This is a genomic window from Polaromonas sp. P4_F4, from assembly GCF_056401355.1.
In genome coordinates, this window is sequence record NZ_JBFUJO010000022.1 from 1 (window position 1) to 54,781 (window position 54,781).

General features: G+C 65.4%; 56 protein-coding genes (1 of these 56 cut by a window edge). 23 read left to right on the forward strand and 33 right to left on the reverse strand.

The window, feature by feature from the left end; translation table 11 throughout:
• From AC1DUR_RS19785 to mnmG, 8 genes are all read right to left on the reverse strand, one after another.
• A partial coding sequence (locus AC1DUR_RS19785; RefSeq protein ID WP_477722011.1) for a transposase occupies positions 1–198 on the reverse strand: 198 nt, incomplete at its 3' end.
• Between the two features lie 72 nt (positions 199–270).
• Positions 271–633, reverse strand: coding sequence for a DUF4279 domain-containing protein (locus AC1DUR_RS19790; RefSeq protein WP_477722012.1), 363 nt, complete (start codon positions 631–633; stop codon positions 271–273).
• A 382-nt stretch (positions 634–1,015) separates the two neighbouring features.
• The gene (locus AC1DUR_RS19795; RefSeq protein WP_011481055.1) at positions 1,016–1,951 is read right to left on the reverse strand and encodes a ParB/RepB/Spo0J family partition protein; all 936 of its coding nucleotides are present in this window, start codon (positions 1,949–1,951) and stop codon (positions 1,016–1,018) included.
• 70 nt (positions 1,952–2,021) lie between these two features.
• Complete coding sequence (locus tag AC1DUR_RS19800; protein ID WP_477722013.1) at positions 2,022–2,561, reverse strand: RBBP9/YdeN family alpha/beta hydrolase; 540 nt, start codon at positions 2,559–2,561, stop codon at positions 2,022–2,024.
• Positions 2,562–2,658: 97 nt separating this feature from the next.
• Positions 2,659–3,429 carry a ParA family protein gene (locus AC1DUR_RS19805; protein ID WP_477719321.1) on the reverse strand — a complete coding sequence of 257 codons (771 nt, stop codon included), beginning with the start codon at positions 3,427–3,429 and terminating at the stop codon, positions 2,659–2,661.
• A 166-nt stretch (positions 3,430–3,595) separates the two neighbouring features.
• The gene (locus AC1DUR_RS19810) at positions 3,596–4,222 is read right to left on the reverse strand and encodes a LysE family transporter (RefSeq protein WP_477719320.1); all 627 of its coding nucleotides are present in this window, start codon (positions 4,220–4,222) and stop codon (positions 3,596–3,598) included.
• A gap of 114 nt (positions 4,223–4,336) precedes the next feature.
• Positions 4,337–5,029, reverse strand: a complete 693-nt coding sequence (gene rsmG / locus AC1DUR_RS19815; RefSeq protein WP_477722014.1) for a 16S rRNA (guanine(527)-N(7))-methyltransferase RsmG — start codon at positions 5,027–5,029, stop codon at positions 4,337–4,339.
• Positions 5,029–7,026, reverse strand: a complete 1,998-nt coding sequence (gene mnmG / locus AC1DUR_RS19820) for a tRNA uridine-5-carboxymethylaminomethyl(34) synthesis enzyme MnmG (protein ID WP_477722015.1) — start codon at positions 7,024–7,026, stop codon at positions 5,029–5,031. The genes rsmG and mnmG overlap by 1 nt, the downstream gene beginning before the upstream one ends.
• Before the next feature lie 408 nt (positions 7,027–7,434).
• On the opposite strand from mnmG, the gene AC1DUR_RS19825 reads away from it, so the two are divergent.
• Together AC1DUR_RS19825 and AC1DUR_RS19830 are read left to right on the forward strand one after the other, a co-directional pair.
• Positions 7,435–8,013, forward strand: coding sequence for an NADPH-dependent FMN reductase (locus AC1DUR_RS19825; RefSeq protein ID WP_477722016.1), 579 nt, complete (start codon positions 7,435–7,437; stop codon positions 8,011–8,013).
• Positions 8,014–8,062: 49 nt separating this feature from the next.
• Positions 8,063–8,320 carry a YkgJ family cysteine cluster protein gene (locus AC1DUR_RS19830; RefSeq protein ID WP_477722068.1) on the forward strand — a complete coding sequence of 86 codons (258 nt, stop codon included), beginning with the start codon at positions 8,063–8,065 and terminating at the stop codon, positions 8,318–8,320.
• Between the two features lie 15 nt (positions 8,321–8,335).
• Here the strand turns inward: AC1DUR_RS19830 and AC1DUR_RS19835 are convergent, their stop codons facing one another.
• Positions 8,336–8,551, reverse strand: a complete 216-nt coding sequence (locus AC1DUR_RS19835; RefSeq protein ID WP_477722017.1) for a DUF1127 domain-containing protein — start codon at positions 8,549–8,551, stop codon at positions 8,336–8,338.
• A gap of 95 nt (positions 8,552–8,646) precedes the next feature.
• Here AC1DUR_RS19835 and AC1DUR_RS19840 point away from each other — a divergent pair, with 95 nt between their 5' ends.
• Together AC1DUR_RS19840 and AC1DUR_RS19845 are read left to right on the forward strand one after the other, a co-directional pair.
• Positions 8,647–9,537, forward strand: a complete 891-nt coding sequence (locus tag AC1DUR_RS19840) for a LysR family transcriptional regulator (protein ID WP_477722018.1) — start codon at positions 8,647–8,649, stop codon at positions 9,535–9,537.
• Between the two features lie 157 nt (positions 9,538–9,694).
• On the forward strand, positions 9,695–10,465 hold the full coding sequence (locus AC1DUR_RS19845) for a class II aldolase/adducin family protein (protein ID WP_477722019.1): 771 nt from the start codon (positions 9,695–9,697) through the stop codon (positions 10,463–10,465).
• A 60-nt stretch (positions 10,466–10,525) separates the two neighbouring features.
• On the opposite strand, the gene AC1DUR_RS19850 is transcribed toward AC1DUR_RS19845, so the two are convergent.
• The 4 genes from AC1DUR_RS19850 to AC1DUR_RS19865 all read right to left on the reverse strand — a co-directional run bounded on the left by AC1DUR_RS19850 (position 10,526) and on the right by AC1DUR_RS19865 (position 13,834).
• A complete protein-coding gene (locus AC1DUR_RS19850; protein WP_477719313.1) occupies positions 10,526–11,377 on the reverse strand; it encodes a transglutaminase-like domain-containing protein in 852 nt (283 codons plus the stop codon).
• Positions 11,378–11,465: 88 nt separating this feature from the next.
• Positions 11,466–11,768 (reverse strand): hypothetical protein, encoded by a 303-nt coding sequence (locus tag AC1DUR_RS19855; protein WP_477722020.1) that lies wholly within the window; start codon positions 11,766–11,768, stop codon positions 11,466–11,468.
• Positions 11,769–11,849: 81 nt separating this feature from the next.
• Positions 11,850–12,035: a DUF1328 family protein gene (locus AC1DUR_RS19860; RefSeq protein ID WP_477719311.1), complete on the reverse strand. Its 186-nt coding sequence runs from the start codon at positions 12,033–12,035 to the stop codon at positions 11,850–11,852.
• Between the two features lie 425 nt (positions 12,036–12,460).
• Positions 12,461–13,834 (reverse strand): AsmA family protein, encoded by a 1,374-nt coding sequence (locus AC1DUR_RS19865; protein WP_477722021.1) that lies wholly within the window; start codon positions 13,832–13,834, stop codon positions 12,461–12,463.
• Between the two features lie 219 nt (positions 13,835–14,053).
• On the opposite strand from AC1DUR_RS19865, the gene AC1DUR_RS19870 reads away from it, so the two are divergent.
• Positions 14,054–14,371: a glutathione binding-like protein gene (locus AC1DUR_RS19870; RefSeq protein WP_477722069.1), complete on the forward strand. Its 318-nt coding sequence runs from the start codon at positions 14,054–14,056 to the stop codon at positions 14,369–14,371.
• On the opposite strand, the gene AC1DUR_RS19875 is transcribed toward AC1DUR_RS19870, so the two are convergent.
• Positions 14,331–14,804: a cytochrome C gene (locus AC1DUR_RS19875; protein WP_477719309.1), complete on the reverse strand. Its 474-nt coding sequence runs from the start codon at positions 14,802–14,804 to the stop codon at positions 14,331–14,333. The genes AC1DUR_RS19870 and AC1DUR_RS19875 overlap by 41 nt on opposite strands.
• Positions 14,805–15,134: 330 nt before the next feature.
• Between AC1DUR_RS19875 and AC1DUR_RS19880 the strand changes: the two genes are divergently transcribed.
• Positions 15,135–16,235 carry an alkene reductase gene (locus AC1DUR_RS19880; RefSeq protein ID WP_477722070.1) on the forward strand — a complete coding sequence of 367 codons (1,101 nt, stop codon included), beginning with the start codon at positions 15,135–15,137 and terminating at the stop codon, positions 16,233–16,235.
• A gap of 227 nt (positions 16,236–16,462) precedes the next feature.
• On the opposite strand, the gene AC1DUR_RS19885 is transcribed toward AC1DUR_RS19880, so the two are convergent.
• From AC1DUR_RS19885 to AC1DUR_RS19920, 8 genes are all read right to left on the reverse strand, one after another.
• Positions 16,463–17,761, reverse strand: coding sequence for a D-amino acid dehydrogenase (locus AC1DUR_RS19885; RefSeq protein WP_477722022.1), 1,299 nt, complete (start codon positions 17,759–17,761; stop codon positions 16,463–16,465).
• Positions 17,758–19,209, reverse strand: a complete 1,452-nt coding sequence (locus AC1DUR_RS19890) for an NAD-dependent succinate-semialdehyde dehydrogenase (RefSeq protein WP_477722023.1) — start codon at positions 19,207–19,209, stop codon at positions 17,758–17,760. The genes AC1DUR_RS19885 and AC1DUR_RS19890 overlap by 4 nt, the downstream gene beginning before the upstream one ends.
• Positions 19,210–19,264: 55 nt before the next feature.
• Positions 19,265–20,128 (reverse strand): N-formylglutamate amidohydrolase, encoded by an 864-nt coding sequence (locus tag AC1DUR_RS19895; RefSeq protein WP_477722024.1) that lies wholly within the window; start codon positions 20,126–20,128, stop codon positions 19,265–19,267.
• A gap of 17 nt (positions 20,129–20,145) precedes the next feature.
• Entirely contained in the window at positions 20,146–21,987 is a 1,842-nt protein-coding gene (locus tag AC1DUR_RS19900) for an ABC transporter ATP-binding protein (RefSeq protein ID WP_477722025.1), read from the reverse strand.
• Positions 21,987–22,856 (reverse strand): ABC transporter permease, encoded by an 870-nt coding sequence (locus AC1DUR_RS19905; RefSeq protein ID WP_477719304.1) that lies wholly within the window; start codon positions 22,854–22,856, stop codon positions 21,987–21,989. Before AC1DUR_RS19905 ends, AC1DUR_RS19900 begins: the two co-directional genes overlap by 1 nt.
• A 58-nt stretch (positions 22,857–22,914) precedes the next feature.
• Entirely contained in the window at positions 22,915–23,871 is a 957-nt protein-coding gene (locus AC1DUR_RS19910) for an ABC transporter permease (RefSeq protein ID WP_477719303.1), read from the reverse strand.
• A 186-nt stretch (positions 23,872–24,057) separates the two neighbouring features.
• Entirely contained in the window at positions 24,058–25,677 is a 1,620-nt protein-coding gene (locus tag AC1DUR_RS19915) for an ABC transporter substrate-binding protein (RefSeq protein WP_477719302.1), read from the reverse strand.
• Positions 25,678–25,755: 78 nt separating this feature from the next.
• Positions 25,756–26,007 (reverse strand): hypothetical protein, encoded by a 252-nt coding sequence (locus AC1DUR_RS19920; RefSeq protein ID WP_477719301.1) that lies wholly within the window; start codon positions 26,005–26,007, stop codon positions 25,756–25,758.
• Positions 26,008–26,324: 317 nt separating this feature from the next.
• On the opposite strand from AC1DUR_RS19920, the gene AC1DUR_RS19925 reads away from it, so the two are divergent.
• Positions 26,325–27,797: an aldehyde dehydrogenase family protein gene (locus AC1DUR_RS19925; protein WP_477722026.1), complete on the forward strand. Its 1,473-nt coding sequence runs from the start codon at positions 26,325–26,327 to the stop codon at positions 27,795–27,797.
• A gap of 53 nt (positions 27,798–27,850) precedes the next feature.
• Positions 27,851–29,176 carry an NAD(P)/FAD-dependent oxidoreductase gene (locus AC1DUR_RS19930; protein WP_477722071.1) on the forward strand — a complete coding sequence of 442 codons (1,326 nt, stop codon included), beginning with the start codon at positions 27,851–27,853 and terminating at the stop codon, positions 29,174–29,176.
• 17 nt (positions 29,177–29,193) lie between these two features.
• Here the strand turns inward: AC1DUR_RS19930 and AC1DUR_RS19935 are convergent, their stop codons facing one another.
• Complete coding sequence (locus AC1DUR_RS19935; RefSeq protein WP_477722027.1) at positions 29,194–30,171, reverse strand: LysR family transcriptional regulator; 978 nt, start codon at positions 30,169–30,171, stop codon at positions 29,194–29,196.
• Positions 30,172–30,207: 36 nt separating this feature from the next.
• On the opposite strand from AC1DUR_RS19935, the gene AC1DUR_RS19940 reads away from it, so the two are divergent.
• The 10 genes from AC1DUR_RS19940 (at position 30,208) to AC1DUR_RS19985 (ending at position 40,710) form a co-directional block, all read left to right on the forward strand.
• Positions 30,208–30,519 carry a (2Fe-2S)-binding protein gene (locus tag AC1DUR_RS19940; RefSeq protein ID WP_477722028.1) on the forward strand — a complete coding sequence of 104 codons (312 nt, stop codon included), beginning with the start codon at positions 30,208–30,210 and terminating at the stop codon, positions 30,517–30,519.
• Positions 30,501–31,892 carry an FAD/NAD(P)-dependent oxidoreductase gene (locus AC1DUR_RS19945; protein WP_477722029.1) on the forward strand — a complete coding sequence of 464 codons (1,392 nt, stop codon included), beginning with the start codon at positions 30,501–30,503 and terminating at the stop codon, positions 31,890–31,892. Before AC1DUR_RS19940 ends, AC1DUR_RS19945 begins: the two co-directional genes overlap by 19 nt.
• Positions 31,885–33,066 carry an NAD(P)/FAD-dependent oxidoreductase gene (locus AC1DUR_RS19950; RefSeq protein WP_477722030.1) on the forward strand — a complete coding sequence of 394 codons (1,182 nt, stop codon included), beginning with the start codon at positions 31,885–31,887 and terminating at the stop codon, positions 33,064–33,066. Before AC1DUR_RS19945 ends, AC1DUR_RS19950 begins: the two co-directional genes overlap by 8 nt.
• Positions 33,067–33,100: 34 nt before the next feature.
• Positions 33,101–34,144 (forward strand): membrane dipeptidase, encoded by a 1,044-nt coding sequence (locus AC1DUR_RS19955; RefSeq protein WP_477722031.1) that lies wholly within the window; start codon positions 33,101–33,103, stop codon positions 34,142–34,144.
• A gap of 44 nt (positions 34,145–34,188) precedes the next feature.
• Positions 34,189–35,193 carry a Bug family tripartite tricarboxylate transporter substrate binding protein gene (locus tag AC1DUR_RS19960; RefSeq protein ID WP_477722032.1) on the forward strand — a complete coding sequence of 335 codons (1,005 nt, stop codon included), beginning with the start codon at positions 34,189–34,191 and terminating at the stop codon, positions 35,191–35,193.
• Between the two features lie 60 nt (positions 35,194–35,253).
• A complete protein-coding gene (locus AC1DUR_RS19965; RefSeq protein WP_477722033.1) occupies positions 35,254–36,876 on the forward strand; it encodes an ABC transporter substrate-binding protein in 1,623 nt (540 codons plus the stop codon).
• A 242-nt stretch (positions 36,877–37,118) separates the two neighbouring features.
• The gene (locus AC1DUR_RS19970) at positions 37,119–37,784 is read left to right on the forward strand and encodes a haloacid dehalogenase type II (protein ID WP_477722034.1); all 666 of its coding nucleotides are present in this window, start codon (positions 37,119–37,121) and stop codon (positions 37,782–37,784) included.
• Positions 37,781–38,827 carry a phosphotransferase gene (locus AC1DUR_RS19975; RefSeq protein ID WP_477722035.1) on the forward strand — a complete coding sequence of 349 codons (1,047 nt, stop codon included), beginning with the start codon at positions 37,781–37,783 and terminating at the stop codon, positions 38,825–38,827. The genes AC1DUR_RS19970 and AC1DUR_RS19975 overlap by 4 nt, the downstream gene beginning before the upstream one ends.
• Complete coding sequence (locus AC1DUR_RS19980) at positions 38,824–40,176, forward strand: aspartate aminotransferase family protein (RefSeq protein ID WP_477722036.1); 1,353 nt, start codon at positions 38,824–38,826, stop codon at positions 40,174–40,176. The genes AC1DUR_RS19975 and AC1DUR_RS19980 overlap by 4 nt, the downstream gene beginning before the upstream one ends.
• Positions 40,177–40,209: 33 nt before the next feature.
• On the forward strand, positions 40,210–40,710 hold the full coding sequence (locus AC1DUR_RS19985) for an Lrp/AsnC family transcriptional regulator (protein ID WP_477722037.1): 501 nt from the start codon (positions 40,210–40,212) through the stop codon (positions 40,708–40,710).
• Here the strand turns inward: AC1DUR_RS19985 and AC1DUR_RS19990 are convergent.
• The 7 genes from AC1DUR_RS19990 to AC1DUR_RS20020 form a co-directional block, all read right to left on the reverse strand.
• Positions 40,707–41,987, reverse strand: a complete 1,281-nt coding sequence (locus tag AC1DUR_RS19990) for an NAD(P)/FAD-dependent oxidoreductase (RefSeq protein ID WP_477722038.1) — start codon at positions 41,985–41,987, stop codon at positions 40,707–40,709. The genes AC1DUR_RS19985 and AC1DUR_RS19990 overlap by 4 nt on opposite strands.
• Positions 41,984–42,715, reverse strand: coding sequence for an amino acid ABC transporter ATP-binding protein (locus tag AC1DUR_RS19995; protein WP_477719409.1), 732 nt, complete (start codon positions 42,713–42,715; stop codon positions 41,984–41,986). Before AC1DUR_RS19995 ends, AC1DUR_RS19990 begins: the two co-directional genes overlap by 4 nt.
• A 2-nt stretch (positions 42,716–42,717) precedes the next feature.
• Positions 42,718–43,374: an amino acid ABC transporter permease gene (locus AC1DUR_RS20000; RefSeq protein WP_477719287.1), complete on the reverse strand. Its 657-nt coding sequence runs from the start codon at positions 43,372–43,374 to the stop codon at positions 42,718–42,720.
• A gap of 16 nt (positions 43,375–43,390) precedes the next feature.
• Positions 43,391–44,134 (reverse strand): ABC transporter substrate-binding protein, encoded by a 744-nt coding sequence (locus AC1DUR_RS20005; protein ID WP_477719286.1) that lies wholly within the window; start codon positions 44,132–44,134, stop codon positions 43,391–43,393.
• Positions 44,135–44,382: 248 nt separating this feature from the next.
• Positions 44,383–45,045: an aspartate/glutamate racemase family protein gene (locus AC1DUR_RS20010; protein ID WP_477719285.1), complete on the reverse strand. Its 663-nt coding sequence runs from the start codon at positions 45,043–45,045 to the stop codon at positions 44,383–44,385.
• Positions 45,042–45,755, reverse strand: a complete 714-nt coding sequence (locus tag AC1DUR_RS20015) for a cupin domain-containing protein (protein ID WP_477719284.1) — start codon at positions 45,753–45,755, stop codon at positions 45,042–45,044. The genes AC1DUR_RS20010 and AC1DUR_RS20015 overlap by 4 nt, the downstream gene beginning before the upstream one ends.
• 55 nt (positions 45,756–45,810) lie before the next feature.
• The gene (locus AC1DUR_RS20020; RefSeq protein WP_477722039.1) at positions 45,811–47,430 is read right to left on the reverse strand and encodes an ABC transporter substrate-binding protein; all 1,620 of its coding nucleotides are present in this window, start codon (positions 47,428–47,430) and stop codon (positions 45,811–45,813) included.
• Positions 47,431–47,739: 309 nt separating this feature from the next.
• Here AC1DUR_RS20020 and AC1DUR_RS20025 point away from each other — a divergent pair, with 309 nt between their 5' ends.
• The 4 genes from AC1DUR_RS20025 to AC1DUR_RS20040 are packed head-to-tail and all read left to right on the forward strand — an operon-like array spanning position 47,740 to position 50,765.
• Entirely contained in the window at positions 47,740–47,946 is a 207-nt protein-coding gene (locus tag AC1DUR_RS20025) for a hypothetical protein (RefSeq protein ID WP_477719282.1), read from the forward strand.
• 9 nt (positions 47,947–47,955) lie between these two features.
• Positions 47,956–49,101, forward strand: coding sequence for an NAD(P)/FAD-dependent oxidoreductase (locus AC1DUR_RS20030; protein ID WP_477722040.1), 1,146 nt, complete (start codon positions 47,956–47,958; stop codon positions 49,099–49,101).
• On the forward strand, positions 49,091–49,399 hold the full coding sequence (locus tag AC1DUR_RS20035) for a (2Fe-2S)-binding protein (RefSeq protein WP_477722041.1): 309 nt from the start codon (positions 49,091–49,093) through the stop codon (positions 49,397–49,399). The genes AC1DUR_RS20030 and AC1DUR_RS20035 overlap by 11 nt, the downstream gene beginning before the upstream one ends.
• Positions 49,389–50,765 carry an FAD-dependent oxidoreductase gene (locus tag AC1DUR_RS20040; protein ID WP_477722042.1) on the forward strand — a complete coding sequence of 459 codons (1,377 nt, stop codon included), beginning with the start codon at positions 49,389–49,391 and terminating at the stop codon, positions 50,763–50,765. Before AC1DUR_RS20035 ends, AC1DUR_RS20040 begins: the two co-directional genes overlap by 11 nt.
• Before the next feature lie 118 nt (positions 50,766–50,883).
• Here the strand turns inward: AC1DUR_RS20040 and AC1DUR_RS20045 are convergent, their stop codons facing one another.
• From AC1DUR_RS20045 to AC1DUR_RS20055, 3 genes are read right to left on the reverse strand one after another with little or no spacing between them, the layout of a single operon-like run.
• Positions 50,884–52,161, reverse strand: a complete 1,278-nt coding sequence (locus tag AC1DUR_RS20045) for an NAD(P)/FAD-dependent oxidoreductase (RefSeq protein ID WP_477719278.1) — start codon at positions 52,159–52,161, stop codon at positions 50,884–50,886.
• Positions 52,162–52,184: 23 nt separating this feature from the next.
• Entirely contained in the window at positions 52,185–53,024 is an 840-nt protein-coding gene (locus AC1DUR_RS20050) for a GNAT family N-acetyltransferase (protein ID WP_477722043.1), read from the reverse strand.
• Entirely contained in the window at positions 53,024–54,202 is a 1,179-nt protein-coding gene (locus tag AC1DUR_RS20055) for a DSD1 family PLP-dependent enzyme (protein ID WP_477722044.1), read from the reverse strand. The genes AC1DUR_RS20050 and AC1DUR_RS20055 overlap by 1 nt, the downstream gene beginning before the upstream one ends.
• Before the next feature lie 123 nt (positions 54,203–54,325).
• On the opposite strand from AC1DUR_RS20055, the gene AC1DUR_RS20060 reads away from it, so the two are divergent.
• Positions 54,326–54,781: the 5' portion of a LysR family transcriptional regulator gene (locus AC1DUR_RS20060; RefSeq protein ID WP_477719275.1), read on the forward strand. The gene runs 462 nt beyond the window's last position; 456 of the gene's 918 nt are visible here — the first part of the coding sequence; its start codon is at positions 54,326–54,328; its stop codon lies beyond the right edge, outside the window.

The window sequence follows — 54,781 nt, forward strand, 5'->3', positions numbered from 1 at the left end:
CTCGATCGGTGGCGCCCTTCCGGCCAACTCGCCGTCTCGCACTTGCTTGCGCCACTTCGAAAGCATGAAAGGATGAATGTCCAAGGACTCGGCCACATCCTTCACCAACACGCCCGGCTGGTTGCTCAATTGAACGGCTCTGAGCTTGAATTCAACGCCGTAGTTCTTGATTTTTACTGGCCCTTGTCGTTTTGCCATTGACCACTCTCTCCGTTAGGTAAGAGTGTCAACTAAAACGAGACAAGCTCCGGGTCCGTGTCGATTGACCAGTTAGACATCAATGCTTGGCGCATAAAGATCGATGTCCATGTCGATGCTGCGCTCGCCCAATGCCATCAGGCTACTGGGCGAAAGCAGAATTCCCTCGTTGCTCTCATTCATAAACCATCCGCAGAATAGATCAACTCGAAACCGAGCCTTCAGCCCGCGCCAAACTGCAAAATCTCCAGTCAACTTGCTGAGGATTTCAAAGATTTGAGCATTGACGTCTTCCGGCTCCGTTGCCCGCGCTTCCAAACGCCAAGTGCCAAACTGGGCGATGCGATCGCCAGACTTCCTACGAATCGTATCGCCCCTACGCTGCGAATACGTTGGCGCACTTCCAAGTAGCAATGTGACCTCTTCGGGGATCAACTCGTCTCCGATAACTCGGAGGGCAGCAACGGATCGCGCAAGGACGGCCATCTCTTGATGTCTAACGCAATGTATACCGCAAGGTGCTGCGGTATAACGTGGCAACTTGAACTAAAAAAACTGGCATCTACGCATGTCTCACTTGGATAGTTTGCTCCATTAAAAATAGCGACAAACCCGGCAACTTTTAAGAAGTCGCTCGCTCTACATTTGCAGCGATTCTCGACCAAACTTTGTGGTTGGAACATCCTCCATTTGACGGAGGGTGCCGAAAGTCCGCGGTCGCTGCTTTGCGATTGTTCGTTGATGCAAGTTGGCGGTTCACTTTGGGCGGCGGATTCAACCGGTCGATGCAACAAGTTGGCTCCACCCCTGGCGCGGTTTATTTATCGCCGCGCAGCCGCTCGATCAGTCCATTCAGCTCGTCCATCGAAGCGAACTGGATCGCCACCTCGCCCATCTCTTCGTGCCGGCCGTTGCGTTTGACCTGCTTTTTGACGCGGACTTCGACCTCGGCCATCAGCAGGTCGGCCAGCTCTTCTTCGACGCGGCGGGTGTCGCGGGATTTTTCCTTGGCGGCCTTTTGCGGCCTCAGGGAGAATTCCGCGCTGAGTTTCTTGACCAGATTTTCCGTCTCTCGCACCGACATCTTTTTGGCCGAGATCTGGTTGGCCGCCGTGATCTGCGTGGCGCGGTCCAGCGCCAACAGGGCCCGGGCGTGACCCATGTCCAGGTCGCCGGCCATCAGCATGGTCTGCACCGGGTCGGCCAGGTTCAGCAGGCGCAGCAGGTTGGAGGCGGCGCTGCGCGAGCGACCCACGGCCTGCGCCGCCAGCTCGTGAGTGAGCCCAAACTCCTTCACCAGGCGCTGCAGGCCTTGGGCCTCTTCGAGCGGATTGAGGTCTTCACGCTGGATGTTTTCAATCAGGGCCATGGCCGCGGCCGACTCGTCGGGCACGTCGCGCACCAGCACCGGCACGCTGTCGAGTCCGGCGATTTTGGCGGCACGGAAGCGCCGCTCGCCGGCAATGATTTCGTACTTGCCGTCGTGCGCACCGCTGTTCAGCCGTCGCACCAGAATCGGCTGCATGATGCCCTGCGCTTTGATGGATTCGGCCAGCTCGTACAACGCGCCCTCGTCCATGCGGGTGCGCGGCTGGTACTGGCCGGGCACCATGTCGGCCAGGCGCAGTGTTGCCGGCAGGCCGGGACTGGTGGCGCTGCTGTTGGCGTTGTCCACGTCTCCTGATTCGCTGACCTTGGGGCCCAGCAGGGCTTCCAGTCCGCGGCCCAGGCCTTTTGGCTTTTTGGTGACCATGTCTGTCATTTCTTTCTTGAATACAAATCGAAGGGAGTCGCTTGCCGTGGCGTCGTGAAGCAATCGGGCATCACAAGCTCATCAGGCGCTGCAACTCGGTATAGGCTTGCGGCCAGTCGCCCAGGCCGCTCTCGGCATTGAGGTGGCCGCGTGCGCCGGCATCCATCAGCCCGGCACCCCACGCGGCCGCAAACCGGCGGGCGCGCTCCGGGGCGCAGAACGGGTCGTCGTTGCTGGCAAACAGCACAGTTCTAAAAGGCAGTGTCTGCAGCGGAATCGGCGACCAGCTCGGCAGCATCTCGCGCACGCCGTCCTGCTCGACATCGGGCGGCGCCACCAGCAGCGCCGCTTTCACGCGGTGCGTGTTGCGCGAGTGCGCGGCCCATGCCGCCACATGGATACAGCCCAGGCTGTGCGCCACCAGCACGGCCGCTTCGTCGCACGACAGCAGCACGTCCTCCAGCCGAGCGATCCAGTCGCCCCGCAGCGGACGCTCCCAGTCGTGCTGCTCCACGCGCGTGAAGCCATGGGCCTGCTCCCAGCGGCTCTGCCAGTGCTCGGGGCCACTGTTCTGCCAGCCGGGAAGGATCAGGACATTACGGGAGTTCATGCGTTCAACGACTCAGTTTGACTCAGCTTGCTATGTTTTTGATAGCTACAGGTGAAATATGCAGGATGGACATGGATGCTTTTATCAAGAGGCCGCCTCACATGCCCTTGATGCGCAGCACCATTTCCTCGGCAAACGTGACGAAGGCCTGCGCGCCTCGGGAGGATGGGTCGAACACCACACCGGGCAGGCCGTAGCTGGGCGCTTCGGCCAGGCGTACATTGCGCGGGATCACGGTGTTGAACACCTTCTCGGCAAAGTGTTCCTTGAGCTGCTCGCTGACCTGCTGCTGCAGCGTGATGCGCGGATCGAACATCACACGCAGCAGGCCGATGATCTGCAGGTCCTTGTTGAGGTTGGCATGCACCTGCTTGATGGTGTTGACCAGGTCGGTCAGGCCTTCGAGCGCAAAGTACTCGCACTGCATGGGCACGATCACGCCATGCGCGCAGCACAGGCCGTTGAGGGTCAGCATGCTCAGCGACGGCGGGCAGTCGATCAGCACGAAGTCGTAGTCCTTTTCCACGGCGTTCAGGGCCAGCTTGAGGCGCCGTTCGCGGCGCTCCACCTCCACCAGCTCGACCTCGGCACCGGCCAGCTCGCGGTTGGCGCCCAGCACGTCGTAGCCGCATTTCTCGCTGTGCACGCGTGCCTCCATCACGGAAGCCGACTCCAGCAGCACATCGTAGACGGTGAGTTCGAGCTTGCGCTTGTCCACCCCCGAACCCATGGTGGCATTGCCCTGCGGATCCAGGTCAACCATCAGCACACGCTGGCCAACCTTGGCCAAGCCCGCCGCCAGATTCACCGTGGTGGTGGTCTTGCCCACCCCGCCCTTTTGGTTGGCAACGCAGAATATTTTGGCCATCAGTGAGCCCCCACGCTTGTCACTGCGTGTACTGCGCTGCCCCCCGAGGGGGCCGCTGCGCCTGCGGTCTGGCAAAGCCAGTCCCGCGGCCCCTGCTGGTATGAAGAGCCCCCACGCGGCGGCCCGTCGAAAAATTGTGCTGGGTGATCTTTTTTGGTTTTATGGTTCATTTGGAGACCGCGAGCTTGAGACCAAAGCCGATCAGGAAAACACCTGCCAGCTTGTTCAGGATGGCGGTGATTTTCGGGTTGGCGCGAATGCGTTCCGCAAGGTGATAGGTCAACATGACCGAGGTCAGGCCATACAGAAAAGTCAGGACGGCAATCGTCGCCGCCATCACGCCAAAGGTTTTCAGCCCCTGATGCTGCGCCGGATCGACAAACAACGGGAAGAAGGCCATGTAGAAAACAATGGCCTTGGGGTTGAGCAAGGTGATCAGCAAGGCCTGGCGGAAATAATGACGCGGCTTGATTTGCAGGAGGGGCGCGTCGCCGGGCTTGGCGATCAGCATCTTGATGCCCAGCCAGGTCAGGTAAATGGCGCCCATCCACTGCACGGCATGAAAAGCCGTCGGGTAAGCGGCCATCACGGCGGCCACCCCAGCCACGGCCGCCCAGAGCAAGACCTGGTCGCCGGCAATCACGCCCAAGGTGGCACCCAGCCCACCCCGAATGCCGCCCTTGCCGGTCGAGGTGATCAGCGCCAGGTTGCCGGGCCCGGGAATCAGCAGAAACACAATGATCGCGACAACAAAAGCGCCGTAATCGGCAACGCCGACGAATGAGCCCAGCATGGAATTTCTCCGGAAGTAGAGGGCTTGAGTTTACGACAGGGGTCACGGGCGCCAATGCGGATGAACCTGTCTTTCGTGCCGCGCACAACGGCACGACGAAGAAAATCCCGCTCTTCAACCCTGCTGGGCCGACCCTGCCGCAGCGTCCCGGCACCGCATCCAGACGATGCAGCGCTCGGCATCCAGCCCCGGCACCTGCAACTGTTCCACGTGAAACACTTCAACGGTCGGCGGCAAGGCGGCCAGTTCTTCCGCTGGCTGCTTCCCCTTCATGGCCATCCACACGCCATGGGGTGCCAGTGCACCGCCAGACCATTGGGTGAAATCGGCCAGCGAAGCAAAGGCGCGGGAACAGATCAGGTCAAACGGCTGGGTAAGGGTTTCAACCCGCGCATGCAAGCCCAGAAGATTGGGCAGCTTGAGCGCGAGCGCCGCCTGCTTGATGAAGGCGGCTTTTTTGGCCACGGTGTCTACGCAGGTCACGGCAAGCGTGGGGCAGCAGATGGCCATCACCACACCCGGCAAACCGGCGCCGGAGCCCACATCCAGCACACGGGCGCCCTGCCCCAACCCGGCATTTTGCAGATAGCGCCGCAAAGGCGCGATGGCCGCCAGGCTGTCGAGCAGATGGTGCGTCATCATTTCGGCCGGATCACGCACCGCCGTGAGGTTGTAGACTTGGGTCCATTTCGCGATCAGGTTCAGGTAGTCCAGCAACTGGCTGACCTGGTCATCGCCCAAGTCCAGCTGCAATTCCCGCAAGCCGGCCAGCAAGGTGGCCCGCAAGTCGTTCCAGGCGCCGACCATCAGGCTTGCGCCTGCTCGGCAGATGACGCCTCGGGTTTGACCGGAACGGCGTTTTTCCAGAGGTTCTTTTTCAGATGCACCAGCAGCAGCGAGATGGTCGCCGGTGTGATGCCAGAAATCCGCGAGGCCATGCCCAGCGTTTCGGGCCGGTGCCTGGCCAGAGTTTGGCGTGCCTCAAAACTCAGGGCCGACACCTGCAGGTAATCGAGATCCGTGGGCAGCTTGAGGTTTTCATAGTGCGCAGCGCGCTCGACCTCGGTTTTCTGCAGGTCGATATACCCCGCATACTTGGCCGTGATCTCGATCTGCTCGATCACGCTTTTGGCCAGATCGTCGCTCGCGGCCGCTTCAGCTGCAAGTTCGGGGTTGGCATATTTGCCCTCCTCCAGCGACATCAGGCCGGCATAGTTCACATCGGGGCGGCGCAGCAGGTCCAGCAGGTTGTATTCGCGCTCAATGGACTTGCCCAACACCCGCTCGGCTTCGGCCAGGGGCAGATTGTGCGGGTTGACCCAGAGGGAGCGAAGCCGCTCTGTTTCACGTGAAACAGCATCGCGCTTGCGGTTGAAGGCGCCCCAGCGGGCGTCGTCTACCAGGCCCAGTTCGCGGCCTTTTTCGGTCAGGCGCATGTCGGCGTTGTCCTCGCGCAGCATCAGGCGGTACTCGGCCCGACTGGTAAACATGCGGTAGGGCTCGGTCACGCCCTTGGTGATCAGGTCGTCGACCAGCACGCCGAGGTAGGCCTCGTCGCGCCGGGGCAGCCACGCCTCCTTGCCCTGGCACTGCAGCGCGGCGTTGATGCCGGCAAACATGCCTTGGGCAGCCGCCTCTTCATAGCCGGTGGTGCCGTTGATCTGGCCAGCAAAGAACAGCCCGCCAATTGCGCGGGTTTCAAAGGTAGTCTTCAGCGCCCGCGGATCAAAGTAGTCGTATTCGATCGCATAGCCCGGCCGCAGGATGTGGGCGTTCTCCATACCCGCCATGGAGCGCACCAGCTCGTACTGGATGTCAAACGGCAGGCTGGTCGAGATGCCGTTGGGGTATATCTCGTGCGTGGTCAGGCCTTCCGGCTCAAGGAAAATCTGGTGGCTTTCCTTGTCGGCAAAGCGGTTGATCTTGTCTTCCACGCTCGGGCAGTAACGCGGCCCCACGCCGTCGATCTTGCCGGTGAACATCGGACTGCGGTCAAAACCGGAGCGGATGATCTCGTGGGTACGCTCATTGGTATGGGTGATCCAGCAAGGCATTTGCCGGGGATGAGCGATCTTGCCGCCCATGAAGCTGAACACCGGAACCGGCCCGGCGGTTCCGCCCGGCATGCCATCGCCCGGCTGCTCGGTGCATTTGCTGAAGTCAATCGTCCGGCCGTCGATGCGCGGCGGCGTGCCGGTTTTGAGGCGGCCCTGCGGCAGCTTGAGTTCCTTCAGCCGCGCCGACAGTGACACGGCTGGCGGATCGCCCGCCCGGCCCGCCGCGTAATTGTTGAGCCCGACATGGATCTTGCCGTCCAGAAAAGTCCCGGCCGTCAACACCACGGTGCGCGAACGGAACCGGATGCCGACCTGCGTGACCGCGCCCACCACCCGGTCGCCCTCGACCATCAGGTCATCCACCGCCTGCTGGAACAGCCACAGGTTGGGCTGGTTTTCGAGTTTGCGGCGAATGGCCGCCTTGTACAGAATCCGGTCAGCTTGCGCCCGGGTGGCGCGCACGGCCGGGCCCTTGGAACTGTTCAGGATGCGGAACTGAATACCGCCTTCGTCCGTGGCCAGCGCCATCGCGCCACCCATGGCGTCGACTTCCTTGACGAGGTGCCCCTTGCCGATGCCTCCGATCGAGGGGTTGCAGCTCATCTGGCCGAGTGTCTCGATGTTGTGCGAGAGCAGCAAGGTTTTGCAGCCCATGCGGGCGGAAGCCAGCGCGGCTTCCGTGCCTGCGTGGCCGCCACCGACCACGATCACATCAAATTCTTGCGGATAGATATAAGGCGATTGCATCACGCCTCCTTCAATAAAGCGGCCTTCAGGCCAGATGCCTGTACGCCATGGAGCTGCCCCGAAGTTGACGATGACCAGAGGGCCACGCCGGCCGCGGCTGGCACAGCCAGCGGCACATCAGGCCGCGCTGCTTGCGCCCAGACCTGTTCCCGCCCCACCGGGCGAATGGTGAATTTTATCAGGCAGGCCCTTGTTCTGCGCTGCGTAATGCCATTTGAGCCATTCCTGCCGGCGCGCTGCAGCAGTGGCATTTGCTATGAATTCAATAGCAAATAACCCCCTATCTGTGCGTGTCTGCCCATATTCATTGGCACAAGCGCCACAAAGGCCCCGCAGGCAAGGGACTGGCCGGCACGAAAATCGCCCCACCGCACTGCCAGGAGGCCACAAGCAGCCACAATAGCGGGCATGAAACTCCTCATCTTTGCCGGCAGCACCCGCCAAAACTCCTTCAACCGCAAACTGGCCCACGTCACCGCCGACATGGCACGGGCGAGTGGCGCCGAAGTCACCCACATCGAACTGGCCGACTTTGACATTCCGATGTACAACGCCGACCTCGAAGCCAAAGGCACGCCGCCCAACGTGATGAAGCTCAAGCAAATCATGTACGAGCATCCGGCCTGGATCATCTGCTCGCCCGAATACAACGCGAGCTATTCCGCCCTGCTCAAGAACACCATCGACTGGGCCTCCAGCCCGGTCAAGTCCGACCCGGCCTGGACTGACGAATTCAAGTTTTCACGCGGCAAGGTCGTCGGCATTCTGAGTGCCTCGCCCGGTGCGCTGGGCGGCCTGCGCTCGCAAAGCCACCTCGCTCCGCTGTTGCTCAATGTGCAGTGCTGGGTTGCCCCGTTCAATTTCGCGCTGGGCCGCGCGGGCGACGCCTTCGACGCACAAGGCAAGCTGGTCAATGACGCGCACCGCCAGAAGGTGCAGGCGGTGATTGACCAGGTGCTGTTTGCCAGCAGCCGCCTGGCAGGATAAGACGCAGGCATGGCCCCGCCAGGTAATTCCGGCCCATAGCCCCTCCATGATGAATTGCCGACCCGGCTGCGGTGCCTGCTGCATTGCCCCATCCATCAGCTCGCCCATTCCCGGCATGCCCGAAGGCAAGCCGGCCGGCGTGCGTTGCGTGCAGCTTGACGACGCCAATGCTTGCCGCATCTTCGGCCAACCCGGTCGGCCGGCGGTCTGCGGGCAGCTGGCCCCCTCGGCAGAGATGTGCGGCACCGGGCGCACGCAGGCCCTGCTGTACCTTGCGCGACTGGAAACCCTGACCGCTCCGCAGTAAGCTTGCACCTCCCCCTCATCTTCTCACCCCCTCCCCGCAGTCCGGCCCCCGGCTCAGCAGCAGATACGGTATCTCCCCCCGCCCTATCCCCAAATCATTGAGCTCCCGCGCGCTCATGCCCTGCAGCTCGGCCGCCTGCCTGCGGTCATCGCGCTGACGCCAGAAGCGCGCGTGAAGGCGCAGGCGGGTCAGCGCCTGATTCAACAAAACAAAACCCGGCTTTAACAACATGGTGGCAACTCCTGTGATCGGGAAGTGCCCAATGGTGCGGCTTGTCGTGCTATTGTGGAAGTTGAATTTTCTGATGCAACCTATCAGGATTAATGATGCGTGAACTCAATCTGGACCAGCTGCGCACCCTCGTTTCCATCGCCGACCTGGGCACCTTCTCCGCCGCGGCACGGGCGCTGCATCTGGCGCAGCCCACGGTCAGCCTGCACATCAGCGAGCTGGAGGCCCGGCTGGGCACGCAGCTAGTGGTGCGCGGGGGCCGCAGCGTGGTGCTCACGGCGGCCGGTGCCGTGCTGGTCGAGCGGGCGCGGCGCCTGCTGCGTGACGCCGATGACGCTACCGATGCCGTCAAGCGCCATGTCGAGGGGCGGGTCGGCCGCGTGCGGCTGGGCACCTCCACCGGCATCCTGGTGCATTTGCTGCCGCGGGTGCTGGAGCTCATGGCGCGCGCGCACCCCGAGATCGACGTCGAGGTCAGCATCCTCGGCTCCAGTGAAGCCATGGAGCGCCTGGGCCAGGGCACGCTGGATGTCGGGCTGGTGGCCACGCCCCAGCCGGCGCGGCGCGAACTGCTGATGAGCCACTGGCGCAGCGACCCGATGATGGCCTTCCTCCCCGCGGGCTGGAAGGCGCCCAAGCGCATCACGCCGCCCTGGCTGATGGAAAAACCACTGATCTTCAACGACTCGACCACGCACATGTACCGCCTGACCATGGAGTGGTTTGCCGCGGCCGGCCACACGCCCCGGGCGCGCATAGAGCTCAATTACAACGAAGCCATGAAAAGCCTGGTGGCAGCCGGTTATGGCGCGGCCCTGCTGCCGCTGGAGCAGGCGGGCGCTGCCGCCATTCCCAACGGCGTACAGGTGCTGCCGCTCAGGCCCGCGTTGACCCGCCACACCGCCGTGGTGCACAGGCCGCTGGCAGCCCTTGACGGGGCCACGCGCAACCTGCTGCAGACGCTGGCGCAGTTCCGGCAAACTTGAAGCCCGACCGAGCGGCAGCACGCCAAACCACGGCGTGACCGACGCGCGGGAAGCAGGCACGCTGATGAAAGTTCAATTTCTGACAGTTGCACGTGCCGCACAGGCGTATCGTACAAAGCCAGGCCTTTTTAAAAACAACCCGCCAGGAGACAAACCCGTGAACATCCCATCCCTGAAAAAAACCGTCAGCGCCGAGGAATGGCAGTTGCGCTGCGACCTCGCGGCCTGCTACCGGCTGGTGGCCTTGTACGGTTGGAGCGACCTGGTGTTCACCCACATCAGCGCCAAGCTGCCGGAGGAGGTAGCGGGCCCCGGCGCGCACCACTTCCTGATCAACCCCTACGGCCTGATGTTCGACGAGATCACCGCCTCCAGCCTGGTCAAGGTCGACGGGCAGTGCAACAAAGTCATTGACTCGCCCTTCCCGGTCAACCCCGCCGGTTTTGTGATTCACAGCGCGGTACACGACGCCCGGCCCGGCGCCGGCTGCGTGCTGCATACCCACACACGCGCCGGCGTCGCCGTCAGTGCGCAAAAGTGCGGTGTGCTGCCCATCAGCCAGCAATCGACCTTTGTGCTGGCGTCGCTGGCGTACCACGACTACGAGGGCGTCGCCTTTCGCGGCGAGGAAAGGCCGCGCCTGCAGGCCGACCTGGGATCCGCCAATTTCCTGATGCTGCGCAACCATGGCCTGCTGGTGGTGGGCACGACCATTGCCGATGCGTTTTTGAGCATGTACATCTTTGAAAACACCTGCCGCATCCAGCTCGATGCCCAGGCCGGCGGCGAACTCATCACCGTCCCTCCGCAAATCATCCAGGGCGTATCGGAAGCGTTGCGCGTGCAGACGGATGGCATGGGCGGCGCTTTTGCCTGGCCCTCGCTGATCCGCAAGCTGGAGCGGCTCGACAGCAGCTACCGCACCTGACACCTAGGCAGCGCCCGCTCGGCTTGGGCGAGGCAACGCGAGGCAAGCGCTGGTGCGGTGTTAGGTGCTGACCAAAGAGAGCAAGGGCGGATGCGATCCCGGCGGGCTGCCTGGTCCCGGCGGTACTTCGCCCTCGTCCACGATCAGCTCCTTGCGCAGCATTTGCACATTGCCAAAAATGGTGGCAAAGGCCACGTCCTTCGCGTCGCGCCCCGTTCCTACGCGCACCAGCCGGTCAATGGGCGCCATATGGCTGGGATCAAACAGCACCCAGCGCCCCTCCAGCCAGGCCTCGAACACGGCGTGAAAATCCTGCGGCGGCTCGTCAAAATGGACGTAGCCCACCACCAGCCGCGCGGGAATATTGAGCGCCCGGCACAAGGTGATGCCCAGATGCGCAAAGTCCCGGCACACACCGGCGCGCTGCACAAACACATCCCGCGCCGTGGTCGTCGACGAGGTGCAACCCGGCAGGTAGGCGATCGAGTCGTGAATCCAGTTCTCGACCGCGCGCACGCGGCCGATACCGGAAGGCAGGTGAGCAAACAGCTGCTGCGCCGCGCGGCTCATGGAGTCCGACTCGCAGTAGCGGCTGGGCATCAGGTAACGCAAGACATCATCGGGCACGCTGGTCACCGGCGTTTCTTCAAGATACAGGGGCACGGGCGCGGCGACCAGCCGCACCTGGGCGTGGTAGTTGATGGACAGCCTCCCCTTGGACGCATCCAGGCGTATGAAACGGTTGCCGCTGCGCTCATCGCAAAAGTTGCGGACCTTCATGCTCGGCGTGATCGTCAGCCGCTCCTCCACCACCTGGTGACCCTCGTGAAACGCGGCCTCGATATTGAAAAGAAAATGGGTCGGGCTGCTGACTTCGTACTCGAGCAATGCATCGATCAGGGTGGTGTGCATGGAATGGGCGCCGGTTGAGAATTAAAAAAAACCCGTCGGAAGGACATTGAGACATTGCAGCCTGGCTGGCGCGGGACGGGCAGAATCATCAGATCCGCGTGCGGTGATGACCAGCGCCGTGGCCATGACCACTGTCCGCGGTGGCAAACCAGTTTTTGCATGTCACGAACACAATGCGCGCAGCGCGCTCCAGCACATCGGCTGAGGGCGCGGCGCGGCGCCGCGCACGCAAACGGGTGACCAGCAGGAACTCGGCAATGCCCGCCTGAAAACCGGCCCGCAGCGACACCGGCGCGGGCGGGGTGGCAGGCCGGTGCGCGATGTCCAGACGCGGCGCCGCGCTGCTGTCCACCGAGCGCGGCGGAAACAGCCGCTGCCGGACCCTGGACATCAAGGTACTTGCGGGCGCAGCTGTCGACGAAGACAACGAAGTCGATGAAGGCGAAGGTGTGATGGGAGGGAGTGACGCCATTTACTTCATGCCCTTCTTGACCGCACCCACGCCCAGCGCGGCGAGCACCACAAAAATGACCGCCAGAATCAGGAACAGGCCAAACAGTATCTTGGCAATGCCGGCGGCGCCTGCCGCCACCCCGCCAAAACCCAGGGCGCCGGCTATCAGTGAAATCACCGCAAAAATAATCGCGTACTTGAGCATCGGTTCTCCTTTGTCATGCCTCGTCCCCGCAAGCCTGCGAGCGGATAAGGCCTCAACAAACATCAGCACCAATATCAAAAATCAAAAAGCCATCAAAAGCAGGAGGCGAACACAGCGAACACGCGCGAGGCTTACCCGGAAGCAATACTTACATGGTAGAAAAGCAAGCGGCGGTGACGCATCAGCAACGCCCGCGTGGCACTGTAGGACAAGGCCTCAGTGCATGCGGAGTTTGCTATGATTTTTCTAGCGTTACGGGCTTGCCAATAGCGGCCCCGGAGAGCCCCGGAGGACTCCGAGGACCGTCAGGCTTAGAGCCGCTAACAAAACCCAGCGAAGCGGTCCTGGCTAGGCGTGTCGTCGCAGACAGTGCTGCAGCACGGCAAGGTGACACAACGACGCCAGGAGGGTTTTGTTAGCCGCTCTTATTTGCCGAACAGGCCGCGAAGGCCCTCGCCCACGCGATCGCCCAGATTGGCGCCGGCGCCGGTACCCACACCCGGCAGCAGCGCCGTGCCAATGGCCGCGCCCAGCAGGGCCGAGCGCGACAGCGTCACCTCGGGCTTGTCCAGCGTGCCCCCCACCGTCAGGGGAACGCCCACCGCGCCGCCGATGGCCTGGCCCAGCTTGCTGTCGCCCGCCACATTCACGATGACCCGCCCGCTCAGCGCCTTGACCGGCGATATCGCCACATTGCCGGTGGCGCTCAGCACGCCCGAGCTCGCGATCAGGTTGCTCAGCTGCGCCGCTCGCCCCTGCGTGTTGACCTGCCCGGCCAGCGTGTCCAGACGCGTCTGCCCGCCGCGGCTCAAGCCCACGGTTTGCACGGCCTTGGCCAGGTCCAGGCCATTGATCACCGCGTTGCGCACGGTAAACGTGGTGTGGCTTTGCAGCGCATCCACCAGTCCGCTGGTGGTGGCCGCACGGGCATTGAGGCTGGTGGTAGCCTCCAGCTGCCCCGACAGCGCGCCGGCCGGAGCGGTCAGCGCGGAGACCTCGACCCCGCGGGTCTGCAGCTGGCCCTGGAGCGCCAGTGCTTCACCGGGCCGCGCCGAGGAGCCCGCAGGCGAGCGACGCAGGCCCAACCGGCCCTCTATCCTGCCGCCGCCCACCTCGACGCGCAAAGCCCAGTGATCCTCGCCGATAACGACAGCGCCATCCTTGTCCTCCTTGTCAGCGGGTTTGGGCGCTTCACGCTGCAGCGTGGCATGCAGCCCCTGCAGGTTCCCCTTGAGCAGCTTGAACGACACGCTGTCGGGCAGGCCGTCATCGGCCAGCGCCGCCTCGGCCGCCACCGTGGTGCGCGCGCCCGCGGCGCTGACCCAGGTCACCTCGTCCAGCACCGTGCGGCGCGGCAAGCCCTCCAGCGCGTCGTGTTCTGGCGTTTTGGGCCCGGGCCCCTGCTTGACGGGCTCCGGCTGCTTTTTTTTCTGCAGCGCCAGCAGCACCGCGTCTATGCCCTGTTGCGGCAAGACAGCCCGCCGCACCAGCAGCGTGGAAACCGCCAGCCGCCCCTGCAGCAGCGGTTGCCACTGGGGCCGCACCTCCACGCGCTCCAGCGTGAGGGGCGGTTTGCTCTGCACCGCGATGCCGCTCAGCGCCACAGCGGGCAAGGGCCACACATCCACCGCCACCCGGCCCAGCGTCACCGGCACCCCCAGCGCCGCCGAGGCTTCACGCTCGACGCGCAACCGGAAATCGTCCGTGCTCACCCAGCGGTGCAGCGTGAAGGCCACCGCCGCCAGCAAGGCCACCAGCCCCAGCGCCAGATACACCGCCCATTTAAAAACTTTTGCCATCCTGCTATTGTGGCGGTTTCAGGCCGCACGCCGCAGAAAACACGCGTCCCGATTAGAGCCTGCTCACCCTAAAACGGGAGATGCGTTTTAGGGTGAACAGGCCCTGACATCGGGGAGCCATTTCCAACCACCCTTCCAGGATCAACAAGAACACCCGGAAACATTACTGCGCCCCGGCGCCTGCCTCCTGTCGCCGCATATCGCGCTGCATGCGCCTGCCTGAAAGCCCGGCCAACGGCACCGTCGTGCGCGCCCAATTGCAGTCGTGGCGCAGAGTACAAAACCATCGCCACCGACAAGCTGCTATCGCGTCTGAAGCGGGTGGACGAGCGGCTGACCAGCAAGCAGTACCTGATGGGTGAAACTTTTAGCGTGACCGCCCCTTACCTGTCTACCGTCATCAACTGGGCTCCGCGTGTCGGCGTTGACATTGCGCGCCTGGTCAATCTCGCCGCTTTTCGCCAGCGCATGGCGGCCTGGCCACGACGGGGTTGGCTCAATACTTCAACTGGATCTTGTCAAGTTGCTCTTTGCTGACCATAGGCACATCTCCCCGCTTGTTCCAGCGATTGAGATTCCATGCGCCGTCGCCAACCCACGTCTTGAGCAGTTTGAGATTCGCGGCCCGCTCTTCATCCGTCGATCCGAGATACTGATACATGTTGCCGGGTTTGCCTCCGGCATACTGGCTGCTTCCATCGTCCAGCCGGCGCATGAATGCCCCCGTGTCGGGCCAGGCGATAAACGCAATCAAACGCTCGTATGAATCCATGCGCGGCCCTTGTGACTTCTCCGCGTACCCCTTCTCGTCCAGCAGAAAATCAGCCCGCTCAGGCGATTGCGCTCCGTGGCAGGCAACACATTTGGATTTCCAGAGTGGGGCGATGTGTGTGCGGTAGGTGACTTCCTGTGCCGCGACAGCACCAGTGCCCAAAATAAAGATCAGGATCATCGCCAGTTTCTTCAACATAAAGACCTCCTGGTTGGAGTTTGTCGACATTGCCGTCCAGTTGGCCGGTCTCCGCAATATGGACCTGTCAATCACGTATCGGGTTGATTTAAACCAACCCATCACCAATTGCAGCCCCTGCGAACACTGTCGGCCCGATTTTGTTGGGTTGGCCGCCCGGCCAGACCCGGAAACGGCCGTTGGACGCACGCATGCCGGAACGATCTAGCACGAATCCAGCAGCCCGTGTTGCACAGGCAAATTCAGATCGGCACACACTGAAGCCTGTTTTTTTCATTTCCACCTGGACACTTTCGGACACCTTTGGACACCTTCATGCCCTCTTCTCTCATGCCCTCTTTATTCGATCCCACCCAGGCCGGCGACCTTGAACTGGCCAACCGCATCGTGCTCGCCCCCCTCACCCGCAACCGCGCCCCCGACGCCATTCCCACGGCGCTGATGGCCGAGTACTACGCCCAGCGCGCCAGCGGCGGCCTGCTCGTCACCGAGGCCACCGCCATCAGCCACCAGGGCCAGGGCTATGCGGATGTACCCGGCCTCTACGGCAGCGAGCAGCTCGACGGCTGGAAGCAGGTGACCCGCGCCGTGCACGAGGCCGGCGGCAAGATCGTGGTGCAGCTCTGGCATGTGGGCCGCGTCTCGCACACCGAATTGCAGCCGGATGGCGGCCAGCCGGTCGCCCCCTCTGCCATCACCGCCAAGACCAAGACGGTGCTGCTCAAGGACGGCGCGCCCACCTTTGTCGCCACCTCCGAGCCGCGCGCGCTCAAGGCTGAAGAGCTGCCCGGCATCGTGCATAGCTACCAGCTTGCGGCGCGCAACGCGGTCGAAACCGCGGGCTTTGACGGCGTGGAAGTCCATGGCGCCAACGGCTACCTGCTCGACCAATTCCTCAAAAGCGGCTCCAACCAGCGCACCGACGACTACGGCGGCAGCATCGAAAACCGTGCGCGCCTGCTGCTCGAGGTCACGCGCGCCGTCACCAGCGCCATCGGTGGCGGACGCACCGGCATTCGCCTGTCACCCGTGACACCGGCCAACGATGTGCACGACGCCGATCCGCAGCCACTGTTCGACTACGTGGTGCGCCAGCTCGCCACGCTGAACCTGGCCTATATCCACATCATTGAAGGCGCCACCGGCGGGCCGCGCGAAATCGCCGACCGGCCGTTCGACTACGCCGCGCTAAAAACCGCCTACCGCGAAGCCGGCGGCCAGGGTGCCTGGATGGTCAACAACGGCTACGACCAGGCACTGGCCAGGCAGGCCGTGGCAAACGGCGCCGACCTGGTCGCCTTTGGCAAGCCCTACATCGCCAACCCGGATCTGGTGGAGCGCCTGCGCCGCAATGCGCCGCTCAACCTGCCCGACCAGGCCACCTTTTATGGCGGCGGCGCCAAGGGTTATACGGACTACCCAACGCTATAAAACCAAACCGTTCAGGCTGAGTTTGTCGGGGCGGTTCAAGGACACGGTCATGAGGCCGTCCGCGAACTCGATCAGTAGCTTGGGAGTTGTCATACTTGCGATTTTGAGCCGGGAAGCCACCCGCGAGTGGATAAATTTCCGACTCAATGGTTTCTTGCCTGGGCCGCACGCACGCCGGTCGGGCGGTCTCGGCAAGCCGCGCGAGCGGCGGCTTTACGGCGCCGGCTTCAGGTACTCAGTCCAGGTTCGGTCCAAGTGCCGGTCCATTGCCGTGATTTCGGCTGCGCATAGCGCTGCACGGAAAGGTCGTCGGCACGGATCTCGGGCGCGCGGCCGCTCATGACGTCGGCCAGCACGCGCGCGGAGCCGCAGGCCATGGTCCAGCCCAGCGTGCCGTGGCCGGTGTTCAGGTACAGATTGGGCAGCGGCGTGCGGCCCACCAGCGGCGTGCCGTCCGGGGTCATGGGCCGCAGGCCGGTCCAGAAGCTGCCGGTCCCGGCGTAGCCGGCGCCGGGGAACAGGTCGTTCAAGCACAGCTCCAGCGTTTCGCGGCGTCGCGGGTTCAGGCGCAGGTCAAAGCCGCGCAGCTCCGCCATGCCGCCCACGCGGATGCGGCGGTCAAAGCGCGTGATGGCGATCTTGTAGCTCTCGTCCAGCACGGTCGAAACCGGCGCGCGGCCCGCGTCGGCGACAGGCACGGTGATGGAATAGCCTTTGACCGGATAGACAGGTATTTCCAGCAAACCCGACAGCGCGGAAGTCGAGTACGCACCCAGCGCCATCACGTAAGCGTCGGCCTTGAGCAGGCGGCGGCCCTGCAGCACGCCGGCCACACGGCCGGCACAGACCTCCACGCTGTCGACGGCCTCGCCGAAGGAAAAGCGCACGCCCATGGACTGGGCCAGATGGCCGATACCGGTGGTAAACAGGTGGCAGTCACCCGTCTCGTCGCCGGGCAGGCGCAGGCCGCCGACCAGCGGCCCTGTGGCGATGGCCGGTTCCGCGCGAACCAGCTCCTCAGGCCCCAGCAGTTCGTAGGGCACGCCCGCGGCGCGCAACACGGCCACGTCTTTGCCGACGGCGTCGAGCTGCGCCGAGGTGCGGAACACCTGCAGCGTGCCGCCCTCACGGCCTTCGTAGCGCAAGCCGGTGTCTTCGCGCAGCTGCGCCAGGCAGTCGCGGCTGTATTCGGCCAGCCGCACCATGCGCTCCTTGTTCACCGCATAGCGCCGCGGGCTGCAGTTGCGCAGCATCTGCCACATCCAGCGCAGCTGGTCCATGCTGCCGTCCAGGCCGATGGCCAGCGGCGCATGCTTCTGGAACATCCAGCGCAACGCCTTCAGCGGCACGCCTGGCGCGGCCCACGGCGCCGCGTAGCCCGGCGACACCTGGCCGGCATTGGCGAAGCTCGTCTCCCGCGCGGGGCCGGGCTGGCGGTCGACCACCGTCACCTCGTGGCCCGCCCGGGCCAGATAGTAGGCCGTGGTGGTGCCGATAACGCCGGCACCCAGGACCAGCACCTTCATGCCAAATTCCCTTGGCACAGGTACTTGGTGTGCAGGTATTCGTCCAGACCCCAGTGCGAGCCTTCGCGGCCGTAGCCCGATTCCTTGACGCCGCCGAAGGGCGCGGCCTGCGCCGCGATGGCGCCTTCGTTGATGCCCACCATGCCCGTCTCCAACGCGGATGCCACGCGCCAGACGCGCTTGATGTCGTTGGAGAAGAAGTAGCCGGCCAAGCCGAAAGGCGTGTCGTTGGCCTGCGCGATCACCTCGTCTTCGCTGGTAAACCGGAACACGGGCACCACCGGGCCGAAGGTCTCCTCGCACGACAACTCCATGTCGGGAGTCGCACCGGTCAGCACTGTGGGCGCGTAGTAGTTCGGGCCATTGGCGACTACTGTGCGCACGCGGCTTCCGCCCACGACCGCCTTCGCACCTTTGGCCACGGCGTCGTTCACATGACGCTCGATCTTGTCCACCGCTCGTGCGTTGATCATCGGGCCGATCTCGGCTTCCATCCAACTGGCCGGGCCGACCCGCAACGCGCCCACGCGGGCCGCCAGCTTGTCGACGAAGCGATCATGCACCGCCTGGTGCACGAACACACGGTTGGGGCTCACGCAGGTCTGGCCACCGTTGCGGAACTTGGCGGCCATCAGGCCCTCGACGGCGGCGTCCAGGTCCGCATCCTCGAACACGATGAAGGGTGCGTTGCCGCCGAGTTCTAGCGACAGCTTCTTGAGCGTGCCGGCCGACTCGCGCGCCAACAGCTTGCCCACTGCCGTGCTGCCTGTGAAGCTGATCTTGCGCACGCGGTCATCGCGCAGCCACTCGCCCACCACCTCCGGCGTGCGCTCGCGCGAGGCGGGCACGATGTTCAACACGCCAGGGGGCACGCCCGCTTCCTCGGCCAGCTTCACGAGAGCCAACGAAGTGAGGGGCGTGTCCTCGGCTGGCTTGGCGACCACGGTGCAGCCGGCCGCCAGCGCGGGCGCGATCTTGCGCGCGATCATCGCCGCGGGAAAATTCCAGGGCGTGACCACGGCGACGACGCCAACGGCCTCCCTCAGCACCAGGTAGCGCTTGCTCGCCACCGGCGCGGCGATGATCTCGCCGTGGGCGCGCACACCCTCTTCGGCGAACCACTCCACATAGCCCGCGCTGTAGGCGATTTCGCCGCGCGCTTCGGCCAGCGGCTTGCCCTGCTCGCGCGAAATCAGTTTGGCCAGCGGCTCCACGTCGCGCTCGATCAGCGCCTGCCACTTCTTGAGGATCAGGCAGCGCTCGCGCGGCGAACGTGCCTTCCAGGCGGGCAGCGCCTGCGCCGCGGCGTCGGCGGCCAGCCGCGCGTCCGCCCCGCCGCCGTCGGCCGCCAGGGTGATCAAGCTGTCGTCGGCGGGATTGCGCACCTCGAATTGGCGGCCGTCCTGGGCTGCTTGCCAGCGGCCCGCGATGTAGTTCAGTGTTTGCATGTCAGTTCAATCAGTTCAGTGAAAAAATTCCCGACGGCGCCCAAGCCGTCGATCTCTATGCGGACGCGGCGCTCCCGGCAAGCCCGCGCGCTCGGCGCGTCACGGCCTGCAACACGGCGCCCGCCACGCCCCGGATCGCGTCAAAACCTTCGTTCTTCTTGAACGAGGCGACATCCATGAAGCGCTTCTTATTGATCTCCACCATCACGCTTTCCTGCGTGCCGTCGGGCTTGCCGTAGCGGCGGTTCAGCTCGCCGCCGGTGTAGGGCGTATTGACCGAGCAGGTGAAACCCTGGGCGCGGATGACCTCGGCGACGAACTCGATGAATTCCGCCGTGCTGGAGGTGCCGCGCAGGTTGCCCAGGCAGAAGTCCATGCGTTCCTTTCCGGCGTCGGCGTGCGTCGGCGCGCCCACCGCGGACATGCAATGGCAGGTGAGCTGGTAGTAAAAGCCGTGCGCCGCCAGCATGCGGTCCATCACCGAAGCGAGCTCTCGGTGGTAGGGCCGGTAATAACGGTCAAGCCTGGCCTCAACCTCCGCGACGGTGAGCTTGCGCTCCTGCAGCGGCTCGCCGTAGCGCGACACGGTCTTGAGCAGCCCGAGCCCGCTCTTGGAGACAAACTGCACCGGCACGGGCCATTCGCCTTCGATCAGGTTCGGGTCGATGTCGAGCTCATGCCGGTTGGCGTCGATGTAGGTGTTGGGAAACAGCGCCTGCAGCATCGTGGCGCCGTATTTGGGCGCATCCTTCCATATCTCCTCCACATACATCGACACGTTGTCGTGCAGGGCCGAGAACGGGACGGGCGAGCGGAAATCGATGGGGTAGAGGCGCCCGCTGCGCGAGACGTCCACGATCACCGGGACTGGAGCCGCCGTGGGATCAAAACGGTAGAAGACGTCGGGTTCGATGTACATGGATCGGGTCTTCTGGATCAGGCCGTGCATTCGCGCGGCTGCGCCTTGGTCTTTTGCAGCTGCAGCAATTCATCGGCGCTGCGGTGGCAGAAGACCTCCACGCCGCCTTCGAGTTCATGCCGCGGCGGCGTCTTGCTGTCGCACACGCCGGCCACGCGCAAGGGGCACCGGTCCAGGAAGCTGCAAATGCCCGCGCGGTCGGTGGGCGCCTGCACCAGCGGCAGGGCCGCGCGCTGCGCCGCTCCGACTTCTTCCAGCCATCCCGGGCGCAGCTCCGGAACGGAATTGGCCAGCAGGTGGAAATACGGATGGCGCGGCGCATGCGCGAAAGCCGACCGGGTCAGCGACTCCACCTTCTGGCCGGCGTACAGCACCACGATCTCGTCGCACACGGCGCGCACGGTGTTCATGTCGTGGCTGATGAACATGTACGACACCCCGAGCTCTTTGCGCAGCTGCGCCAGCAGGTCCAGGATGGCGGCGCCCACGACCGTGTCCAGCGCCGAGGTGACTTCGTCGCACAGGATCAGGTCGGGGTCGGCGGCCAGCGCGCGCGCCAGGTTGACGCGCTGCTTCTGCCCGCCGGAGAGCCCGGCAGGCAGGCGCCGGGCACAAGCCTGCGGCAGTTGCACCAGGTCGAGCAGCTGCGCGATGCGCTTGTCCAGCGCCTCGCCCTTCAAGCCGCGGTACAGCTGCAGCGGCCGCGCGAGAATCTCGGCGATGGTGTGCGAAGGATTGAGCGCCGTGTCCGCCATCTGGAACACGATCTGGATGCGGCGCAGTTCCTCGGGTGAACGCTGCGATACCAGGCGCGGCAGCGGTTTGCCGTCGAACATGATCTGCCCGCCGGCGGGCCCGATCAGGCCGGCGACGGCGCGAGCCAGCGTGGTCTTGCCGGAGCCGGACTCGCCGATGACGCCGATCGCCTGGCCGCGGTACAGGGTCAGGCTCACATCGTCGAGCACCGGTGAGGCGGGCCGGCCGTGCTTGTCCAGGGGCCCATAGCCGGCGACCAGGTTGCGCACCTGAAGCAGCGGCGTGGCGCCCTCGGCCACCGTCTCGCCGCTGCGCGCCTTGGGATTCGCCGCGGCGATCAGGCTGCGCGTGTAGTCGTCTTTCGGTGTGTTGATGATCTGCGCCGTGGTGCCGATCTCGCGCTCGGCGCCGTCGCGCAGCACCAGGATGCGCCCGGCCATCTGGGCCACCACCGCCAGGTCGTGCGTGACGTAGACCGCCGTGGTCCGGCGCTCGCGCACCACGCGGCGAAAGGCGTGCAACACCTCGATCTGGGTGGTGACGTCCAGCGCCGTGGTGGGTTCGTCGAAGATCACCAGGTCCGGGTCGCTCATCAGCGCCATCGCGGCCATGAGGCGCTGCAGCTGCCCGCCCGAGACCTGGTGCGGGTAGCGCTGGCCGATGGTGTCGGGCTGCGGCAACGCCAGCTCGCGGAACAGCGTCACGGCTTTTTTCTCGGCCTCCGCACGCGACATCAGCGAGTGGATATGCGCGGTTTCAACCACCTGGTCCATGATGGTGCGCGACGGGTTGAACGAGGCGGCGGCACTCTGCGCGATGTAGGAGATACGGCGGCCGCGCAAGCGGCGCCGTTCCGATTCGGACAGGCCCAGCACATCGGTGTCTCCGATGCGCACGCTGCCTCCGGCGATGCGGCAGCCGTGGCGCGCGTAGCCCATGAGCGCCAGGCCTATGGTGGTCTTGCCGGAGCCGGATTCGCCGATCAGCGCCAGCACCTCGCCGGGTTCGATGCGGAAAGAAACGCCTTTGACAATCTCTGTTTCGCCGCCGCCGGCGGCCTGCGCCACGATGCGCAGTTCGTTCACGAGGACAGTGGCACCCATTAATGTTTCTCCCGGTCTGCGTCGGTATGGCCCGGCAGGTTGTCGATAACGAGGTTGACCGCGATGGTCAGCGCGGCGATCGCGAACGCCGGGGCGAGCACCGAGACGCCGCCTATCGGCAATACGCCGAGGTTCTCACGCACCAGGGAGCCCCAGTCGGCCATCGGCGGCTGCACGCCCAGGCCCAGGAAGCTCAGGCTCGCCAGAAGGCGCAGGGCGTAGACGAAGCGCAGGCCCATGTCGGCCAGCAGCGGGCCGGTGATGTTGGGCAGGATCTCGCGGCGCATGATGTAGCCCCGGCGTTCGCCGCGGGCGCGCGCCACCAGCACGTAGTCCATGGCGTTGATGTTCACCGCGAGCGAACGGATGATGCGGTAGCTGCCCGGCATGTAGACAATCGTGGCCACGGCGATCAGCAGCGTCACGGAGGAACCGAAGCCCGCAATCACCACCAGCGCGAACATTTTGCTCGGGATCGAGATCAGGGTGTCGAGCAGCCGGCTCAAGGCGGAATCCACCCAGCCGCCGGTGACCGCGGCCAGCAGGCCCAGCACCGCGCCCAGGCCGCAGGCGAGCAGCGTGGCCACCAGCGCGACGCCTATGGTGTAGGGCGTGCCCGCGACGATTCGCGTCAGCATGTCCCGGCCCAGGTAGTCGGTGCCCAGCCAGTGCTGCGCGCTCATGGCCTGGAACACCCCCGCGTCGGACATCTCCCCCAGGGATTGGTCGGACAGGAAGGGCGCGAACAGGGCCACGGCGACCCAGAAACCCAGCACGGCCAGGCCCAGTTTTCCGGCGCGCGACCAGCCGGCCAGTAGCCCGCGCTTGCGGGTGGAAACGGCGGAAGGAAGGAGTGTGGCAGTAGTCATATAAAAACCTCCGCGCTACGCGCTACGGCGCGAGCGCCTTCGGATGGACGGGCGGCGCTCATTGGTGCCTCAGCCTGGGGTTGGAGATGATGCCGCACACGTCGGCCAGCATCACCAGGATCAGATAAGCCGCGCAAAAAATCATGGCACAGGCCTGTACCAGCGGCATGTCGCGCTGGACCACGCCGTCGACCATGAGCTTGGCGATGCCCGGGTAGTTAAAGATCACCTCAATGATGATCACGCCGCCCAGCAGGTAGGACAGGCTCAGCGCCACCGCGTTGGCGATGGGGCCGATGGCGTTGGGCAGCGCATGGAACAGCACGGCGCGGGCGGCGGACGCACCCTTCAGGCGCACCATCTCGATGTAGGCCGCGGCCAGCTGGTCGATCACGGCGGCGCGCGTCATGCGCATCATCTGCGCCATGATCACGCTGCCCAGGCTGAGCACAGGCAGCGCGAACGAATGCAGCATCTGGCCGGGCGAGGACAGGTTCACCTCGTACGAGAGCGCCGGCAGCCATTTCAGCTGGACGGCGAACACCAGAACGGCCAGTGTGGCAACCAGGAACTCCGGCACCGAGACCACAGCCACCGCGGACATGCTGGCGAAACGGTCGAAAGCCGAGCCGCGCCACAAGGCGCACAGGATGCCCAGGCCCAGGGCCAGCGGCACCGCAAAGGCGGCCGTGACAGCGGCCAGCAGCAGCGAGTTGGGCAGGCGGCTGGCAACCGCCTCGCGCACCGGCATGCCCGTGACCACGGACTTGCCCGGGTCACCGGTGACCACGCCGCCCAGCCAGTCGAAGTAGCGCAGCACCGCGCTGCGGTCCAGGCCCATCTCGTGGCGCAGGGCCTTCACGGCCTCGGGCGTGGCGTCCTGGCCCAGCCTCTCTTCCGCCGCGTCGCCGGGCAGCACGGCGGTGATGGCGAACACCACCGCCGACACCGCCAGCAGCGAGCCCAGACCGGCCAGGATGCGGCCGGCCACCATTTTCACGATGGTCAGGTTCATAACGTTTTCTTCCTTTCGAGGGCCATCGCGGAACCGGCTTTGCCGGGCCGCAGGTGGCGCCCCCTTGAGGGGGAGGCGCCGAAGGCGCTTCGGGGGGGAGTCATGCTCGGCCTCCGCAGAGCCGCCTCAAGGCGGCCGAAGCCCCCCTGGGGGGCAGCGCAGCACACGAAGTGACAAGCGTGGGGGTCATGCTTCTAACCACACGTGTTCGGCGAAGCTGGAGCCCATCATCCCGCCCAGGGGGATGGGGCTGAGGCCCTTGAGCTTCTTGTTGTGGCCGTCCAGGCTGGAGAGGAACATCGGGATCCCGATGCCGCCGTCGCTATGGATCATGGTCTGCATGTCGGCGTACATCTGGGCCCGCTTGGCCGCGTCGGTTTCGCCGCGCGCGGCCACCAGCAACTGGTCGAACTGCTCGTTCTTCCAGCCCGCTTCGTTCCAGGGCGCATCCGACTTGAAGAACAGCGTCAACGCCAGGTCAGCGCTGGGGCGTGTGTTGACATTGCCGAAGCCGATCGGGTGCTTCATCCAGTGCTGCGACCAATAGCCGTCGGCCGGCATGTTGCGCACATCCAGGTTCAGTCCGGCCTGCCGGGCAGCGTGCTGCAGCACCAGCGCCATCTCCACCGAGTTTGTCGCGGCGGACGAGGCCACCATCGGGATGGCGGCGCTGCCCAGCTTGGCTTTTTGCAAGTGCCACTTGGCCTTGTCTGCATCGTAGGGGCGCTGCTTCAGGCCCTTGAAGTAGAAGCGGTTGCCCGGGGCGATGGGCTGGTCGTTGGCCACGACGCCACGGCCGATCTGGATGGACTTGAGCATCTGCTCGCGGTTGAACAGGAGCTTCATGGCCATCACGAAATCCGGGTTGCTGCCGGGGCCGCTGTCGCGCCGCATGATCAGGTCCGTGTAAGAGACGCCCTTGGTCTCGAAGATCGCGTGCTTGCCGCTGCCATTCACGCGGTCGATGGAGCGCGGGTTGACCTGGCCGACCATATCCAGTTCGCCAGCCAGCAGCGCGTTGATGCGCGCCGACTCGTCGCTGATGCCCACGTACTCGATCTCGTCCAGGTACGGGCGGTTGGGCTTCCAGTAGTTGTCGTTGCGCACGGCGATGGAGCGCACGCCGGGCTTGAACTCCTTGACCTTGTACGGGCCCGTGCCGATGCCGGCGTTGAAGTCGGTCGTGCCGTCTTTGACGATGTGGAAGTGGTAGGTGCCCAGGATCACTGGCAAGTCGGCATTGGGCGAGGTCAGCCGGAACGTCACCTCATTGGGGCCCGTGGCGGTCACTTCCTCGATCTGGTCGGCCAGCACCTTGGCCTTGGAACCAGTGGCCGGGTTCTTGTGGCGCATCATGGAGAAGACCACGTCGGCCGGCGTCAGCGGCTTGCCGTCGTGGAAAGTGACGCCCTTGCGCAGCTTGAACACCCAGGTCTTGGCGTCCTTGGTGGTGAACTCCTCGGCCAGTGAGGGCTGGGGCGTCAGGCTGCCGTCCAGGTAGGTCAGCCCGTTGTAGAACATGAAGCCGCGGATGTAGTCGGTGCCGTTAGCCTGCTTGGCCGGATCCAATGTATCGCTCACCCCGGAAGCCGCTCCAGCGACCTTGATGCGCCCGCCCTTGCGCGGCGTTTCTGCATGGGCGGCGCCGGCAAGGCCCGCGATGCTGCCAGCCAGGGCCGCCTGCATGCCGCCGGCCGCCAACATGGCCAATACATCGCGCCGGCTCGCGCCGCGCTGCAACGCACCCAGGATGCGTGTGCTCTCTTCAGGGCCGATCAGGCCGTCCAGCTGTTTGTTATCTGCCATGGTGGTCTCCTAGTGGGGGTAAAGGCATTGGAGCACCTGGCGACCGGGTATATGCCTCGATCACACGGGGGTGCTTGGTTAAAACTGCGGTTTTGCGGATGGCCGGCGGCATGGTGTGCGGCGCGCCCCCGACGGCTTCAGGATCTGGCCGTACGGCTTGCATCCGCCCATCACCACGCCGAAGCGAGGGTCATCGAGGTCCTTGACGAACAGGTGCATGCGTTCGGGCGGCAGCCGGCCCTCGCAGAGGTCGCAGGCCATCCGGTGCATGGGGAAACAGGTCAGTGCGCCGCTGCAGTCAAAGCCGATGGACTGGGGACGAAGGGTCATGAAAGCATCCTCCTGGAAGGGTGGTGCAAAGCCTGGACCGGTTCGCCGGCGCCATGCTTGAATGCTATTGAACCGCCGCCGCAGATGCTGCGGTTGTGCGCCGCTCGCGCACTGTTCATGCCGAATGCCCACGCTTAAACGGCAGATCAATTCCAGGCAAGGGCGTACCATGACTTCGATTCTTTTGAGAGGGCAATCATGGAAAATGACGACACAATGCGCGGCCGACCGCCGCGCAATGCACACTGGTTCTGCAAGGGCAACTTCCCCGCGGAGCAACGCAAAATCCGCCGCGCCGCAGCAAAGGATAAGCGCCCATGAACGTCTCCCTTGTTGAGCAACTCAAAGTGGCCGGCCGTCTGGATCGCCTTTTCATAGACGGTGAGTGGGTCCTGCCCTCAGGGCAATCCCGAGCCAGCGTCATCGACCCGTCGACCGAGGAGCCCGTCGCGCAGATCGCGTTGGGAACCGCGGAGGACGTCGCGACGGCCGTGGCCGCGGCACGCTGCGCCTTCGCGAGCTGGTCCGTCAGTTCCGTCCAGAGCAGGGCTTCGCTGCTTGACCGCGTTCACGCCCTGATCCTCGAGCGAGCAGAATTGTTCGCCCAGGCGATTTCACTGGAGATGGGCGCTGCCATCGGCTTTGCGCGCAGCACACAGGTGCCGGTTGCGGCCGAGCACATCCGCGTGGCCCGGGACAATCTGGCCAGCTATCCCTTCCTCACCCGCCGCGGGGACGTGGCCATCCTGCGCGAAGCCATCGGCGTGTGCGGCCTGATCACCCCCTGGAACTGGCCGCTCTACCAGATCACGGCCAAGGTGGGCCCCGCCCTGGCGGCCGGATGCACCGTCGTCCTCAAGCCCAGCGAACTGTCGCCCCTGAGCGCCTTGCTGTTTGCCGAGGTGGTGCACGACGCCGGCATCCCGCCGGGCGTGTTCAACCTGGTGAGCGGCAACGGGCCCGAGGTCGGCGCCGCGCTGTCGGCGCATCCGGACGTGGACATGATCTCGATCACCGGCTCAACCCGGGCCGGCGTCCTCGTTGCCCAAGCGGCGGCCCCGACGGTCAAGCGCGTGGCCCAGGAACTCGGCGGCAAATCGCCCAACGTGATCCTGCCGGACGCGGACCTGGCGCGCGCCGTGCCGGCGGGCGTGGCGGCCGCCTTCCGCAATGTCGGCCAGTCCTGCAGCGCGCCGACCCGCATGATCGTTCCGCGCGAGCGCCTGCAAGAGGTCGAGCGGATCGCGCTCGAAGCGGCATCGAGTTTCGTCGTGGGCGATCCACGCTCGCCGCAGACCACGCACGGCCCGGTGGCCAACCGCGCCCAGTTCAATCGGGTGCAGGAGATGATCGCCATCGGGATCGCCGAGGGAGCGCGCCTTATTTGTGGCGGCCCCGGCCGGCCGGAGGGCCTGGGGCGCGGCTTCTATTGCCGCCCGACCATCTTCTCCGCGGTGCATCCGCAGATGCAGATCGCGCAGGAGGAGATCTTCGGGCCGGTGCTTTCGATCATCGCCTACGACAGCGTGGACGAGGCCGTGGAGATCGCCAACGACACGGTCTACGGCCTGGGCGCCCACGTGCAAGGCCAGGACCTCGCCGCGGCGCGGGCGGTCGCGGCGCGCATCCGCTCCGGGCAGGTGCACATCAACTATCCGGCCTGGAGCCCCCATGCCCCCTTTGGCGGCTACAAGCGCTCGGGCAATGGCCGCGAATACGGCATCGAAGGCCTTGAGGAGTACCTGGAAACCAAGGCGATCCTGGGGTTCGGGCAGGAGCAGCCAGCATGAGCACAGCCTTGGCACAAAGAGTACAGGCACTCAACAACGACCGAAATCCATCCATGTCCCAGCCCCTGCGCATCCTCGAGACCTCCTCCACCCCGCCGGCCAGCGCCGACGTCGTCGTGATCGGCGGCGGGATCATCGGTGTCTTCACCGCTTACTACCTGGCCCGGCGCGGGCTTTCGGTCGCCGTGGTCGAAAAGGGCCGCATCGGCGCCGAGCAATCGAGCCGCAACTGGGGCTGGTGCCGCCAGCAGAACCGCGACGCGCGCGAACTGCCCATGGCCACCCGGAGCCTCGAACTCTGGGATCAGTTTGCCGCCGACAGCGGCGAAGACACGGGCTTCAAGCGCAGCGGCTTGTTGTACCTCAGCGATGACGAAGCCCAGATTGCCGGCTGGGCAAAGTGGCGCGAATTCGCGAAGACCGCCGGCGTGACCACGCACATGCTGAGCGGCCGCGAGGCTTCGGAGCGGGGCCTGGCGACCGGCCGCGCGTGGAAGGGCGGCGTCTTCTCACCCAGCGACGGGACGGCCGACCCGGCCAAGGCGGCGCCCGCCGTGGCGGCCGCGCTCATGAAGCTCGGCGGCACCGTCCACCAGAACTGCGCCGCGCGCGGCATCGAGATGGAGGGCGGCCGGCTCAGCGGCGTCGTGACCGAAGCGGGGACCATCAAGACCCGCACCGCGGTTCTCGCAGGCGGTGCTTGGGCGTCCTCGTTCTGCAACCAGCTCGGCGTGCAGTTTCCGGTCGCCACGATACGCCAATCGATCGTGCGCCTGTCACCGGTGGAACAGCAACTGCCGGCAGCGCTGACCAGCCCACGCGTCGCCATCACCCGGCGCCCCGACGGCCATTACGTCCTGGCCATCAGCGGCCGTGGGCGCGCCGACCCCACGCCGCAGCTGCTGCGCTTCGCGCCGCAGTTCATCCCGATGTTCGCCAAGCGCTGGCGCAACGTGTTTCCCGGCGGCCTGGAAGGCATACGCTGGGGCCACGAAACCCGCGCGCGATGGAAGCTGGACGCTCCCACCCCCATGGAACGGGCGCGCATCCTCAACCCCAAGCCCGACCCTGCGGGTGTCCGCGAAATCCACCGCCGTGCCGTCGACTTGTTGCCCGCGCTGCGCGAAGCCCGCATCGCCAACACCTGGGCGGGCTACATTGACAGCACGCCCGATGGCGTGCCGGGTATCGGAGAACTGCCGCAGGTGCCCGGGCTCATCCTGGCCGCGGGCTTCTCGGGACACGGTTTCGGCATCGGTCCCGGCGCGGGCCACCTGATCGCCGACCTGGTGTCGGGAGCCAAGCCGATCTTCGATCCGGAGCCTTTCAACCCTGCCCGGTTCAACGCGTCGGCGTGGGGCAAGGTGGCTGATTTCTAACGAGCGTCCCGCGGGCGTCAAGTCCGGTTTGACAAGGCCGCGACGGCGGCGCGCAGGTCGCGCGCGTATTCACGACCGTGCCGGGTCTGCGGCCGCAGCCCGCTGCGCGACAGGACGATCTCCATCACCACTTCCGGGTGGAACGGGCGCACCACCAGATCGCCGAAGTTGCGCCACGGGACCAGCCCATCCACCAGGGCGATTCCCAAACCCTGCTGGACCAGGGGCAAGGCAGCGATCGACATGGATACTTCGATCTGCACCTGTGGCGGCACATCCGCCTCGCGGAATGCCTGCTCAACCAACTTGCCCATGGGCGTTTGCGCGCCGTAGCTGATCAGAGCGTGTCCGAGCAGATCAGCCGGCGTCACAACCTCAAGACCGGCCAGCGGCGAATCCGGCCGCATCAGCGCCACGATCCCGGCTTTGCCCAGGGACTCGCACCGCAACTGCGCCTCGGCAGACCAGCGCATGCTCACGCCGAGATCGATGTCGCCCAGCAGGATGTGTTCGTCGATGGCCTCGGCAGAAAGCGTCTGCAGCACGACGCGCAGCCCGGGATTGCGCTGGCGGAAGCGCTCCGTGGCGTAAGGGAGCAAGGCGAAAGTCGCCGGCGCACTCGCGCCCACGCGGAGCAAACCGAGCTGCTTGTCGCGGATGCGGTCCGACAGGCCCTTAAGGACTTCGATCTCGCGAAAGATCCGGTCCGCGTCGTGGTACAGCAGCTGTGCCTCCGCAGTCGGTACCAGCCGGCCACCGAGGCGCTCGAACAGCGAGTACCCGATCTGTGTTTCGAAGTGCCGCAGCAACTTGCTGACCGCCGGTTGCGAAACATGAAGCGCCTCGGCGGCGGCGGTGAGAGAGCGGTTGCGCATGACGGCGCGAAATACTTCGAGCTGGCGGGCGTTCATGCGCCACAGTATAACCAAAGGTTTGGTATTTCCAAACACTTGATATTGGCGCGAGCGGGCCGTCCTGCCCAGAATCGAGAGCATGAGTCCATCCAATTGCCGCTGCGGCGGAACAAGCAAATGACGGCCGGCCGCTTCATCCGGCTGGCTGAAACGGCTCGCCCCTCGGTGCAACTGATCGCCGACGGCAAGCCGATCGCCGCCCTCGAGGGCGACACCTTGCTCGTCGCCCTGCTCGGCAACATTGCTCACCTGCGGCATTCCGAGTTTGGCGATGGCGTGCGTTCCGGTTTTTGCCTGATGGGCGCCTGCCAAGACTGCTGGGTCTGGACCGAAAGCGGCGAGCGCCTGCGCGCCTGCACAACCGTGGTGCGCGAAGGATTGCGCGTCTGCACCGAACCGCTGGAGGTGACATGGCCCAACCGCGCGTGATCGTCGTCGGTACCGGCCCCGCCGGCGTGCGCTGCGCCGAGGCCCTGGTCGAGGCAGGCCTGATTCCGACCGTTGTCGACGAAGGCCGGCGCGATGGAGGCCAGATCTACCGGCGCCAACCCGAGGGCTTCAAACGTCCATATGCCAAGCTGTACGGCAGCGAGGCGAAGAAGGCCGAAGACCTGCATCGCAGTTTCGAGGCCATCCGGCCCAAGGTGGATTACCGGCCCGAAACGCTGGCCTGGAACGTGACGGCGAACAAGCTGCACGTGCTGCATGACGGCAACCAGACCTCCACGCTGCCATTCGACGCATTGGTTGTGTGCAGCGGCGCCACCGACCGGTTGATGCCGGTCGAGGGCTGGAACCTCGCCGGATGCTACAGCCTGGGTGCATCCCAGATCGCGCTGAAGTCGCAGGCCTGCGCCATCGGCCGGCGGGTCGTCTTCATGGGGACCGGGCCGCTGCTGTACCTGGTCGCCTCGCAGTATGTCCAGGCCGGTGCCACGGTGCTTGCCGTGCTCGACACATCGCCGTTTTCCGAGCGGCTGCGAGCCTTGCCCGCCCTGGCGGCCAGGCCCGGCCTGCTGCTCAAGGGAATGGCGCTGAACCGCGTCCTGCGCAAGGCCGGTGTCGCCATGCACAGCGGTGTCACGCCGCTGCGCATCACCGGTGCAGCAGCAACGGGTGTCCAGGGGGTGACGGTGCGCAAGGGCGACGGCAGCGAACTGCACTTCGACTGCGACGCCATTGCCCTGGGCTACCACCTGCGCGCGGAAAGCCAGCTGGCCGATCTGGCGCGCTGCGAATTCCGGTTCGACAGCGAGTCGCGCCAGTGGTTTCCGAAGATCGACAGCGATGGACGCAGCACGACTGCAGGTGTCTACCTCGCCGGCGACGGAGCGCGCATTCTCGGCGCCGATGGCGCAGAAGCGGCGGGTCGCCTGGCGGCGCTCGCCGTGATGTCCGATCTGGGACGGCCGACATCGCCGGACCCGATGCCGGCACTGCGGCGCACGCTGGACAAGATGGACCGCTTCCGCCGCGGCCTGATCAAGGCCTTCCCCTGGCCCCATGCCCAGGCGGCCGCCCTGCCCGATTCGGCAGTCGTCTGCCGCTGCGAAACGATCACGGCCGGAGAACTGCGGCGCGTGGTCAACGAGATGGGCGGCAGCGAAATGAACCGCGCCAAGGCCTTCAGCCGGGTCGGCATGGGCCGCTGCCAGGGCCGCTTCTGCGGCCACGCGGCGGCCGAGGTGGTGGCGCACGCCGCCGGCATTCCGATCGAGAGGGTCGGCCGCCTGCGCGGCCAGGCACCCGTCAAGCCGTTGCCGATGGCGGCGCTCGAGAACCCGGGAGGCGTCAATGCCTGAAAACCTGAAGGCCGACGTCATCATCGTCGGCGGCGGCCTGATGGGCGCGGCCAGCGCATTCTTCCTGCGCAAGCGCGGCCGCTCGGTAATCCTGCTGGAACGCGGCCTGGTCGGCCAGCAGGCCAGCGGCGTCAACTTCGGCAACGTGCGGCGCCAGGGCCGCTACCTGCCGCAACTGCCACTGGCACATCGCTCGCGGGCAGTGTGGGGCCAGATGAAGGAACTGCTCGGCGACGACGCCGAGTTCCTGGTGACAGGCCATGTGCGTGGCGTGTACGACGAGGCGCAGGCGGAGGTGGTCGAGAAATATGCCAGCGACGCGCGCGGCTGGGGCCTGGACCTTGAAATTGTCGGCGGAAGCGAGTTCCGCCGCCGCTTCCCCTTTTTTGGCCCCGAGGTCATCTGCGGCTCCTATTCGCCGAACGACGGCCACGCAAATCCACGGCTGGCGGCTCCGGCTTTCGGTCGAGCGGCAGCGCGCGCGGGGGCGCAGGTGATAGAGAACTGCGAAGTAATTGCTGTCGACAAGGACGGCGAGGACTTCCGCGTGCAGACAGCCGACGGCCGGACCTTCCGCGCGCCGTGCGCCCTGATTTGCGCGGGCGCCTGGGGCGACAAGCTGTCCGCCGCCTTTGGCGAGCCCGTGCCGATGACGCCACAGGGACCCACTATGGGCGTGACCGAGCCGGTGCCCTACGGAATCATCCCGGTGGTGGGCGTGTCGACCAAGGTACACCATGAGGTGGTTTACTTCCGCCAGGTCAAGCGCGGGAATATCGTATTCGGCGGTGGCCTGCGGGGCCCCGCGTACCCGGACCTGAAGCGAGCCTACGTGCTGCCGGAGAACACCCTGCTCCAGTTGCGCGAGCTGCGTCGCCTTGCGCCGGCGCTTGGCAAGCTGCAGGTGCTGCGCACCTGGAGCGGCATCGAGGGCTACATGCGCGACGATCTGCCAGTCATGGGCCCCAGCGGCCGGGTCAGCGGCCTGTACTACGCCTTCGGCTTCTGCGGCCACGGCTTCCAGCTCGGCCCCGGGGTCGGCGACGTGATGGCTGAACTGATAGCCACGGGCGCCACCAGCACGCCGATCGAGCCTTTCCATATTCGACGCTTTGCCGTCCAGCCGGTGTCCTCATGGGCGCCCGCCTCCACCGCTGCGCAGGCAATTGCCTGACGCATTTCCCAAGATACTTCCTGGAGCTTTACCGATGTCAGTGACCGTCCACCCCGCAGAATCCCTTGTCGCCGACGACAGGGCACGCCGTTTCCATGAGAGCAACCTCGTATTCGACGGGTTGGCGATCGCCTATGTGCTCGATGAGAAGTTCACCCGACGCGCGATCGAGGGGGGGGTCAATGCCGCCAACGTGACCTTCGCGTTGGAGGAGAACTGGGACAAGACGCTGCAGAACTTCGAGCGCCACCTGGCCAAGATCGACAAGAGTCCGCTGCTGATGCTGTGCAAGACGGCCGACGACGTTCTCGTCGCCAAGCAGAAAGGCAAACTCGGCATCGTGATCGGCACCCAAGGTGCCAGCATGATCGAGGACCAGGACCAGTTCTGGCGCATTGAAGCCATGACCCGGATGGGCCTGCGCTTCCTGGGCCTGGCCTACACCACGGCCAACGCGCTCGGCGACGGCTGCGGCGAGAAGCGCGACGCGGGCCTCACTTATCTGGGCGAGGAACTGATCTCCCTGGTCAATACCCTGCCGCTGATGCTCGACTTGTCGCACTGCGGCCACCGCACCCGGGCCGAAGCGGCGGCGCTGGCACGGGCACCCGTTTGCACCCACTCGAACAGCGACGAACTGCGCAGCAATGGTCGCAACACGACGGACGCCACCGTCAAGGCGATGGCGGCCAAGGGCGGAATGATCGGCGTTTGCGGCCTGCCGCAGTCGCTGGCCGACGAGACGCCAACCCTCGACGACCTGCTCAACCATCTGGACCACTTCGTCAAGCTGGTGGGCGTAAACCACGTCGGCATCGGGATGGACTATGTCGAGGCCTTCCAGGAAGCCGGAACCGTGGTGGCCCCGCCGAGCGTCGTGACCTGGCGTACCCGCCGTCCCGATATCTTCGGGCCGCTGTCCGCTTTCGGCCGCCAGTCGTATCCGATCGGCGTCGAGTCGGTGCGCAAGCTTCCGAACCTGACCCAAGGCCTGTTCGACCGCGGCTATTCGGAGGACGATGTGAAGGCCCTGCTCGGCGGCAGCTGGCTGCGTGCCATGCGCAAGTTCTGCGGTTGAATGGGCGCACATGCCCCCGAGCCATCCACGAAGGACAACAGACCATGCATGCCACCCGTAGAAAATTCTTGAGTGCCCTGTCCAGCCTGCCCCTGCTCGCAAGCGGTGTCCTCAGGCCCCGACTTGCGATGGCGCAAGATCGTTACCCCAGTCACCCCATCAAGCTGATCGTTCCGTTCGGCCCGGGCAGCAGCACGGACATCGCCGCAAGAACATGGGGCGAAGTGATCGGCAAGCAGCTGGGCGGCGCGTCGGTCATCGTCGACAATCGGGCGGGCGCCGGCGGCAACATCGGGGCCACAGCGGTCGCACGCTCCACACCCGATGGGTACACGCTTCTCTACAGCACGGCCACCACGTGGGCCATCGCGCCCTTGATCTACCCGGACCTTTCCTACCAGCCCACGCGCGATTTCCTGCCCGTTGCGGTGACGACTACCGTACCCACCTTCCTGGTGGTCAGTGGGGACAGCGACATCCGCACATTCCAGGACCTCGCCACCCGCACCAGGGCGACTCCCGATCGCATCAGCTACGGCTCGAACGGCGTGGGTGCGAATAGTCACCTCACCTGCAAGCTGCTGGCCAACCGCCTCGGCGTGCCCAACCTCCTGCACGTGCCGTTCAAGCAGGGATCGCAAGGCGTGATGTCCGAGGTGATGGCAGGCCGGATCACTTTCGCGGTCGATTCCTGGTCCGTCGTCGGCCCGCTTGTCCGATCCGGCCGGCTGCGCGCTTTGGGCGCGACCGGCAGCAAGCGCCTCGCGGTCGCGCCCGAGGTTCCGACGTTGGCGGAAATCCTGAAGCAGGAGTTCGACACCACGACCTGGAGCGGTCTCTGGGCGCCTGCGGGCACACCCATGGAGATCGTCACCCGCCTGCACGAAGGACTCGCGGCAGGCCGCAAGAATGCCGCCCTGGCCAAGCAGTTCGAAGAACAGGGAACCCCTTTGATGCCCGACATGTCGCTTGCGCGCGTGAACGTGTTCATGCAGCAGGAAATCGATCGCTGGAAAGTCATGGTGAAGGAAGCCCAGATCACCGTCTAGGAACAAGATACTCGCGCCTTACTGATCCCTCCCACCCTCCAACCCTACCGGAGACATGACATGAACGAACGCAAAGAGCTCGACCTATTGATCGGACCCGCAGACAGCACGCGCATCCACGACGCGTTGAAGCGTGGGGCGAGCCGGCGCGACGTCCTCACGATGCTGATGGCCGGCGGCATGCAGGCCGCGCTTGCGGTCGGCATTGCAACGGCGGCGAGCAACGCGCACGCCGCCGAAACGCCGAAGAAGGGCGGGCGCATCAAGGTGGCGGGCGCCACCGCCGCTGTGAACGACACGCTCGACCCGGCGAAACAGTCGAACCACACCGACTACATCCGCGGGTTCATGTTCTACAACGGGCTCACGTACCTGGACGGCAGCCTGACGCCGCAGCCGTCCCTGGCCGAGGAGTTCACGACCAAGGACGCGAAAACCTGGGTCTTCAAGCTGCGCAAGGGCGTGACCTTCCACGACGGCAAGCCGCTGACGCCGCAAGACGTGATCTTCTCGATCATGCGCCACAAGAACCCCGCGACGGCCTCGAAGGCCAAGGTGCTGGCCGACCCCATTGACGAGGTGACCGCCACCGGTCCGAATGAAGTGACGATCCGCCTCGCAACGCCGAACGCGGACCTGCCGGTGGTCCTGGGCACGTATCACTTCCACATCGTCAAGGACGGCACAAGCGATTTCAACGCCGGCATCGGCACGGGGCCCTACAAGGTCAAGGAATTCAAGCCCGGCGTGCGCTCTGTAGCCATCCGCAACGACAACTACTGGAAACCGAACCGGCCGTACGTCGACGAGATCGAATACGTGGGAATCGGCGATGAATCGGCGCGCATCAATGCACTGCTGTCAGGTGAATTGGACCTGGTCGGATCGGTGAACCCGCGCTCGATTGATCGCATCACCGCCACCGACAAACATGCGATCTTCGAGACGAAGGCCGGCACCTACACGGACATGGTGGTTCGCCTGGACAGCTCGCCCGGCAACAACCCGGACTTCGTGAAGGCGCTCAAGTACCTGTTCAACCGTGAGCAGATGCTCAAGTCGATCATGATCGGCCGCGGGGTGGTGGCCAACGACCAACCCATCGACCCCAGCAACCGCTTCTACTTCAAGGGCCTCAAGCAGCGGGCGTACGACCCCGACATGGCGAAGTTCCACTTCCAGAAATCAGGCATCGGCAGCACGGTGGTGCCCCTGGTGGTGTCGCCTGCCGCGACCAGCTCGGTCGAGATCGGCCTGGTGCTGCAGTACGCGGCCAAGCAGATCGGCATGAACCTCGACGTGCGCCGCATGCCGGCGGACGGCTACTGGTCGCAGCACTGGATGAAGCACCCGGTGGGATTCGGCGCGGTGAACCCGCGCCCCAGCGCCGACGTCCTCCTCACGTCCTTCTTCAAGTCCGATGCGCCGTGGAACGAATCGGCGTGGAAGAGCGAGCAGTTCGACCAGCTGCTCGTCGCCGCGCGCGGCGAGCCCGACACTGCAAAGCGCGCGCAGATGTACGCCGACATGCAGGTGATGATCCACGAGGGCAGCGGCATCGGCATCCCGTTCTTCATGTCGAACATCGACGGCCACAGCAAGAAGCTCAAGGGGCTGACGCCGATCCCGCTCGGCGGAATGATGGGCTATACGTTCGCCGAACACGTCTGGCTGGATACATGACTCGGCCGATGCCGGCCGCACCTGCGGCCACGCGCGATCGACGGTAAGGTGTGGAGTTTGAACTCGCAGAGTGGCTGCTAAGGCAGTTCAGCCCACTAAGCCCCACGCCTGTCAAGGCCGCGCAAAGTTCCGGCAAGCGTCCGGATTGAAACGGATTCCACTTGCACCGCATGTGAATGCGGCATTTCCGAAAGGCGGGGAATTCATAGACTCATATCCACCCCAACAGCGTGGATCCTTCTATGACATTCAAACCCAAATTCATCAGCTTCGACTGCTACGGCACGCTCATCAACTTCGAGATGGGCCCGACCGCAAACAGCCTGTTCAAAGACCGCGTCCCGGCCGGCCGGATGCCGGCCTTCCTGGACAGCTTTCGGGCCTATCGCCTCGACGAGGTCCTGGGCGAGTGGAAGCCCTTCTTCGAAGTCGTGGAGAATTCGATCCGCCGTGCCTGCAAGGCGCACGGCATCGACTACCAACCGTCGGACGCCGTCGCGCTGTACGATGCCATTCCCACCTGGCAACCACACCCGAACGTCGTCGAGGTTCTGGAGGCGATCGCGCCGCACGTGCCCCTGGTGATCCTCTCGAACTCGATGGTCGACCTGATCCCGGCGAGCGTCGCCCATCTCAAGGCGAAGTTCCACGCCGTCTACACGGCCGAGGAAGCACGCGCGTATAAACCGCGCTTTAAGACCTTCGAGTACATGTTCGACCAGCTCGGATGCGCGCCTGACCAGATGATGCACGTCTCGTCGAGCTTCCGCTACGACCTGATGACGGCCTCCGACCTGGGCTTCATGGCGAAGGCCTTCATCGACCGCGGGCATGAGCCGACTTCCGACGCCTACGGTGTCAGCCGTTTGACCGACGTCCGCCAGCTTCCCGGCCTGCTCGGCCTATGACCGAACTGAGCACCACCGTGCCCGCCCTCGCGCCGGCGGCAGTGGAGGCCCTGGTCCGCCGCATCTACGGCATCGAGGGCTCCACCCGGCCATTGGCGGGCGAGCGTGACCAGAACTGCCTGGTGGAGGCGGCCGATGGCTGTCGCTACGTCCTCAAGATCAGCAATCCGTCCGAGTCACCCGCGGTCGTCGACTTCCAGATCGCGGCGCTCGACCACATCGCCCGCATGTCACCGGACCAGCCGGTGCCGCGCGTCGTGCGGACACTGGAAGGACACACACACGACACGGTCGTGCTCAACGGGGGCGTTCAGACACGCGTGCGCATGCTGAGCTACCTGGACGGCATCCAGATCCGCGAGACCGTGCGCACCGCCGCGCAGCGGCGCGCCATGGGAGCCGGGCTTGCCGGCTTGAACCGCGCGCTGCACGGCTTCGCGCATCCGGGCGCGGCGCATGACCTGCTGTGGAACGTCGCCACGGCGCATCGGCTGGGCGCACAGCTCGACAGCCTCGTGGACGGCAAGCACCGCGCGCTGGCCCAGGCCTTCATGACGCGCTTCACGACGCACGTGCTGCCGCGCCTGGCATCGCTGCGGTCCCAGGTGATCCACAACGACTACCACCTCTACAACGTGCTGGTCGCCCCCGACGACCCCGCGCGCATCGTGGGCATCATCGACTTCGGCGACATGGTGCACGCACCGCTCGTCGGCGAGGTGGCGACGGCCGCCGCCTTCCACATGGCCGGCAACGCTGATCCTTTCGAGGGACCGGCCCAGTTCGTGGCCGCCTATCACGCGGTGCTGCCGCTGACCGGCGCCGAACAGGAGGTCGTTGCCGATCTCCTGGCCACGCGCCACCTCATCACGGCGCTGATCTCGGAATGGCGCGCCGCGCGCTACCCCGAGAACCGCGCCTACATCATGCGACACAACCCCGCGGCGTGGGAAGGCTTGTCCCAGATGGCCGATCTTTCCCGCGACACAGCACGCGACCGGCTGCTGGCCGGCGTACACGTACAAACAGGAGCCACTCTATGAAAAGCACCACCGACCTCAACATGGTCAATGCCTATATCCCCGGCCGCGCCGACGTGGGCCCGGCTACCGCGCAAATGATCGCGCGCCGCGACGCCCTGCTCGGCCCGGCCTACCGCCTGATGTATGAACGGCCGCTGCACATCGTGCGGGGCGAAGGCGCCTGGCTGATCGACCCCGAGGGGCGCCGCTATCTCGACGCCTACAACAACGTCACCTCGCTCGGGCATTGCCATCCGGCGGTGACCGAGGCGATCTGCCGGCAGGTGCAGACGCTGGCCACCAACACGCGCTATCTGCACGACACGATTCTCGAACTGGCCGAACGCCTGCTCGCGAGCGTGCCGGGGACCGATCTGGCCCACCTGATGCTGACCTGCACGGGCAGCGAGGCCAACGACCTCGCCTATCGCATCGCGAAGGTCCGCACCGGTGGCACCGGCATGATCGTGACCGACACCGCGTATCACGGCATCACCGACGCCGTGTCGCAATTCTCGCCGTCGCTGGGCGTGACCGTCGATCTCGGCGCGCATGTGCGCCTGGTTCCGGCTCCGCGCCTGTATCACGCCGAGGGCGCCGACCTTTCCGGGCGCTTCACCCGCGACGTCGAGGCGGCGATCGCCGACCTGCGGCGCCATGGCATCAAGCCGGCCGCGCTGATTGTCGATTCGCTGTTCACCAGCGACGGCATCCTCCCCGGACCGCAAGGCTTCCTGAAGGGCGCGGTCGACGCGATCAAGCGGGCAGGCGGCATTTTCATTGCCGACGAAGTCCAACCCGGCTTCGGGCGGACCGGCGAACATCTTTGGGGTTTCCAGCGTCATGGCGTCGTGCCCGACATCGTCACGATGGGCAAACCGATGGGCAACGGCCAACCGATTGCGGGACTGTTGGCGACCGCCGACGTCCTGGCGGAGTTCGGGAAGCACTCGCGCTACTTCAACACCTTCGCGGGCAATACCGTCTCCTGCGCGGCGGCGCTGGCGGTACTGGACACGATAGAGCGAGACGGGCTGGTGCAGCATGCCGCCAGGGTGGGGAAGATCCTGCACGACGGCATCGCCGCCCTTGCAGCCCGGCACGAGGCTATCGGTGACGTGCGCGGGGCGGGCCTGTTTGTCGGGGTCGAACTCGTCTCCGACCGGGCATCGCGAGCGCCGGATCGCAGCCTGACGAGCCAGGTGGTCAACCGGATGCGCGACAAGGGCGTGCTGATCAGCGCCTGCGCGATGGGGCACAACGTGCTCAAGATCCGTCCGCCCCTGGTGCTGTCGGCGGACCAGGCCGGCCTCGTCATCCAGGCGCTCGACGAGTCCCTGGCCGAAGCGCGCACGGCCGGCACGCACTAGCCGCGATCGGCATCCGGCGCTACCATCCGTAGCATGCCCCCAGCAGTGTCCCTCGACCGCTTCGACCTCAAGATTCTTGTGCACCTCGAGCGCGAGGGACGCTGCTCGAATGTCGAGTTGGCCGACGCCGTCGGCCTCAGCCAGAGCCCGTGCCTGGTACGGACGAAACGGCTGCAGGACATCGGCGTGATTCGCGGCTATGGCGCCGACATCGCGCTGGAAAAGCTGGGCAATTGTGTGGTCGTTTTTTCCGAGGTGACGATCAGCAGCCATCGGCCTCCCGACTTCCGCAAGTTCGAAGCGGCCGCTGATCGGCACCGCGAAATCGTGGAGTGGTACAACGTCAGTGGCGGTTACGACTATCTGTTGAAAATCGTGGCGCCGAGTGTCGCCCATTTTCAGGAGCTGATGGAGCGACTGCTGCAAGACGAGATCGGCATCGAGAAGTTCACGAGCCGGATCGTTTTGCGCCAGTCGTCCGGCAAGCGCACGCATCCGCTCCATCTCATCGCGGGGCAGCGAAACCACGTCTAATCAAAGAAGTCGAGAGCCCGGTAATACGCGCCCACGAAGGGCAGAAACCACGGCGGCCCGAAATGGCCCGGCACGAAACGCCAGCGCAGGTCACGCAGCGGGTTGGCGGCCGGTTTGCCGGCAATGGTCTGCGCCATGGCATCGCCCATCAACGTCGCCAGCTGCGTGCCGCTTCCGCTGTAACCCATTGCGTAATGCAGTCCGCCGGCGCTGCCCGCACGCGGCAGGCGGTCAATCGTCATGTCGAGCACGCCGCCCCAGCAATAATCGATGCGCACCCCGTGCAATTGGGGGAACACCTTGTGCAACGTGCGCTGCAGGATCGCGCCGCTTTTCGCGTCCGAGTCGGGGCTGGACAACGCAAAGCGGGCGCGGCCCCCGAACAGCAATCGTCGATCCGGCGTCATGCGGAAGTAATTGCCGACGTTCAAGGTCGTGGTTGCATTGCGGTTGCCCGGCATCACCGAGGCCGCCAGTTCCGGCGACAGAGGCTCGGTTGCGATGAGGAAACTGCCCACCGGAATGATGCGGCGGCGGAACCAGGCGAACGGGCCGCGCTGGCAGGTTCCCGCGGCAACGAGCACCTGGTCCGCCTCGACCCGACCATGTGGCGTTTGCAAACGAAACCTCCCACCCGATGCACGTTCCAGGTCGGTTACGGGCGTGTGCACGTGGATGCGCGCTCCCTGGCTCGCCGCCACATGGGCCATGCCCACGCCGAAGCGGCCCATGTGCATCTGCGCGCTTCGTGGCCACACCAGCCCGCCGTGGAACTGGTCGGATCCAACTTCACCGCGAATCGATTCCGGTCCGACCAGGTAGATGTCCGGATCGATATCGCCATACAACTGCCGGTGCGCAGCTTGCAGTTTCTCGAAATGGTGAGGCCGTGCAGCGAGCTTGATTTTCCCGTTGCGGCGGAAGTCGCAGTCGATCTGCTCGCGAGTCACGACCTGCTCGACACAGTCCACACCGCGGCCGTAGAGCTGGTAGAGCGCACGCGCTTGCTGATGGCCAATGCGTCCTGCCGCCGCGCCGAAATCAAAAGGCATCCCGGTATTGCAGTGGCCGCCATTGCGGCCCGACGCCTCCGTCACCACCTGGCCGGCTTCGAGCACCACGACCTTGGCGCCCTGCCGGGCGAGCGTGAGCGCGGCCGAGAGGCCGGTGAAGCCCGCCCCGATGACGGCGACGTCGGCGCGCCCACCGAGTTCGCCGGGGCTGGCCGCCGCCTCGAACGGAGGCGCTGTTTCATGCCAATAAGAGCTGTTCTTCATTCAGTCGTCAGCAGGCGTCTCAGGAAGTCACGGGTGCGCGGGTTCTGCGGACGACCGAGCAGTTCCGCGGGCGGCCCCTGCTCGACCAGCACGCCGCCGTCGAGGAAGAGCACGCGATCCGCCACCTCCCGCGCGAAACCCATCTCATGGGTGACGACGACCATGGTCATGCCTTCGTCGGCGAGCGCGCGCATGACGGCGAGAACTTCCCCGACGAGTTCCGGATCGAGCGCCGAGGTCGGCTCATCGAACAGGATCGCGTCCGGGTTCATGCTCAGCGCGCGGGCTATGGCGACGCGCTGTTGCTGGCCGCCAGAGAGCTGCGCCGGATAGGTGTCGATCTTGGCGCCAAGGCCGACGCGTTCCAGCAGATCGCGCGAGCGGGCGAGAACTTTCTCGCGCGACTCCTTCTTCACATGGATCGGACCTTCCGCGACGTTCTCCAGCGCAGTGCGGTGCGGGAACAGGTTGAAGCGCTGGAACACCATGGCGACCCGGGTGCGGACCTGGCGGATCCTGCGGGAGGCGCTCTCGACCCGCTCGCCATGGACGGTGATCTCGCCGCCCTGGTAGGTCTCCAGCCCGTTGATGCAGCGCAGCAGCGTGGACTTGCCCGAGCCGGACGGCCCGATGATGCAGACCACCTCGCCCTTCTCGACCGAGAACGAGACGTCGTGGATCACCTCGTGCGAGCCGAACGACTTGCGGATGTTGCGCAGTTCGATGATGCTCATTGGGATTTCCTCATCCGCCGTTCGAGCCAGCCGTTGAACGCCGTGAGGGGCAAGCTCATGGCGAGATACATCAACGCGACCATCGTGAACACCGTGGTGTTCTGGAAGGTGGAGGAAGCGAGCAGCTTGCCCTGCAGCGACAACTCGGCGACGGTGATCGTCGAGGCGAGGGAGGAGTCCTTCAGCAGCATGACCATCGTGCTGCCATAGGGCGGCAAGGCTACCCGCACCGCCTGCGGCAGGATCACGCGCCGCATCAGCAGGCCCCAGCCCATGCCGATGGACAGGGCCGCCTCCGTCTGGCCGCGATCGATCGCCTCGATGCCGGAGCGGAACATCTCGGCCATATAGGGGGAATAGGCGATCCCGAGACCGAGGATCGCCGCCTGCACCGCCGTGAGCGAGAGCCCGAAGTCCGGACCGACGAAATAGATGTAGAACAGCGTGACCATACCGGGGATGCCGCGCACGACGACGATCACCGTGCGCGCCGTCCAGGCGAGCTGGGGGATGCCGCCCACCCGCATGAATGCCAGGACCAGGCCCAGCACGGTTGCAAGTGCGAAGGCGCCTAGCGTCACCAGCACGGTGAGGTAGACGCCCTGCATCAGGATCGGCAGGAACGCCGATGCCTGGTTCAGGACTTGGGACATGACTCCGGGGTGGGGCTCAGAGGCCCCACTTCTTCAGGATCGCGTCGAGCCGGCCGTCCTTCTGCATGGTTTCCAGGCTCTTGTCGATCCTGGCCATGAGTTCCTTGTTGCCCTGCTTCACCGCGATGTTGATCGGCCCGATCATTCCCGGCTTGTAGGATTTGACGAGCCGCACCTGCGGGAAGTTGCCCTGCGAAAGGTTGTAGGCGAGGATCGGGTAGTCGCCCACGCCGGCTTCCAGGCGGCCATTGGAGACGTCGCGCAGGATGTCGCCCAGCGAATCGTAGGCGTTGACCTGGGCGGCTCCGCTCTGCACCTTGAGGAATTCGAGATAGCGGGTACCAATCTGGCCGCCGATCTTCTTGCCCTTGAGGTCCGCGACGGCGGCATAGCCCGTGGCGTCCGTGGCCGGCACGACAAGTCCTTCGCCATACGAGTAGACGTTCTTGCTGAAGTCAACGACCTTGGCGCGCTCGGGTGAGCCGGTCATCGCGGCCGAGATGACGTCGATCTTGCCCGAGGTCAGCGCCGCGATCAGCGTGGAAAACGGCATCGGCTGGATCTCGACCTTGAAGCCGGCGTCCTTGCCGATCTCCTCGATGACGTCGACCATCATGCCCTGGATGGTGTTGGTCTTCGCGTCGAGGAAGGTGAAGGGCACGCCGGTCGGAGTGGAGCCGACCTTCAGGACGGTCTGTGCCTGCGCGGCCGCAGCCGCGCCGAGCATGGCAATCGTAACGAGAGTCCTCTTGATCCACATGGTGGTTGTTCCTTATTTTGTGATGGCAGACGCCCGTCGCCTGCCGATTGGCACTTCGTTGATTCGTGTCATGCCGGAGTTGAGTGTCGCGACTCTCGAGCAGCGAATGAGCCTGATAGTCGAGGGACGGAAAGCACAAAATGACGCATTTTCGATGCTCGGCAGCATCTTGTGTTTGCGCCGGGGTCACTGCGACTGTCATGGAACTTGAAAAGTTGTGCTGCGCCGGCTTCAGCGCGCCGCCATGCTCAAGCTGACGCCGTGACGCGGCCCACGACATCCGCCACCATCCACTCCGGGCTGGCGAGCACCGGCTTGCCGGTTCGCGTCTCCAGCTCGCTGCACAGATGCGCCAGCGAGGCTTGCGCCAGTACCAGCCGGTCGACCCGCGGCGCTAGCGCGAGCGCGGCCTGCATCACCAGGGCGTCGTGCTCTTCGCGCTGGCCGGCCGCCAGCGCGGCGAAGGCGCCCTCTACCCATAGCGGTTCGGCGTGAACCTGGGTCCCGGACGCTGCGGAGTGTTCGGCGAGCAACCCACGGCTGGGTTCCAGTGTGGATTTCGTTGTGCACACCAGGCCGACCCGGCCGTCCGACTTGGCGGCATGGCCATACATGGCGTCGTCGATCTTCACAATGGGCACCGGCACCACATGGCGCGCGATGTCGACGGCAGGTGAAGTGGACGAGCAGGTAAAGACGATCAGGTCGGCGCCCGCGTCGGCCGCGAGGGTGGCCAGCCCGACCACGCGCCGCGTGATCCCCGGCGAAGGCCCATCACGCAGCAGGTCCTGCAGGACGCTCTCGTCCAGCATGTGGAAGCAGCGCGTGTTCGGCAACTCTTTCTGGAAGCGCGGCCGAAACCGTTCGACCAGCATGGCGACGGTGTGAATGAAGGCGACTGAACGGATCATGCGCTTTGGATCACGTAGAACTTCGCGACGCGATCGCTGCTCTCCCATCCAACCGGCGCGCCCTGAGGCACGAAAAGCGCATCGCCGGCGCCCGCCGACAGCACGCTGCCATCCGGGGTTGCAAACCGCACGCTGCCGGCCAGGAGATGCATGAACTCGTTCACGCGATGCGGGCGAACAATCCGGTGGTACGGTGTGGAATCCCAGGTGCCCGCACGGTACTCCGCGCCGTCGTCGGTGAAGACGTTGTCGCTGCGGCATTGCGGGGCCGGGCCCAGGAGCACCTCCGCCGGCAGCGACGCGGACGGCTTGAAGTCGGCGTCGGCGCGCAGAGGGGTGAGGCCGCGCCTCGTCGGCTTGTCGCAAGCGGCCGCGCAAAACGAAAACCGCACGCGCGATCCGGCCAGGATGCGAAGCGCCGTACCGCACCCGATGACGGCACCCGCTTGGGGACCGAGCACCAGCGGGGCCGCCCCGTCCGCTGTCAGGGTCAGCTCGCCTTCCGCCACGACGATGGTTTCGATGTGGGGAAAGCTTGCGACTGCCAGCTCACCGATGAAGCTGGTTCGGCCCGCGATCATGGATTGGGGTCCTTCCCACGCTATTTCGCGATTTCGCGCAAAGGGGTCGTCCTTGCCGAACGCCGCCCGGCGAAAAGAGGTTGAAACGGGTGCGCCGTCGGCACGGTGCAGCATTAGGGCCACGGTCATGATTGCTCCTGCGCATTGCGCGATGATTTCACTTGAAACTTGGCAGAGGTAGTGGTCATGCCTCCAACCAGACGTGTTCGGCGAAGGCGTAGCCCATCATTCCCCCGAGCGGGACTGGCGACAGGCCCTTGAGCTTCTTGCTGTGCCCATCGAGGTTGGACATGAAGAATGGGATGCCGATGCCGCCCTGCTCGTGGATCATGACCTGCATGTCGGCGTACATCTGCGTGCGTTTTGCCAGATCGGTTTCGCCGCGCGCGGCCACAAGCAGCTGGTCGAACTTTTCGTTCTTCCAGCCCGCTTCGTTCCAGGGCGCATCCGACTTGAAGAACTGCGTCAGGAGCACATCGGCGCTGGGGCGCGGAAGGATATTGCCGAAGCCCACCGGGTGCTTCATCCAGTGCTGCGACCAGTAGCCGTCGGAGGGCATGCGGCGCACGTCCAGGTTCAGGCCGGCCTGCTTGGCCGCGTGCTGCAGGACCAGCCCCATTTCCACCGAGTTGGTTGCGGCGGGCGAGACCACCAACGGAATGGGGGTGCTGCCCAAGTTGGCCTTCTGCACGTGCCACTTGGCCTTGTCGGCGTCGTGCGGACGCTGCTTGAGGCCCTTGAAGTAGAAGCGGTTGGTCGGGTCGATTGGCTGGTCGTTGGCCACCACCCCATAACCCTGCACGATGGACTTGAGCATCTGCTCGCGATTGAACAGGTACTTCATGGCCAACACGAAGTCAGGGTTGCTGCCGGGGTTGCTGTCGCGCCGCATGACCAGGTCCGTGTACGTGCCGGCCTTGCTCTCGAAGACCGCATGCTTGCTGGAAGCTTTGACCCGATCGACCGAGCGCGAGTTGACCGAGCCGATCAGGTCCAGCTCGCCAGTCAGTAACGCGTTGACGCGCGCCGTTTCGTCGCCGATGCCCACATACTCGATCTCGTCCAGGTACGGGCGATTCGGCTTCCAGTAGCTTTCATTGCGCACGCCCACCGACCGGACGCCGGGCCTGAACTCCTGGACCTTGTAGGGCCCGGTGCCGATGCCGGCGTTGAAATCGGTGGTGCCGTCCTTGACGATCAGGAAGTGAAAGGTGCCCAGGATCACAGGCAGGTCGGCATTGGGCCCCGTGAGCGTGATGGTGACTTCGCTCGGCCCGGTGGCCTTCACATCCTCGATCTGGTCGGCCAGCGATTTGGCTTTGGAGCCGGTCGCCGGATTCTTGTGACGCATGATCGAAAACACCACGTCGGCGGGTGTGAGCGGCTTGCCGTCGTGGAACGTCACGCCCTTGCGCAGCTTGAAGACCCAAACCTTCGCATCATTGCTTGCGAACTCCTCGGCCAACGCGGGCTGCGGCGTCAGGCTGCCGTCCAGCGACGTGAGCCCGTTGTAGAACATTGAAGCGCGGATGTAGTCGGTGTGGTTGGAACCCTTGGCCGGATCCAGCGTGTCGCTGACGGCCGCCGTCGCGCCGGCCACCTTGATGCGGCCGCCGCGGCGCGGCGTCTGCGCATGCGCCGTGGCCGCGACGCTCGCGATGCTGCCGGCGAGTGCTGCCTGCATGCCGCCCGCCATCATCATCGCAAGGACATCGCGGCGGCTCGCGCCGCGATGCAATGCACCCAGGATGCGCTGGCTTTCTTTCGGGCCGATCAGTTCGCCCAACTGCGTGTTGTGTTCCATGGATCTCGCCCTTTCGGTGGTTGAGTTAGTGCGCGAAGTTATCCTCGGCGCGCTGCCGACGATTGGACGGATTTGTCGTTTGGCACGACTTGCTGCCTGGCGGGCAACAACACAATGGAATGCTGCAGCGGCGGCACCACACGGTGGCGGGTTCACACCGCAGTTTTGGCCGCGTCCAGGCCGCATCCGGTATTTGCTGCTGCTCCTGCGCGCGTATGCGACGCCATGTACTGCGAAGGCGGCGTAATCTTGTTTGCATGAACCCACCTTGATTGCATGAACACACGCAGGGCGTGCAGGAGACCTGAAATGAGCGACCAGACAATGCCGCAATACGAGCTGCGCTTCCAGTCCCTTGTCGATGGGCAGTGCTACGCGTTTCCATGCAATCCCGCGGGCCATGTCGACATGAACCAGTTGAGCGACCGGGTGCGCAACGACTATCTCTTTGCGCGCGCCTTGGTTGGCCGCGACATGGCCCCCCCGGCCATGGAGTGTTGCAGGATGTCCCGTTGATTGGAATACATGTTTGCTAGCGATGTGATCGTGATTGGCGGCGGCCTGGTCGGCACCGCAGTGGCCTATGGGCTGGCGCAGCCCGGCAAGAACATCACGGTATTGGATGAAGGCGACGATGCGTTTCGCGCGTCGCGCGGGAACTTCGGCCTGATCTGGGTCCACGGCAAGGGCCGCGGCATTCCCCAATATGCCCGCTGGACCCGGGAGTCCGCCCGGCAGTGGCCCGCGCTGGCAGCCCAACTCCAGGAGCAAACCGGCATCGATGTCCAGGCCAAGCAGATGGGCGCTTTCACCCTGTGCTTCTCCGAGGCTGAACTCGAGGCGCGGCGCGAGCGGCTTGCCGCCGTGCGCGATGAAGCAGGCGGCGACTACCCGTACGAGATCCTGGACCGCGCGGCCCTGCTGCGGCGATTGCCCCATGTCGGACCGACGGTGATCGGGGGCAGCTACTCGCCGATGGACGGCCACGTCAATCCACTCAAGCTGCTGCGCGCCTTGCACAGTGCGTGCACACAGCGAGGCGTGATGCTCAAGACGGGCCACGGCGTGCAGCGCATCACGCATGCAGACGGCCTGTTCACGGCGCACAGCGGCGGCCAGCAGTTTCGCGCGCCCAAGCTGGTGCTGGCGGCGGGGTTGGGCAATGCAGGCCTGGCCGGGCAAGTGGGCCTGCATGCGCCGGTGCGGCCGAATCGCGGGCAATTGATCGTCACCGAGCGATGCGAAAAGATCCTCGACTATCCCACCGGCCATATCCGTCAGACCGATGAGGGCGGCATCCAGATCGGGGAGTCCATGGAAGATGCGGGCTTTGACGACAGCACGACGAATAGCACGCTGGCCGAACTCGCGCGCCGCGCCGTCGCCAGTTTTCCCGTGATCGGCCAGCTCAACGTGGTTCGGGTATGGGGCGCGTTGCGGGTGATGACGCCTGACGGTTATCCGATCTACCAGGAATCGAAGTCCTGCCCAGGCGCGTACGTCGTCACTTGCCACAGCGGCGTGACCCTGGCCGCGGCCCATGCCTTTCGAATCGCCCCGTGGATCAACGGCGCAGCGGCACCCGAGGAGCTGGGGGCCTTTCGGGGCGACCGCTTTCCCGTCGCCGCTGCCCCTCCAACACAGGCCTTGGACCACCACCATGCCCACTGAACCGCTCTTTCGCCCGATCTCCGCCGCCACCGAGGTTTTGATCGAGGTCGAGTTCGACGGTCGCCCCCTGAAGGTGCCTGGCCAAGGCTCGGTGGCTGCCGCCTTGCTGGCGGCCGGCGTGACGCGCTTCCGCTCCACACCCGTGTCGGGTGCGCCGCGTGCTCCCTACTGCATGATGGGCGTCTGCTTCGAATGTCTGCTGGAAATCGACGGCATTGCCAATCGCCAGGCCTGCCTCGTGACCGTGCAACCGGGCATGAAGATCCGCTCGCAGGAAGGCGCCCGCCATGCAACTTGACGCGGTGGACGTGGCGGTGGTCGGCGCGGGCCCGGCGGGTCTCGCAGCGGCCGCCACCGCGGCCGAACTGGGGCTGTCGGTCGCGCTGCTCGACGAGCAGGCGCATCCCGGCGGACAAATCTACCGCGACGTCGCGCGCGCCGGCGTCGATCGGCTGCAGGTGCTCGGCGACGACTATGCCGCCGGACGAGCGCTGGCCCTGCGCTTCGCACAATCGACGGCGCGGCACGTGGGCGGTGCAGCCGTCTGGCAAGTCACCCGCGATCGCGTCATTCACTACTTGAAGGATGGGCGATCCCAGTCCATCACAGCCGGCCAGGTCATCCTGTGCACCGGTGCGATGGAGCGGCCGTTTCCGATTCCGGGCTGGACACTGCCCGGCGTGATGACCGCCGGCGCGGCGCAGATCCTTCTCAAGAGCGCCGGGCTCGCGCCGTCGCAGCCCGTCGTGCTGGCAGGCTGCGGACCGCTGCTGTATCTGCTGGCCTGGCAGTACTTGCGGGCCGGTGTGCGCATCGGCGCCATCGTCGACACCACGCAGCGAGGCGACTACTTGCGGGCTCTGCGCCACGTCGGTGGCGCCCTGGCGGGATGGCGCGATGTGAGGAAGGGCCTCGGCCTGATCCGCAGCATCAAGGGCGCCGGCATCCCCTTCTATCGCGGCGCATCCGATCTTGCGGTGGAAGGCGGCGAACGGGCCACGGCCCTGAGCTTTCGCATCGGGACCACGTCGCACCGTGTCCAGACCGACCTCATCCTGCTGCATCAAGGCGTGGTGCCGAACAACCAGATCACAGCGTCGCTGCGCCTCGCGCACCGTTGGGACGACCAGCAGCTGTGCTGGGTGCCGGCGGCCGATGCCTGGGGCCGCCTCGCGCTGGATGGCTTCCTGATCGCCGGCGACGGTCGTGGCATTTCAGGCGGCGCCGCAGCGGCCTTGCAAGGACAGCTCGCCGCACTGGCTGCGGCGCACAGCGCCGGGCGCTTGCCCGAACTCGAGCGCGACCGCGAGGCCGAGCCGCTGCGGTCGGCGCTGCGTCGCCAACTGCACATCCGGCCCTTCCTCGATACGCTTTACCGTCCCAAGCTCCAGCACCGCGTGCCGGCCGACGACGTGATCGCCTGCCGCTGCGAGGAAGTCTCGGCCGGCGAGCTGCGCCGGATGGTCGCGCTCGGCTGCACGGGGCCGAGCCAGACCAAAGCCTTCTCACGCTGCGGCATGGGCCCCTGCCAGGGCCGCCTTTGCGGCCTCACTGTTACCGAGGTCATCGCGCAGGCGCGCGGCGTCTCTCCGGCCGAGGTCGGCCACTACCGGATCCGCCCTCCCATCAAGCCGATCACGCTCGAAGAGCTGGCGGCACTTTGATTCCCCCGCACACTTTGTCATTGCGGGCTTGACCCGCAATCCATCGCACGTTGGCCGACGCCATCTCCGGCGAGGCATGGATCCCGGGTCAAGCCCGGGATGACAACCCAGGGGGGCGTCAGGACAGCTTGTCCTTCAGCCGGTAATACGCACCGACCAGCGGCAGGAACCAGGGAGGGCCGAAGTGGCCCGGGATGGCGGGCCAGGTGAAGTCTTTCCAGGGATTCAGGTCGGTGCGTCCGTCCATGACCTCCGCCATGATCGTCCCCATCAGGGTCGACATCTGGGTGCCATGGCCGCTGTAGCCCATGGAGTAATAGATGCCGTTGCGCTCGCCGGCGCGTGGTAGCCGGTCACGCGTCATGTCGACCATGCCGCCCCAGCAATAGTCGATGCGCGCGCTGCGGAGCTCGGGAAAGATGTCGTGCAGTGCATCGCGCAAGATCACGCCGCTTTTTTCGTCCGAAGCCGGGTCGGAGACGGCAAAGCGGGCGCGCCCCCCGAAGAGCAGCCGGTTGTCGGGCGTGGTGCGGAAGTAGTTGACCAGGTTCTTCGTATCGACCGCCATCCGGCGCCTCGGCAGGAGCCGATCCAGAGTCGCCGTCGGCAGGGGTTCGGTGACGATCAGGAATGCGCCGACCGGCACGATCCTGCGGCGGATCCAGCCCAGCGGCCCGGTCTGCGAGGTTCCGCTCGCCAGAAAAACTTGGCTTGCATGGAGCCGGCCCTTCGGTGTTTCGATCAGGTGGCCTCCGCCAGGCGCCGGTCGCAGGCCCGTCATCGGCGTGTGCTCGTGGATTTCAGCGCCGCGCCGCGCCGCCGCTTCCGCCAGGCCGCGGACGAAGCGCCCCACATGCATGCCGGCGCCCTTGCGGTAGACCAGCCCGCCGTAGTAGCGGTCCGACCCCACCTCGCTCGCCAGATCCGCGCGGCTCACCATCGCCGTGTCGGGATCGACGTTGGCGGCCAGCAGTTCCTGGCTGCGCACCAGCTTCTCGTAGTGCTCGGGCTTGGCCGCCAGCTTGATCTTGCCGACGCGCGCGAAACTGCAGTCGATGTTCTCTTCGGCCACCAGGCGCTCGACCATGTCGACCCCGGCGTCGAAAGCCCGGTAGAGCCGGTTCGCGACGTCCTTGCCGAGTTTGGCCGACATCATGCCGTAGTCCTGGGCGAAGCCGTTGTTGCACATGCCGCCGTTGCGGCCGGATGCCGCGTTGCCGACCGTCTCCGCTTCCAGCAGCACGACGCGTGCGCCCTTCTTCGCAAGCGCCAGCGCGGCCGAAGAACCGGTGAGGCCGCCACCGATCACTGCAACGTCGCAGCTGCCCTGCACCGGCCCCGGGTCGGCGCTCTTGAATGGCTCCGATGTGTCCAACCAATAGGATGTCAGCTTCATATCGCCTCTGGAATGATTGTTGTCTAATTGAACGACTGGCTGGCGAGCCCGAACATGCACGCCGGGCCGGTGGAGGCAAGCTGTGTCCCGAGGACCATGGTGGTGGCGTTATCGACCTGCCGCAGGCCGATGCGTTCGAGCCACTCCCCGAGTTGCAAGGCGGCGGAGGTATCGACCCGCACGAACGCGCTCCCGAGCCGCGCGAGCGCGGCCTCGATCAAGGCGCGCGCATCGGACGGGCTTTCGGCGACCACAGGACCGATGACATGGCCGCGGCCGAACAGGCGGCAAATGGCGTAGCCGCGGGGCACGCCGTCACGCAGAAGCACATCAGCGTCGCCGAGCTCGACGAGCCGGCGCAGCATCGCTTGTCTCGCCCAGCCCGTAGCTTGCTGATCAAGACGCGCGACCGCCTCGAAATCCGGCGCAGCCATCGCCCTGACGAGGCTGGGCGGCGGCGCCTCATGGCGCTCCTTGGGAACCCCCTGATGCTGCTGGATGACACCGATGGGCACAAACCCACGGCGCTCATAAAGCGCCAGACCTTCGGCCGTCGAGTTCAAGGTGATGGTGCGCGGGTGTGCCGCCGCCAGCAGCTCATCCATCAGCCGGGCACCATAACCGCGGCCTTGGGCGGCTTTCGCGACGATGATCATCCCGGCGCAAGCATGGGCCTCGCCGTACGGCCACCAGACTGCGGTCCCGATCACCTCGCCGGCGGCGTCCTGCAGCACGAACCCTTGGCCCAGCTGGAGCGCGACATCCCAGTCCTCGATCCGATAGGGCCAGGCCATCTCCTGCGACAACTTCAGGGCGCCTTCCAGGTGTGCTTTGGCGAACGGCACCAGGACCACGTCATCCATCACAGCCAGCCCCCGAAACGCGGCCACTCGGCCTCGACCTTGCCGGAGGTGCCGCGGACGACGTGATAGCCCCGGTGCTGGGCGCTCGTGGCGCAAGCGTGGTTCGGCAGAATCCGCACGCGGTCCCCGATGGCGAGGTCCGGCAGCACCCCGTTCGAGCCTGGCCGCACCGTGATGATCCCGTGTTCCTGGTTCGCATCGCCAACAATCAAGTCGGCATAGGGGATGCCGGCGGTGTCGCACACCAGCCCGTAGCCTTGGTTGACCGCCTGCTTGGAGGTGCCTCGGTCCTGCGACATGGCCATCCAGCCCGCGTCGATGAGGATCCATCCCTTCTCGCGCTGGTGCCCGATCACCGTCGCGAGCACCGAAACGGCGATGTCCTCGACCTGGCAGACGCCGACCCCGGCCATCACGAGATCGAAGAACACGAACACGCCCGCCCGCACTTCGGTCACGCCGGTAAGGTCTGTTGCGCTATGTGCCGTCGGGGTGGAGCCCACACTGAGCACGGGGCAAGCCAGCCCTGCTTCCCGCAGGATCGCGGCGGCGTCGACAACGCTGCGCCGCTCGGCCTCCGCACACTGTCGCAAGGCCTCGGCCCCGCGCGCGGTGTAGCTCCCGCCGGCATGGGTCATCACGCCGCGCAGTTCCGCACCGGCCTCGAGGGCACGGCCGATATCGACAAGGCGCTGCCTGTCGCCAGGCAGCACGCCCGAGCGGTGGCCATCACAGTCGATCTCGATGAGGGCCGGAATGCGCGTTCCCGCCTCGCGTGAGGCCTGCGCAACGGCCTGTGCCTGTTCCACGGTATCCAGCACCACGGCAACATCGGCGCCCTGGGCGCGCAACCCAAGCACCTGCGGCAGCTTGGCTGGCGCAATGCCGACGGCGTAGATGATGTCCCGCACGCCGGCCGCCACGAACTGCTCAGCCTCCCTGAGCGTCGAAACAGTGGCGGGACCGGCCGGCGAGCTCATGACGCGCCTTGCGACCTCCACCGACTTGGCTGTCTTGAGATGCGGACGCAGGGACACGCCAAGGCCGTCGAGCCGGGCTCGCAAGCGTGCGATGTTCCGCTCCATGCGGTCAGCGTCGAGGATGAGGCAAGGGGTCGCCAGTTCATCCAGCGTGCTTGCCGTCTTTTGCGCTTGCTCTTGCTCTTGCGCCTGTTCCATGGATATTGCTGTTCCCAATGTGTTGTCTCCAGTTGTGCTTCAGATCACGTTCCAGGCATATTGCGCCGGTTTGATGCAGATTACAATTAATCAAGTCTGCACTCACAGTTAAGGCTGCCCTTTATGATCAGCTCGGACGATCTTCACTTTTTCAACGTGTTGGCCAAGTCTGCGACGCTTGCCGAAAGCGCCAGGAAGCTGGACGTCACGCCGCCCGCCGTCACCCAGCGCTTGCAGGCGCTGGAGGCCCGTATCGGAATCCGCCTGATCGACCGGTCCGGCCGCAAGATGAGCCTGACCGATGAAGGCGCCCTCGTTGCATCGCACGGGATGATCGTGGCCGATGCGCTGGAGGCCCTCTCCGAGGCCTTGGCCGATCGAAAGAAGGCGGTCGGCGGGCACCTGCGCATTGCCGCCCCTCACGGCTTTGGCCGGGTTCATGTGGCACCGGTGGCCGACGCTTTTGCACGGACCCATCCCGGCGTGACGGTCACCCTCGACCTCTCCGACCATCCGGGCGCGCAATCGGTCGAGACCAGCGACGTCATCATTCACATCGGCCCGCCGGGATCCCTCAAC

Bases quoted from the DNA above. Each gene is read 5' to 3' on its own strand.
- AC1DUR_RS19795 (WP_011481055.1), bottom strand. From the start codon at position 1,951: ATGGTCACCAAAAAGCCAAAAGGCCTGGGCCGCGGACTGGAAGCCCTG.
- AC1DUR_RS19800 (WP_477722013.1), bottom strand. From the start codon at position 2,561: ATGAACTCCCGTAATGTCCTGATCCTTCCCGGCTGGCAGAACAGTGGC.
- AC1DUR_RS19805 (WP_477719321.1), bottom strand. From the start codon at position 3,429: ATGGCCAAAATATTCTGCGTTGCCAACCAAAAGGGCGGGGTGGGCAAG.
- AC1DUR_RS19810 (WP_477719320.1), bottom strand. From the start codon at position 4,222: ATGCTGGGCTCATTCGTCGGCGTTGCCGATTACGGCGCTTTTGTTGTC.
- rsmG (WP_477722014.1), bottom strand. From the start codon at position 5,029: ATGGTCGGCGCCTGGAACGACTTGCGGGCCACCTTGCTGGCCGGCTTG.
- mnmG (WP_477722015.1), bottom strand. From the start codon at position 7,026: ATGCAATCGCCTTATATCTATCCGCAAGAATTTGATGTGATCGTGGTC.
- AC1DUR_RS19825 (WP_477722016.1), top strand. From the start codon at position 7,435: ATGAAACTCCTCATCTTTGCCGGCAGCACCCGCCAAAACTCCTTCAAC.
- AC1DUR_RS19830 (WP_477722068.1), top strand. From the start codon at position 8,063: ATGAATTGCCGACCCGGCTGCGGTGCCTGCTGCATTGCCCCATCCATC.
- AC1DUR_RS19835 (WP_477722017.1), bottom strand. From the start codon at position 8,551: ATGTTGTTAAAGCCGGGTTTTGTTTTGTTGAATCAGGCGCTGACCCGC.
- AC1DUR_RS19840 (WP_477722018.1), top strand. From the start codon at position 8,647: ATGCGTGAACTCAATCTGGACCAGCTGCGCACCCTCGTTTCCATCGCC.
- AC1DUR_RS19850 (WP_477719313.1), bottom strand. From the start codon at position 11,377: ATGCACACCACCCTGATCGATGCATTGCTCGAGTACGAAGTCAGCAGC.
- AC1DUR_RS19855 (WP_477722020.1), bottom strand. From the start codon at position 11,768: ATGTCCAGGGTCCGGCAGCGGCTGTTTCCGCCGCGCTCGGTGGACAGC.
- AC1DUR_RS19860 (WP_477719311.1), bottom strand. From the start codon at position 12,035: ATGCTCAAGTACGCGATTATTTTTGCGGTGATTTCACTGATAGCCGGC.
- AC1DUR_RS19865 (WP_477722021.1), bottom strand. From the start codon at position 13,834: ATGGCAAAAGTTTTTAAATGGGCGGTGTATCTGGCGCTGGGGCTGGTG.
- AC1DUR_RS19875 (WP_477719309.1), bottom strand. From the start codon at position 14,804: ATGTTGAAGAAACTGGCGATGATCCTGATCTTTATTTTGGGCACTGGT.
- AC1DUR_RS19880 (WP_477722070.1), top strand. From the start codon at position 15,135: ATGCCCTCTTTATTCGATCCCACCCAGGCCGGCGACCTTGAACTGGCC.
- AC1DUR_RS19885 (WP_477722022.1), bottom strand. From the start codon at position 17,761: ATGAAGGTGCTGGTCCTGGGTGCCGGCGTTATCGGCACCACCACGGCC.
- AC1DUR_RS19890 (WP_477722023.1), bottom strand. From the start codon at position 19,209: ATGCAAACACTGAACTACATCGCGGGCCGCTGGCAAGCAGCCCAGGAC.
- AC1DUR_RS19895 (WP_477722024.1), bottom strand. From the start codon at position 20,128: ATGTACATCGAACCCGACGTCTTCTACCGTTTTGATCCCACGGCGGCT.
- AC1DUR_RS19900 (WP_477722025.1), bottom strand. From the start codon at position 21,987: ATGGGTGCCACTGTCCTCGTGAACGAACTGCGCATCGTGGCGCAGGCC.
- AC1DUR_RS19905 (WP_477719304.1), bottom strand. From the start codon at position 22,856: ATGACTACTGCCACACTCCTTCCTTCCGCCGTTTCCACCCGCAAGCGC.
- AC1DUR_RS19910 (WP_477719303.1), bottom strand. From the start codon at position 23,871: ATGAACCTGACCATCGTGAAAATGGTGGCCGGCCGCATCCTGGCCGGT.
- AC1DUR_RS19915 (WP_477719302.1), bottom strand. From the start codon at position 25,677: ATGGCAGATAACAAACAGCTGGACGGCCTGATCGGCCCTGAAGAGAGC.
- AC1DUR_RS19920 (WP_477719301.1), bottom strand. From the start codon at position 26,007: ATGACCCTTCGTCCCCAGTCCATCGGCTTTGACTGCAGCGGCGCACTG.
- AC1DUR_RS19925 (WP_477722026.1), top strand. From the start codon at position 26,325: ATGAACGTCTCCCTTGTTGAGCAACTCAAAGTGGCCGGCCGTCTGGAT.
- AC1DUR_RS19930 (WP_477722071.1), top strand. From the start codon at position 27,851: ATGTCCCAGCCCCTGCGCATCCTCGAGACCTCCTCCACCCCGCCGGCC.
- AC1DUR_RS19935 (WP_477722027.1), bottom strand. From the start codon at position 30,171: ATGCTCTCGATTCTGGGCAGGACGGCCCGCTCGCGCCAATATCAAGTG.
- AC1DUR_RS19940 (WP_477722028.1), top strand. From the start codon at position 30,208: ATGACGGCCGGCCGCTTCATCCGGCTGGCTGAAACGGCTCGCCCCTCG.
- AC1DUR_RS19945 (WP_477722029.1), top strand. From the start codon at position 30,501: ATGGCCCAACCGCGCGTGATCGTCGTCGGTACCGGCCCCGCCGGCGTG.
- AC1DUR_RS19950 (WP_477722030.1), top strand. From the start codon at position 31,885: ATGCCTGAAAACCTGAAGGCCGACGTCATCATCGTCGGCGGCGGCCTG.
- AC1DUR_RS19955 (WP_477722031.1), top strand. From the start codon at position 33,101: ATGTCAGTGACCGTCCACCCCGCAGAATCCCTTGTCGCCGACGACAGG.
- AC1DUR_RS19960 (WP_477722032.1), top strand. From the start codon at position 34,189: ATGCATGCCACCCGTAGAAAATTCTTGAGTGCCCTGTCCAGCCTGCCC.
- AC1DUR_RS19965 (WP_477722033.1), top strand. From the start codon at position 35,254: ATGAACGAACGCAAAGAGCTCGACCTATTGATCGGACCCGCAGACAGC.
- AC1DUR_RS19970 (WP_477722034.1), top strand. From the start codon at position 37,119: ATGACATTCAAACCCAAATTCATCAGCTTCGACTGCTACGGCACGCTC.
- AC1DUR_RS19975 (WP_477722035.1), top strand. From the start codon at position 37,781: ATGACCGAACTGAGCACCACCGTGCCCGCCCTCGCGCCGGCGGCAGTG.
- AC1DUR_RS19980 (WP_477722036.1), top strand. From the start codon at position 38,824: ATGAAAAGCACCACCGACCTCAACATGGTCAATGCCTATATCCCCGGC.
- AC1DUR_RS19985 (WP_477722037.1), top strand. From the start codon at position 40,210: ATGCCCCCAGCAGTGTCCCTCGACCGCTTCGACCTCAAGATTCTTGTG.
- AC1DUR_RS19990 (WP_477722038.1), bottom strand. From the start codon at position 41,987: ATGAAGAACAGCTCTTATTGGCATGAAACAGCGCCTCCGTTCGAGGCG.
- AC1DUR_RS20000 (WP_477719287.1), bottom strand. From the start codon at position 43,374: ATGTCCCAAGTCCTGAACCAGGCATCGGCGTTCCTGCCGATCCTGATG.
- AC1DUR_RS20005 (WP_477719286.1), bottom strand. From the start codon at position 44,134: ATGTGGATCAAGAGGACTCTCGTTACGATTGCCATGCTCGGCGCGGCT.
- AC1DUR_RS20010 (WP_477719285.1), bottom strand. From the start codon at position 45,045: ATGATCCGTTCAGTCGCCTTCATTCACACCGTCGCCATGCTGGTCGAA.
- AC1DUR_RS20015 (WP_477719284.1), bottom strand. From the start codon at position 45,755: ATGACCGTGGCCCTAATGCTGCACCGTGCCGACGGCGCACCCGTTTCA.
- AC1DUR_RS20020 (WP_477722039.1), bottom strand. From the start codon at position 47,430: ATGGAACACAACACGCAGTTGGGCGAACTGATCGGCCCGAAAGAAAGC.
- AC1DUR_RS20025 (WP_477719282.1), top strand. From the start codon at position 47,740: ATGAGCGACCAGACAATGCCGCAATACGAGCTGCGCTTCCAGTCCCTT.
- AC1DUR_RS20030 (WP_477722040.1), top strand. From the start codon at position 47,956: ATGTTTGCTAGCGATGTGATCGTGATTGGCGGCGGCCTGGTCGGCACC.
- AC1DUR_RS20035 (WP_477722041.1), top strand. From the start codon at position 49,091: ATGCCCACTGAACCGCTCTTTCGCCCGATCTCCGCCGCCACCGAGGTT.
- AC1DUR_RS20040 (WP_477722042.1), top strand. From the start codon at position 49,389: ATGCAACTTGACGCGGTGGACGTGGCGGTGGTCGGCGCGGGCCCGGCG.
- AC1DUR_RS20045 (WP_477719278.1), bottom strand. From the start codon at position 52,161: ATGAAGCTGACATCCTATTGGTTGGACACATCGGAGCCATTCAAGAGC.
- AC1DUR_RS20050 (WP_477722043.1), bottom strand. From the start codon at position 53,024: ATGGATGACGTGGTCCTGGTGCCGTTCGCCAAAGCACACCTGGAAGGC.
- AC1DUR_RS20055 (WP_477722044.1), bottom strand. From the start codon at position 54,202: ATGGAACAGGCGCAAGAGCAAGAGCAAGCGCAAAAGACGGCAAGCACG.